The sequence below is a fragment of the Bradyrhizobium sp. Arg816 genome, from assembly GCF_029989365.1.
Classification (GTDB): Bacteria; Pseudomonadota; Alphaproteobacteria; order Rhizobiales; family Xanthobacteraceae; genus Bradyrhizobium.
Genome location: NZ_JAPRAQ010000006.1, coordinates 1 through 55,337, shown reverse-complemented (window position 1 = coordinate 55,337; position 55,337 = coordinate 1). Strand labels below are relative to the sequence as shown.

General features: G+C 64.0%; 50 protein-coding genes, 1 tRNA gene and 1 pseudogene. 28 read left to right on the top strand and 24 right to left on the bottom strand.

Features of this window, described 5'->3' with window-relative positions; translation table 11 throughout:
• Positions 1-37: 37 nt before the first annotated feature.
• The 3 genes from OWC48_RS16370 to OWC48_RS16360 all read right to left on the bottom strand — a co-directional run bounded on the left by OWC48_RS16370 (position 38) and on the right by OWC48_RS16360 (position 3,267).
• Positions 38-364, bottom strand: a complete 327-nt coding sequence (locus OWC48_RS16370) for a BA14K family protein (protein ID WP_063982797.1) — start codon at positions 362-364, stop codon at positions 38-40.
• Between the two features lie 1,202 nt (positions 365-1,566).
• Positions 1,567-1,734: a 50S ribosomal protein L33 gene (rpmG, locus tag OWC48_RS16365; protein WP_007603295.1), complete on the bottom strand. Its 168-nt coding sequence runs from the start codon at positions 1,732-1,734 to the stop codon at positions 1,567-1,569.
• Positions 1,735-1,941: 207 nt separating this feature from the next.
• Positions 1,942-3,267, bottom strand: a complete 1,326-nt coding sequence (locus OWC48_RS16360; RefSeq protein ID WP_282520931.1) for an LLM class flavin-dependent oxidoreductase — start codon at positions 3,265-3,267, stop codon at positions 1,942-1,944.
• Positions 3,268-3,487: 220 nt separating this feature from the next.
• On the opposite strand from OWC48_RS16360, the gene OWC48_RS16355 reads away from it, so the two are divergent.
• Positions 3,488-4,030 carry a hypothetical protein gene (locus tag OWC48_RS16355; protein WP_282520930.1) on the top strand — a complete coding sequence of 181 codons (543 nt, stop codon included), beginning with the start codon at positions 3,488-3,490 and terminating at the stop codon, positions 4,028-4,030.
• 76 nt (positions 4,031-4,106) lie between these two features.
• Positions 4,107-4,955 (top strand): metallophosphoesterase, encoded by an 849-nt coding sequence (locus OWC48_RS16350; protein WP_282520929.1) that lies wholly within the window; start codon positions 4,107-4,109, stop codon positions 4,953-4,955.
• Between the two features lie 537 nt (positions 4,956-5,492).
• Here OWC48_RS16350 and OWC48_RS16345 read toward each other — a convergent pair.
• From OWC48_RS16345 to topA, 4 genes are read right to left on the bottom strand one after another with little or no spacing between them, the layout of a single operon-like run.
• Complete coding sequence (locus OWC48_RS16345) at positions 5,493-6,242, bottom strand: NUDIX domain-containing protein (RefSeq protein WP_282520928.1); 750 nt, start codon at positions 6,240-6,242, stop codon at positions 5,493-5,495.
• A 32-nt stretch (positions 6,243-6,274) separates the two neighbouring features.
• Positions 6,275-6,715 carry a DUF983 domain-containing protein gene (locus OWC48_RS16340; RefSeq protein WP_028155044.1) on the bottom strand — a complete coding sequence of 147 codons (441 nt, stop codon included), beginning with the start codon at positions 6,713-6,715 and terminating at the stop codon, positions 6,275-6,277.
• Positions 6,709-9,093 carry a ribonuclease R gene (rnr, locus tag OWC48_RS16335; RefSeq protein ID WP_282520927.1) on the bottom strand — a complete coding sequence of 795 codons (2,385 nt, stop codon included), beginning with the start codon at positions 9,091-9,093 and terminating at the stop codon, positions 6,709-6,711. Before rnr ends, OWC48_RS16340 begins: the two co-directional genes overlap by 7 nt.
• Before the next feature lie 19 nt (positions 9,094-9,112).
• Positions 9,113-11,854, bottom strand: coding sequence for a type I DNA topoisomerase (gene topA, locus OWC48_RS16330; protein ID WP_282520926.1), 2,742 nt, complete (start codon positions 11,852-11,854; stop codon positions 9,113-9,115).
• Positions 11,855-12,081: 227 nt separating this feature from the next.
• Between topA and OWC48_RS16325 the strand changes: the two genes are divergently transcribed.
• Positions 12,082-12,321 carry a hypothetical protein gene (locus OWC48_RS16325; protein ID WP_282520925.1) on the top strand — a complete coding sequence of 80 codons (240 nt, stop codon included), beginning with the start codon at positions 12,082-12,084 and terminating at the stop codon, positions 12,319-12,321.
• A 188-nt stretch (positions 12,322-12,509) separates the two neighbouring features.
• Here the strand turns inward: OWC48_RS16325 and OWC48_RS16320 are convergent, their stop codons facing one another.
• Positions 12,510-13,073 (bottom strand): flavodoxin family protein, encoded by a 564-nt coding sequence (locus OWC48_RS16320; protein WP_282520924.1) that lies wholly within the window; start codon positions 13,071-13,073, stop codon positions 12,510-12,512.
• Between the two features lie 867 nt (positions 13,074-13,940).
• Between OWC48_RS16320 and OWC48_RS16310 the strand changes: the two genes are divergently transcribed.
• Together OWC48_RS16310 and OWC48_RS16305 are read left to right on the top strand one after the other, a co-directional pair.
• Positions 13,941-14,681 carry a Crp/Fnr family transcriptional regulator gene (locus OWC48_RS16310; RefSeq protein ID WP_282520922.1) on the top strand — a complete coding sequence of 247 codons (741 nt, stop codon included), beginning with the start codon at positions 13,941-13,943 and terminating at the stop codon, positions 14,679-14,681.
• Positions 14,681-15,088 (top strand): DUF6894 family protein, encoded by a 408-nt coding sequence (locus OWC48_RS16305; protein ID WP_282520921.1) that lies wholly within the window; start codon positions 14,681-14,683, stop codon positions 15,086-15,088. The genes OWC48_RS16310 and OWC48_RS16305 overlap by 1 nt, the downstream gene beginning before the upstream one ends.
• Before the next feature lie 317 nt (positions 15,089-15,405).
• On the opposite strand, the gene OWC48_RS16300 is transcribed toward OWC48_RS16305, so the two are convergent.
• Both OWC48_RS16300 and OWC48_RS16295 read right to left on the bottom strand, forming a co-directional pair.
• Entirely contained in the window at positions 15,406-18,546 is a 3,141-nt protein-coding gene (locus OWC48_RS16300) for a chemotaxis protein CheB (RefSeq protein WP_282520920.1), read from the bottom strand.
• Positions 18,547-19,059: 513 nt separating this feature from the next.
• Complete coding sequence (locus OWC48_RS16295) at positions 19,060-19,527, bottom strand: helix-turn-helix domain-containing protein (RefSeq protein WP_282520919.1); 468 nt, start codon at positions 19,525-19,527, stop codon at positions 19,060-19,062.
• Between the two features lie 121 nt (positions 19,528-19,648).
• On the opposite strand from OWC48_RS16295, the gene OWC48_RS16290 reads away from it, so the two are divergent.
• Together OWC48_RS16290 and OWC48_RS16285 are read left to right on the top strand one after the other, a co-directional pair.
• On the top strand, positions 19,649-20,422 hold the full coding sequence (locus OWC48_RS16290; protein ID WP_282520918.1) for an SDR family oxidoreductase: 774 nt from the start codon (positions 19,649-19,651) through the stop codon (positions 20,420-20,422).
• 175 nt (positions 20,423-20,597) lie between these two features.
• The gene (locus OWC48_RS16285) at positions 20,598-20,780 is read left to right on the top strand and encodes a hypothetical protein (RefSeq protein WP_282520917.1); all 183 of its coding nucleotides are present in this window, start codon (positions 20,598-20,600) and stop codon (positions 20,778-20,780) included.
• A gap of 58 nt (positions 20,781-20,838) precedes the next feature.
• Here OWC48_RS16285 and OWC48_RS16280 read toward each other — a convergent pair whose 3' ends face one another.
• Positions 20,839-21,447, bottom strand: a complete 609-nt coding sequence (locus tag OWC48_RS16280) for an FMN-dependent NADH-azoreductase (RefSeq protein ID WP_282520916.1) — start codon at positions 21,445-21,447, stop codon at positions 20,839-20,841.
• A gap of 84 nt (positions 21,448-21,531) precedes the next feature.
• Between OWC48_RS16280 and OWC48_RS16275 the strand changes: the two genes are divergently transcribed.
• Positions 21,532-21,942 carry a helix-turn-helix domain-containing protein gene (locus OWC48_RS16275; protein WP_282520915.1) on the top strand — a complete coding sequence of 137 codons (411 nt, stop codon included), beginning with the start codon at positions 21,532-21,534 and terminating at the stop codon, positions 21,940-21,942.
• Here OWC48_RS16275 and dprA read toward each other — a convergent pair.
• Positions 21,939-23,081: a DNA-processing protein DprA gene (gene dprA, locus OWC48_RS16270; RefSeq protein ID WP_282520914.1), complete on the bottom strand. Its 1,143-nt coding sequence runs from the start codon at positions 23,079-23,081 to the stop codon at positions 21,939-21,941. The two genes, OWC48_RS16275 and dprA, sit on opposite strands and share 4 nt — an antisense overlap.
• A gap of 106 nt (positions 23,082-23,187) precedes the next feature.
• Positions 23,188-23,613 carry a DoxX family protein gene (locus OWC48_RS16265; RefSeq protein ID WP_404979773.1) on the bottom strand — a complete coding sequence of 142 codons (426 nt, stop codon included), beginning with the start codon at positions 23,611-23,613 and terminating at the stop codon, positions 23,188-23,190.
• 306 nt (positions 23,614-23,919) lie between these two features.
• On the opposite strand from OWC48_RS16265, the gene OWC48_RS16260 reads away from it, so the two are divergent.
• Positions 23,920-25,164: an amidase gene (locus OWC48_RS16260; RefSeq protein WP_282520912.1), complete on the top strand. Its 1,245-nt coding sequence runs from the start codon at positions 23,920-23,922 to the stop codon at positions 25,162-25,164.
• Here OWC48_RS16260 and OWC48_RS16255 read toward each other — a convergent pair.
• From OWC48_RS16255 to OWC48_RS16240, 4 genes are all read right to left on the bottom strand, one after another.
• The gene (locus tag OWC48_RS16255; protein ID WP_282520911.1) at positions 25,156-26,358 is read right to left on the bottom strand and encodes a patatin-like phospholipase family protein; all 1,203 of its coding nucleotides are present in this window, start codon (positions 26,356-26,358) and stop codon (positions 25,156-25,158) included. The two genes, OWC48_RS16260 and OWC48_RS16255, sit on opposite strands and share 9 nt — an antisense overlap.
• Positions 26,359-26,506: 148 nt before the next feature.
• Positions 26,507-27,103, bottom strand: coding sequence for a glycerol-3-phosphate 1-O-acyltransferase PlsY (gene plsY / locus OWC48_RS16250; protein ID WP_028150656.1), 597 nt, complete (start codon positions 27,101-27,103; stop codon positions 26,507-26,509).
• Between the two features lie 47 nt (positions 27,104-27,150).
• A complete protein-coding gene (locus OWC48_RS16245) occupies positions 27,151-28,452 on the bottom strand; it encodes a dihydroorotase (RefSeq protein ID WP_282521219.1) in 1,302 nt (433 codons plus the stop codon).
• A 5-nt stretch (positions 28,453-28,457) separates the two neighbouring features.
• The gene (locus OWC48_RS16240) at positions 28,458-29,405 is read right to left on the bottom strand and encodes an aspartate carbamoyltransferase catalytic subunit (RefSeq protein WP_014494716.1); all 948 of its coding nucleotides are present in this window, start codon (positions 29,403-29,405) and stop codon (positions 28,458-28,460) included.
• Positions 29,406-29,644: 239 nt separating this feature from the next.
• Between OWC48_RS16240 and OWC48_RS16235 the strand changes: the two genes are divergently transcribed.
• Positions 29,645-30,394, top strand: a complete 750-nt coding sequence (locus tag OWC48_RS16235; RefSeq protein ID WP_282520910.1) for a M15 family metallopeptidase — start codon at positions 29,645-29,647, stop codon at positions 30,392-30,394.
• Positions 30,395-30,448: 54 nt separating this feature from the next.
• The gene (locus tag OWC48_RS16230; protein ID WP_282520909.1) at positions 30,449-31,213 is read left to right on the top strand and encodes a CPBP family intramembrane glutamic endopeptidase; all 765 of its coding nucleotides are present in this window, start codon (positions 30,449-30,451) and stop codon (positions 31,211-31,213) included.
• Positions 31,214-31,344: 131 nt separating this feature from the next.
• On the opposite strand, the gene OWC48_RS16225 is transcribed toward OWC48_RS16230, so the two are convergent.
• Together OWC48_RS16225 and ruvX are read right to left on the bottom strand one after the other, a co-directional pair.
• Positions 31,345-32,268, bottom strand: a complete 924-nt coding sequence (locus OWC48_RS16225) for an AEC family transporter (RefSeq protein WP_282520908.1) — start codon at positions 32,266-32,268, stop codon at positions 31,345-31,347.
• A 4-nt stretch (positions 32,269-32,272) separates the two neighbouring features.
• Positions 32,273-32,758, bottom strand: a complete 486-nt coding sequence (gene ruvX, locus OWC48_RS16220; protein WP_282520907.1) for a Holliday junction resolvase RuvX — start codon at positions 32,756-32,758, stop codon at positions 32,273-32,275.
• Positions 32,759-32,804: 46 nt separating this feature from the next.
• Here ruvX and OWC48_RS16215 point away from each other — a divergent pair, with 46 nt between their 5' ends.
• Positions 32,805-33,020, top strand: coding sequence for a hypothetical protein (locus OWC48_RS16215; protein WP_028155062.1), 216 nt, complete (start codon positions 32,805-32,807; stop codon positions 33,018-33,020).
• Between the two features lie 64 nt (positions 33,021-33,084).
• On the opposite strand, the gene OWC48_RS16210 is transcribed toward OWC48_RS16215, so the two are convergent.
• Together OWC48_RS16210 and OWC48_RS16205 are read right to left on the bottom strand one after the other, a co-directional pair.
• Positions 33,085-34,020, bottom strand: a complete 936-nt coding sequence (locus tag OWC48_RS16210) for a cyclase family protein (protein ID WP_282520906.1) — start codon at positions 34,018-34,020, stop codon at positions 33,085-33,087.
• Between the two features lie 186 nt (positions 34,021-34,206).
• On the bottom strand, positions 34,207-35,097 hold the full coding sequence (locus OWC48_RS16205; protein WP_282520905.1) for a LysR family transcriptional regulator: 891 nt from the start codon (positions 35,095-35,097) through the stop codon (positions 34,207-34,209).
• Between the two features lie 100 nt (positions 35,098-35,197).
• On the opposite strand from OWC48_RS16205, the gene OWC48_RS16200 reads away from it, so the two are divergent.
• From OWC48_RS16200 to OWC48_RS16145, 12 genes are all read left to right on the top strand, one after another.
• Positions 35,198-36,220: a nitronate monooxygenase family protein gene (locus tag OWC48_RS16200; RefSeq protein ID WP_282520904.1), complete on the top strand. Its 1,023-nt coding sequence runs from the start codon at positions 35,198-35,200 to the stop codon at positions 36,218-36,220.
• Positions 36,221-36,369: 149 nt separating this feature from the next.
• A complete protein-coding gene (locus OWC48_RS16195) occupies positions 36,370-37,446 on the top strand; it encodes a nitronate monooxygenase family protein (protein WP_282520903.1) in 1,077 nt (358 codons plus the stop codon).
• Positions 37,447-37,523: 77 nt separating this feature from the next.
• Complete coding sequence (gatC, locus tag OWC48_RS16190) at positions 37,524-37,811, top strand: Asp-tRNA(Asn)/Glu-tRNA(Gln) amidotransferase subunit GatC (RefSeq protein WP_084807678.1); 288 nt, start codon at positions 37,524-37,526, stop codon at positions 37,809-37,811.
• 24 nt (positions 37,812-37,835) lie between these two features.
• Positions 37,836-38,051: a hypothetical protein gene (locus tag OWC48_RS16185; RefSeq protein WP_014494728.1), complete on the top strand. Its 216-nt coding sequence runs from the start codon at positions 37,836-37,838 to the stop codon at positions 38,049-38,051.
• Positions 38,048-39,523 (top strand): Asp-tRNA(Asn)/Glu-tRNA(Gln) amidotransferase subunit GatA, encoded by a 1,476-nt coding sequence (gatA, locus tag OWC48_RS16180; protein ID WP_282520902.1) that lies wholly within the window; start codon positions 38,048-38,050, stop codon positions 39,521-39,523. Before OWC48_RS16185 ends, gatA begins: the two co-directional genes overlap by 4 nt.
• The gene (locus OWC48_RS16175; RefSeq protein WP_282520901.1) at positions 39,514-39,816 is read left to right on the top strand and encodes a hypothetical protein; all 303 of its coding nucleotides are present in this window, start codon (positions 39,514-39,516) and stop codon (positions 39,814-39,816) included. Before gatA ends, OWC48_RS16175 begins: the two co-directional genes overlap by 10 nt.
• Positions 39,813-41,291: an Asp-tRNA(Asn)/Glu-tRNA(Gln) amidotransferase subunit GatB gene (gene gatB / locus OWC48_RS16170; protein ID WP_282520900.1), complete on the top strand. Its 1,479-nt coding sequence runs from the start codon at positions 39,813-39,815 to the stop codon at positions 41,289-41,291. Before OWC48_RS16175 ends, gatB begins: the two co-directional genes overlap by 4 nt.
• Before the next feature lie 1,507 nt (positions 41,292-42,798).
• On the top strand, positions 42,799-43,065 hold the full coding sequence (locus OWC48_RS16165) for a hypothetical protein (protein WP_212432215.1): 267 nt from the start codon (positions 42,799-42,801) through the stop codon (positions 43,063-43,065).
• Between the two features lie 446 nt (positions 43,066-43,511).
• Positions 43,512-43,605 (top strand) — tRNA-Ser (locus OWC48_RS16160).
• Positions 43,606-44,181: 576 nt separating this feature from the next.
• Positions 44,182-45,753 (top strand): porin, encoded by a 1,572-nt coding sequence (locus OWC48_RS16155; RefSeq protein WP_282520899.1) that lies wholly within the window; start codon positions 44,182-44,184, stop codon positions 45,751-45,753.
• Positions 45,754-46,301: 548 nt separating this feature from the next.
• Positions 46,302-47,294, top strand: a complete 993-nt coding sequence (locus OWC48_RS16150) for a formylglycine-generating enzyme family protein (protein WP_404979772.1) — start codon at positions 46,302-46,304, stop codon at positions 47,292-47,294.
• Between the two features lie 29 nt (positions 47,295-47,323).
• Positions 47,324-48,997, top strand: a complete 1,674-nt coding sequence (locus tag OWC48_RS16145) for an arylsulfatase (protein ID WP_282520897.1) — start codon at positions 47,324-47,326, stop codon at positions 48,995-48,997.
• Positions 48,998-49,214: 217 nt separating this feature from the next.
• Here OWC48_RS16145 and OWC48_RS16140 read toward each other — a convergent pair whose 3' ends face one another.
• On the bottom strand, positions 49,215-51,635 hold the full coding sequence (locus OWC48_RS16140) for a lytic transglycosylase domain-containing protein (protein WP_282520896.1): 2,421 nt from the start codon (positions 51,633-51,635) through the stop codon (positions 49,215-49,217).
• Between the two features lie 280 nt (positions 51,636-51,915).
• Between OWC48_RS16140 and dapA the strand changes: the two genes are divergently transcribed.
• The 4 genes from dapA to OWC48_RS16120 all read left to right on the top strand — a co-directional run bounded on the left by dapA (position 51,916) and on the right by OWC48_RS16120 (position 54,414).
• Entirely contained in the window at positions 51,916-52,806 is an 891-nt protein-coding gene (gene dapA, locus OWC48_RS16135; RefSeq protein ID WP_282520895.1) for a 4-hydroxy-tetrahydrodipicolinate synthase, read from the top strand.
• A 50-nt stretch (positions 52,807-52,856) separates the two neighbouring features.
• Entirely contained in the window at positions 52,857-53,270 is a 414-nt protein-coding gene (gene mscL / locus OWC48_RS16130; RefSeq protein WP_404979781.1) for a large conductance mechanosensitive channel protein MscL, read from the top strand.
• Positions 53,271-53,343: 73 nt separating this feature from the next.
• On the top strand, positions 53,344-53,817 hold the full coding sequence (gene smpB / locus OWC48_RS16125) for an SsrA-binding protein SmpB (RefSeq protein WP_008133025.1): 474 nt from the start codon (positions 53,344-53,346) through the stop codon (positions 53,815-53,817).
• A gap of 15 nt (positions 53,818-53,832) precedes the next feature.
• The gene (locus OWC48_RS16120) at positions 53,833-54,414 is read left to right on the top strand and encodes a peroxiredoxin (protein ID WP_282520893.1); all 582 of its coding nucleotides are present in this window, start codon (positions 53,833-53,835) and stop codon (positions 54,412-54,414) included.
• Here the strand turns inward: OWC48_RS16120 and OWC48_RS16115 are convergent.
• Positions 54,411-55,085: a uracil-DNA glycosylase gene (locus tag OWC48_RS16115; protein WP_085399881.1), complete on the bottom strand. Its 675-nt coding sequence runs from the start codon at positions 55,083-55,085 to the stop codon at positions 54,411-54,413. The genes OWC48_RS16120 and OWC48_RS16115 overlap by 4 nt on opposite strands.
• Positions 55,066-55,337 (bottom strand): annotated as a pseudogene (locus OWC48_RS16110) (NYN domain-containing protein); the annotation flags it as partial. The gene OWC48_RS16115 and the pseudogene OWC48_RS16110, both read right to left, overlap by 20 nt.

Sequence of the window (55,337 nt, the reverse complement as noted above, 5' to 3'; positions counted from 1 at the left end):
GTTTCGATGCCGGCTGCCTTCGCGCTGCGGCTTTGCGTTACCTGCAAATATGGCGGTTGCCATCCCACCCGAGGTAGGTGCTCGTTGCCGGATCGTAGGATCGATAACGCTCCGCGCAGGAACGTGAAGCCGTGCCATCCGCGCGAGCCATGGCGCTGTCCGCGCCTTGCGCAGGAGCTGCGCCATCCGGCAATTCGAGGCCCAGCCGACCTGCCGGCGTCAGCGTGCCGTTCAGGTTGCGATTGGGGTTTTCGGCCTCGTACGTATCCGGATGACTGCTCGCAAAGCCGGATTGCGCGTAGGCGGCGCTTGCGGTCAGGCCCGACAACAAAGCCACGGCAGCGAGAATTTTAAGTCCAGTCATCGTCCATCTCCATCATTGCCCGGTGCAATTGTGCTGCCGGTGCGAGAGGAGTTGGATCGACATCTGCGCTGAACAAGCGCGTTTGATCGCATGCGCGCGACCTGGCGCGATCTCGTCGTTCAAATGCAGAAAGAATCGTTTGCTTGCGGAACGGGAAGAATGGTCCACCGCGCGCCGGGCGCACGCCTGCCTTTGCTCTCGTTCCCCGGACGCAGCGCAGCGTCACCTCGACGGTGCGCTTGCGCGCGACCGGCGGGCGACGCTGGGCTGGCTGCGGCCAGCGCTGGCTGACATCGGGTCCAGGTTCAACTGAAACAGAAGGCCGCCGGGCGGTATGGACTAGCGACGTCCTGATCGCTTGAGTTCGGCGACCTTAAACCTGTTGCCGGCCTGCAGGCTGCTGCAAAACCAGTGGGCCCTGTTTCGGTTTTCGCCCAGGAACACCTTGGTTTCGACGCAACCCTCGTAGGATGTATGGGTGATGGTGTCTCGGCACGTTGGCGAGAAAGGTCCATAGTTCAGACCGCCGCCCGACTCGCTGCATCCAACCCAGGGATCTTTGCCGCTTGGGAAGCTTGATGCACAGCCACCGTTGCAGCTGCTGGCGACTTTCTCCAGGCTGGCAAGCCTCCCCATCGCCGAACCCGGCGCATACGAAGGCGTGCTCGTGGTTGACGTTCGAGTGGTTGACGCAGTCCGACGCGGCGCCGTTGTGTTTGCTCCCCGCTCCGACACGTGCGGCTTTGCCACCTGTTTCGGCGCGTCGACCGTGACAGGAGGAAGCGTGGCGGCGGAGCCAGTCGGGATTTGCGACGCTGCCGGAGCGCACAGCAAGGCAGTTGACAAGACAGCGATGGCTGAGGGCACGACAAAGCTTGACGATAATTTCATGAGCATGTCCTTCCCAAATCCGGGACGGAGATGCCGCCCCGGTAAATGCACGGTAACATACATTCCGGATTGGGCAACCGAGGGTTGAGGGGGGGTATCTGCCTATAAGCTCGCCATCCGCACCAAGCGTGGCCCTCTGCGAAACGGCTCTGGATTGCTTCGTCGCAACAGCTCCTCGCAACGACGGCGTGGAGAAAGAGCAGGGCGTCAGCTTCGGTCTCGCGCCCCGACATGAGAGGGCACAAATAAAAACGGGGCCGTGAGGCCCCGTCAAAAGTCCGTAGCTTAATCCGCGATCTTACTTGATCTTCTTACTTGATCTTGGCTTCGCGGAATTCGACGTGCTTGCGCGCGACCGGATCGTACTTCTTCTTGACCAGCTTGTCGGTCATGGTGCGCGAATTCTTCTTGGCGACGTAGTAGAAGCCGGTGTCAGCCGAGGACACGAGCTTGACCTTGATGGTGACCGCTTTGGCCATGTTCAGAACCTCAGGAATGAAGGGAATCTGGAGCCGGCCAAACGGCCCGCGTTGGCCGGCAACCTAGCCAGAAACCGCCTGATGTCAAGGTTTCGAAGCGTTTTCGAGCGAAGTGGGCACCGGTTCGCGTCAAGAAAACGCGTCAAAAACAACAACCTAGAGCCCCGAACGGGGCTCTAGTGCGGAAAACCACCCAAAACGGTCCCATTACGCCTCGAAGAACCGGTTTTTCGGCCGCGGCAGGCCCAGATTCTCCCTCAAAGTGGCCCCTTCATACTCTTTGCGGAAAATCCCGCGCCGCTGCAGCTCCGGCACCACCTTGTCGACGAAATCGTCGAGGCCGGCGGGCAGGAACGGGAACATGATGTTGAAGCCGTCGGAGCCGCGCCCGACCAGCCATTCCTCCATCTGGTCGGCGATGGTCTTGGCGGTGCCGACGAAGGACAACCCGCCATAGCCGCCGACGCGCTGGGCGAGCTGGCGCACCGTGAGCTTGTCGCGCTTGGCGACGTCGATCATGCGCTGTCGGCCGCTCTTGCTGGCGTTGGTCTCCGGAATCTCCGGCAGTTGCCCGTCCGGATCGAAGCCTGAGGCGTCCGTGCCGAGGATGACCGAGAGCGAGGCGATGGCGCTGTCGTAATGCACGCGGCTGTCGAGGAGGGCGCGCTTCTCCTTGGCCTCATCGACGCTGTCGCCGACCACGACGAAGGCGCCGGGAAGAATCTTGAGATGTTCGGGGTCGCGGCCGATCTTCTCCATGCGGCCCTTGATGTCGGCATAGAGCTTCTGGCCGTCGGCGAGGGGGCCGCCGCCGGTGAACACGGCTTCCGCCGTCTCCGCCGCAAGCTGCCTGCCGTCCTCCGATGCGCCGGCCTGCACGATCACCGGCCAGCCCTGCACGGGGCGGGCGATGTTGAGGGGGCCGCGCACCTTCAGATATTTGCCGTTGTGGTCGAGCACGTGCATCTTCGCGGGATCGACGAACACGCCGCTTTCGACGTCGCGCACGAAGGCGTCGTCGGTGAAGGAATCCCAGAGGCCGGTGACCACGTCGTAGAACTCGCGGGCGCGCTTGTAGCGCTCGGCATGCTCCATGTGGTCGTCGAGGCCGAAATTCAGCGCCGCGTCCGGATTCGAGGTGGTGACGATGTTCCAGCCCGCGCGCCCGCCGCTGAGATGGTCGAGCGAGGCGAAGCGCCGTGCCACGTGGTAGGGCTCGTCAAAGGTCGTCGAGCCCGTCGCGATCAGGCCGATGCGCTCGGTGACGGCGGACAGCGCCGACAGCAGCGTGAACGGCTCGAACGAGGTCACGGTGTGGCTGCGCTTGAGCGCGTTGACCGGCATGTTCAGCACGGCGAGGTGATCGGCCATGAAGAAGGCGTCGAACTTGCCGGCCTCGAGCTTCTGGATCAGCGTCTTGATGTGGCCGAAGTTGAAATTGGCGTCCGGCCAGGCCCCCGGATAGCGCCAGGCGCCGGTATGGATGCTGATCGGGCGCATGAACGCGCCAAGCTTGAGTTGCCGTTGTGCCATCGCCCCGTATCCGTTCTGGGTGTCGTTGGGGAAGACATAGGGACGCCTGGGAACTCCGCCATCGGGGGAGGCGGGAAGATTTTTTCGTTTTTCGCGACATGCTCAGCACAATCGCGTCATTCCGGGCTCGCGCTGCGCACGCCCCGGAATGACAAGGGGGAGCCATCGAACCGATCCGCCGCTCGCCCCGACCAAGCCAAGACCCGTGAGGAGACCTTCAATGGCAGGTGCAATGACCGTGGACGGCGGCACCGTCCGCATCGACCGGCCCATGCCATGGGTCGGCCGCCTGCTGTCGCTGCCGCTGCTGGCCGCGAGCGGTTATCTCTTGTGGAACGTCGCGCTCGGCCTGCGCCAGGATTTTTCCGGTTTTGGCCGGCTCGCCGATGATCTCGTGCCGGTGCTGGTGTTCACGGGGTTGGGACTGCTCGTCGGCATCCCCGGAATCATCCTGCTGACGTTCCGCACCTTCGTCGTACTCAACGAGACGCTGCGCCAGATCGTCATCACCAGGCAGTTCGGCCCGCTCAATATCCGCAGTCAGCGCGATCTCGCCGACTATCACTTCGTCAGCATCACCGACGACTACGATGCGGATCTGACGACCTACGACGTCAATCTCTGCGGCAACAGGGGCACCGAGCCGATCACGCTTCAGAGCTTCACGAAGCGCGAGGAGGCGGACAAGCTCGCAAGCGAGATCGGCCGCGTCCTGAAACTGCCGGCGCGCGACTATGTTGGCACCGAGCCCGATGATTCCTGATTGAGGTCCAGCCACGGCCTGTTGCTACCCGTTGCGGAAATTGCCATCCTCGCGGCCGAAACCGCAATGGAAGGCCATGACCTCAGCGAATAACTCCATTCCCGCGATTCTGCCGCGCGGCAAGGGCCACCAATTCCTGTTGTATGGCGACTCCTGTTCGGGCGTGCCGGATGGCTTGCACGAGAAGACCTTCGCCTCGGTCAATGCGGTCGTTCAACGCCTGAGACCGCAGCCTGAATTCGTTCTCTTCCCGGGCGATGAAATCATCGGATTGACGCCGGATCCGGGCGCGCTGCACGCGCAGTGGCGCTGTTGGCTGGATACGGAAATGGCATGGCTCGACCGTGCGGCCATTCCGATGTGGCACACAACCGGCAATCACACGACCTATGATGTGATGAGCGAGGCGGTGTTTCGCGCAGTGCTCGCGCTGCCGAAGAACGGGCCGCCGGGGCAAGCGGGTCTCTCCTACTTCGTGCGGCGCGGCGACCTCCTGATGGTGTTCGTCAACACGCTCTGGAGCGGCCTTGGAGGTGAGGGCCATCTCGAGCTCGGGTGGCTGGAAGCGACGCTCAGAGAAAATAGTGACGCCCGGCACAAGCTCGTCCTTGGTCATCACCCGGTGTTTCCCGTCAACGGCTTTACGGGGACGTATCAGCGCGAGATCGGCCACGAATATGCCCGCCCGTTCTGGGACATCCTGGTGAACGAAAACGTGCTTGCCTATCTGTGCAGCCACATCCTCGCCTTCGACGTCCAGGCGCATCGCGGTGTCCTGCAGATATGCACTGCGGGCGCGGGAACGGCGCACAGGATGCCGGAAGGCGTCGAGTATCTGCATTGCGTTCAAGCCGCGCTGGACGAGGAAGGCCTGCGTTATCAGGTGCTCGATACCGACGGCGTTGTCAGGGAGAGGATGGAATGACCGCTACGGGATACTGATCCCGCCAAATGGAGGGAGCTGCCGCCCGGGGAAGCCGAAGCGCCGTTCAGCGGATGTGTGGAGAGCGGACACAGGATCGAGCTGAGACTGGTCGGACGAAGTGCCGCGACCGATGTCGCATCAGCTCAGACGATTTTCACGGCCTTCGCGCCTGGTTCGATCGCGCCGTTCTGGCTTGGTCTCAGGGGACCGAAGCAAACTCTGACAGCCATCGTAGGGCGCCAACCGGGACGCAGTCCATCCTATTGGTTCGGACCTGATTTTCCGGCAGGCGGCGATTTCGATATTCACGTCGCTTTCTATCCGGATATGGGCCCCGGCGGTCTCCTATACCGCGATCACGGCTCCCCGCGTTGGTCGTCCTTCACCTCTGCGACGGCGCGAGGGTTGGAGCAGCTTGTGTGGCCGCAGTACTGGGCGATCGGTCACGGACAAGGTGGCAGCGAAGACCGCGCCTTCAGAGGTGCCGCGCTGAGTTTGCTGATCGCGTGAACGAGCCTGGAGAGCTCGGTGGCTGGATCAGCTCAAGATATCCTTCTGCATCTTGCCGCCGTAGAAATGGAAGAACGGCACCGGCGCATCGTGGCGGAGCGGGCCGGTGGCAAGGCGCGCATCGAGCTCGTTGAGCACGTTGCGTGTCATCGGATGCAGATCGGCGAGCGGCCTCGAGCCGAGCTCGACCCAGACCAGCTCGACCAGCTCGGCATCCGCATGGATCACGCCCTCGACGCGGTGGGTGATCGCGGACGCATCCGCGGTGAAGAAGCGGGTATCGAAGCGCTTGACGCGGCCGGGCGGGGTGATGGCGCGCGCGATCAGGAACAGGCTTGAGGGGTCGGGCAGCAGGCCCGCATCCGCGAACGGCTTCCAGGCGCCCTCGAGTTTTGCTTTCCCCTCGGTCTTGCGTCCGAGGCAGAGGCCGGTCTCTTCGCAGGCCTCGCGGATTGCGGCAATCGCCAGCGACTTGGCGCGCGAGGCCGGAGTCTTCGGGCTGCCCTTGGCGAGATTGGCTTCCAGCTCGGCGGTGATGGATGCAGCACACGGCACGCGATAGTCGTCCTTGTCGACACGACCGCCGGGGAAGACGAACTTTCCGGGCATGAACACCACCTTGTCGTGGCGCTTGCCGACCAGGACTTTTGGGATGTTGCCGCTACGGTCGACCAGGATCAGCGTCGCCGCATCGCGGGGACGGAAATAGGGATGGTGGTCGGCTTCCTTGCCCTCGTGGATCTTGGCCTTCTCGGCTGCCTGCGACGTGTCCGTCATGTCCTCACCCAAACCGCTTTTTGATTATTTGCTTAGACCGGCGGAATACCATCCGGAGGGTTGTCGTCAAAGCCGTGCATGCGCAGAGCCCATTGCAGACCGACCACAGCTCCCTTGACCGGCTGGAGCAACGCGAGCGAGGCGACGAAGGTGAAGGGCAGATAGGCCGCGAAGCTGAGCCAGACCGGCGTGGTGTAGTTGGTCTCGATCCAGAGGATCGTGGGCACCACGATGTGGCCGACGATGACGATGACGAGATAGGCCGGCAGATCGTCGGCGCGGTGCGGCGTGAAGTCGAGGCCGCAAACCGCACAATTGTCCGCGGTTTTGAGGAAAGCACGGAACAGCTTGCCCTCGCCGCAGCGCGGGCATCGGCCGCGGAAGCCTCGCTTCATGGCCGTCCAGACGTCGCGCTTCTCGACGAGGCCGGTCTCGCGCGTCCAGATCTTCGGGGCCGTGCTCGTCGTCACCATGCCTTGCCCTTCTGGCCCTTGCCTTTCCCTTTGTTCTTGCCTTGGTTCTTACCTTGGTTCTTACCTTGGGCCTTCTTGCCCTTGCCGGGCTTCTTCTGTTTCGCCGGCTTGTGTTTCTTCGCCGGGCTGCGTCCGGGATGCGCCTTGAACGAGGGGCGGCGTTGCGGACCGGATGGCCTGCGGCCGCGCGGCGCGGTCTCGCCGGTCGACGACAGCAGCTCGAAGCGCAGCGCGCCTGCGATGGGAGCTGCTTCTATCAGACGGACGTCAACGACGTCACCCAGCTGATGCATGGTGCCGCTGCGCGTGCCGACGAGCGCGTGCCGGCTCTCGTCATAGTTGAAATATTCCGTGCCAAGGGATCGGATCGGGATCAGGCCGTCGGCGCCGGTCTCTGCGAGCTTGACGAACAGGCCGGCGCGGGTGACGCCGGAGACGCGGCTCTGGAAACTCGCGCCGATGCGGTCGGCGAGGTGATGGGCGATCAGCCGGTCGACGGTCTCGCGCTCCGCCTTCATCGCGCGCCGTTCGGTTACCGAGATGTGGGCTGCGACCTCGCCAAGGCTTTCCGGCGTCTCGCTGTCGGGCAGGGCGCCTTCGCCGAGGCCGAGCGCGCGGACCAGCGCGCGGTGCACGACGAGGTCGGCATAGCGGCGGATCGGCGAGGTGAAATGCGCGTAGCGGCGCACGTTCAGGCCGAAATGACCGTAATTCTCGGCGGAATATTCGGCCTGGGCCTGGGCGCGCAGCACGACCTCGCTCACCAGCGGGAAGTGGTCATGGCCTTCGAGCTGCGCCAGCACGCGGTTGAACAAAGCGGGCCGCAGCGCGCCGCCTTTCGCGAACGGAACGTCCAGCGTCTCCAGAAACTCCGCGAGTGCGTGGACCTTCTCCAGCGTCGGCTCGTCGTGCACGCGGTAGATCAGCGGGAGAGACTTCTTCTCCAGCATCTCGGCTGCCGCGACGTTGGCGAGGATCATGAACTCCTCGATCAGCTTGTGCGCATCGAGACGTTCGGGCACGACGACGCGATCGACCGTGCCGTCGCTCTTCAACAGGATCTTGCGCTCGGGCAGATCGAGATTGAGCGGATCACGCTCGTCGCGGGCGCGTTTGGCGCAGGCATAAGCGGCGTAAAGCGGCCTCAGGATCGGATCGAGCAGCGGGCCGGTGGTATCGTCGGGCCGGCCGTCGATCGCGGCCTGCGCCTGCGCATAGTTCAGTTTCGCCGCCGAGCGCATCAGGATGCGGTGGAAGCTGTGCGAGCGCTTGCGCCCGTCGGGGCCCAGCACCATCCGCACTGCGAGCGCGCCGCGCGGCTCGCCCGGCACCAGCGAGCAGAGATTGTTCGAGATGCGCTCGGGCAGCATCGGCACGACGCGGTCCGGGAAATAAACCGAGTTGCCGCGATCGAGCGCATCGCGGTCGAGCGCGGTGCCCGGCCGCACGTAGAAGCTCACGTCCGCGATGGCGACGTCGACGATGAAGCCGCCTCTGTTGTTCGGATCAGGGTCGGGTTGCGCATGCACCGCGTCGTCGTGATCCTTCGCATCCGGCGGATCGATGGTGACGAGCGGCACGTCGCGCCAGTCTTCACGTCCCTTCAGATTGGCGGGCTCCGCCGCTTCGGCTTCACGCTCTGCCGCGGGCCGGAACTGCAGGGGGATGTCGTGCGCGTAGATCGCGATCAGGCTGATCGCCTTCTCCGACTTGACCGAGCCGAGCTTCTCCTTGACCCGGCCCGAGGCCAGCCCAAACGCGCGCGAGCGGATGATGTCGACGCTGACGAGGTCGCCGTCCTGCGCGCCGTGTGCGTCGGCCGCGGCGATGTTCAGCTCGCGGTCGGCAGACTTCTTGTCGACCGGGACCAGCCGTCCGCCGCCTTCGGGCAGACTGCGGAACACGCCGAGGATGCGGCTCTTCGTCTTGTCGAAGACCTTGATGATGTGGCCGCGATAGGCCGGGCCTTCGTTCTCGTCCGAGCGCTCGACGCGCAGCAGCGCGCGATCGCCGATTCCGGCCGCGGTGCCCGGCTTTGGCCGGCGCGGCATGACGATGAGGATTTTTGGCGGTTCGCCGCTTTCGACCTCGTCCCATTCGGTGGGGGAGGCGATCAGCTCGCCGTCACTGTCACGGCCGGTGATGTCGGCAACCAGCGTCGGCGGCAGGCTGTCCGGCTCGGAAACCTTGTGGCGCTTTTTCTTGATGGTGCCGTCGTCGGCGAGCTCGCGCAGCATGCGCTTGAGCTCGATGCGATCGGCGTTCTTCAGGCCGAACTCGCGCGCAATTTCGCGGGTCCCGACCTTTCCGGGATTTGCCTTGATGAAGGCGACGATGGCGCTCCGGTCGGGAAAGCCATGGTCATTCTTGCGTTTCACTTAACCTCTAATTCTTGATCTAGGTCTTGCCGGCACTCTTCTTGGCCGGAGCCTTGGGGGCGGCGGTCTTGGTCGGCGACGTTTTTGCGATCGTCGACACGGCGGCGCGCGCCTTGCTGGTGGATTCGGATTTGGGTTTGGCCGCCTTCTTCGCGGCCGGTTTCTTCGGCTTCGGCGCGGCGTCATCGCCGGCCTTCTCCGCAGCCTTCTTGGCCTTGGCCGGCTTCGCGGCTTTCTTCGCCTTGGTCTTGCCGCCGCCCTTGGCCGCGCGCTCGTCGATCAGCGCGATCGCCTGCGGCAGCGTGACGGTGTCCTTTTCGAACTCGGCCGGGATCGTCGCGTTGACGCCGCCTGCCGTGACATAGGCGCCGTAGCGGCCGCTCTTCACCGTGACGGTGCCGAGGGTCGGATGATCGCCGATCGCCTTGCCGGGGTCGGCGCCGAAGCGGCGGCTCGGGCCCTTGGCGACCTTCTCCGCGATCAGCGTCACCGCGCGGTTGAGGCCGATATCGAAGACCTCGTCGCCGCTCTCCAGGCTGGCGTAGGTCTTCTCGTGCTTCACGAACGGCCCGAAACGGCCGAGACCTGCCGTGATCGGCTGGCCGGTCTCCGGATGCTTGCCGATCTCGCGCGGCAGCGACAACAGCTTCAGCGCAAGCTCGAGCTCGACATCGCCCGGCGAGGTGCCCTTCGGGATGCCCGCGCGCTTCGGCTTCTCGCCTTCCTCATAATCCTTCTGCTCGCCGAGCTGGATATACGGCCCGAAGCGGCCGGCCTTGACCCAGACATCGCGACCCGTATCAGGGGCCTGGCCGAGCGAACGGTCGGCGGTGGTCTCGCTGTCGGCGGCGAGCTGGCGGGTGTAGCGGCATTCCGGATAGTTCGAGCAGCCGACGAAGGCGCCGAACTTGCCGGCCTTGAGATTGAGCCGGCCGTTGCCGCAGCTCGGGCACTGCCTGATATCGCCGCCATCGGCACGGGGCGGATAGATGTGCTGGCCCAACATGTCGTCGAGCACGTCGAGCACCTGGGCTACGCGCAGATCCTTGATCTCGTCGACGGCGCCGATGAAGCCGGTCCAGAAATCCTTCAGCACCTGCTGCCAGGAGATCTCGTTGTTGGAGATGCGGTCGAGCTGCTCCTCCAGATTGGCGGTGAAGTCATATTCGACGTAGCGGCTGAAGAAGCTTTCGAGGAAGGCGACCACAACGCGGCCCTTGTCCTCGCCGTGCAGGCGCTTCTTCTCCAGCTTGACGTAGCCGCGGTCCTTCAGGACCTGGAGGATCGAGGCATAGGTCGAGGGACGGCCGATGCCGAGCTCTTCCATGCGCTTGACCAGCGAGGCTTCCGAGAAGCGCGGCGGCGGCTCGGTGAAGTGCTGGGTGACGGCGAGCGACTGCCGCTTGAGCGCGTCGTTCGGGCTCATCGCGGGCAGGCGGCGGGAGTCCTCGTCCTCCTCGTCGTCGCGGCCTTCCTGATAGAGCGCCAGAAAACCGTCGAACTTGACGACCTGGCCCGTCGCCCGCAGCTCCAGCGTGCGGGAGCCTGCCTTCGCAGTGATGTCGACGGTGGTGCGCTCGAGCTCGGCCGATTCCATCTGGCTCGCGATGGTGCGCTTCCAGATCAGCTCATAGAGTCGCGCCTGGTCGGCATCGAGCTTGCGGCTCATGCTGTCGGGGCGGCGCGACATGTCGGTCGGGCGGATCGCTTCGTGCGCTTCCTGGGCGTTCTTGGCCTTGGCCTGGTACTGGCGCGGGGCCTCCGGCACATAGGCGTTGCCGTAATCCTCGCCGATCACCTTGCGCGCCTGGGTGATCGCGGACGGATCGATCTGCACGCCGTCGGTACGCATATAAGTAATGAGTCCGGTGGTCTCGCCGCCGATGTCGATGCCCTCATAGAGGCGTTGGGCGATGCGCATCGTGTGCGCCGGCGCAAAGCCGTATTTGCGGCTGGCTTCCTGCTGCAGCGTCGAGGTGGTGAAAGGGGCCTGCGGATTGCGCCGGGCCGGCTTCGCATCGACCGAGGTCACGGCATAGGCGGCTGCTTCCAGCGCCTTCTTGAAGTCTTCCGCTTCCGCGCCGCTGCCGACGTCGAGCCGCTGGATCTTCTTGCCGTCGGCGCCGACGAGGCGCGCCTCGAAGGCGTCGCCGCGCGGCGTCAGCAAGGTCGCGATCAGCGACCAGTACTCGCGCGGCACGAACTTTTCGATCTCGAGCTCGCGGTCGCAGACCAGCCGCAGTGCCACCGACTGCACGCGGCCGGCCGAGCGGGCGCCCGGCAGCTTGCGCCACAGCACGGGGGAGAGGGTGAAGCCGACCAGATAGTCCAGCGCCCGGCGCGCCATATAGGCGTCGACCAGCGCGCCGTCGATCTGGCGCGGATTCTTCATCGCATCCGTGACGGCCTGCTTGGTGATGGCGTTGAACACCACGCGCTCGATCTTCTGATCCTTCAGCGCGCGCTTTTCCTTCAGCACCTCCAGCACGTGCCAGGAGATGGCCTCGCCCTCGCGATCAGGGTCGGTCGCCAGAATCAAGCGGTCGGCGTTCTTCAGGGACTTGGCGATATCGTTGAGCCGGCCGGCCGCCTTGGGGTCGACCTCCCAGATCATCTTGAAATTTTCGTCCGGATCGACGGAACCGTTCTTCGCCGGGAGGTCGCGGACATGGCCGAACGAGGCCAGAACCTCGTAGGACGAGCCCAGATATTTGTTGATCGTCTTGGCTTTCGCCGGCGACTCCACAATGACGATATTCATGTAGTTCCAGTAACTTACGGGGAAATTACGAGCCGCTTCCGATGAGATTCGGATCGGCCGTTTCGACCCGAACATGGGTGGTGAGGCCCTCGCTGTCAAATCGAGGGGTGTTGAAATCACCCTGAATGGGAAAAGTTTCATATCGAGAAAGTTGCAAAATACCACCTTGGAGTTGCGGTCAATGTCAGCGTAGAGTCCTCCCGGGGCATGGATTCGGGTGGGGTCTGGTGACTAAGCCAGGAAAGAAACGGGCGCGCGCCGCATCAGGCGCGCCGGGGGGCTCGCGCGGCGAGGAACCAGGGGAGGGCGGCGTCGATGAGGCCGTCGCCTTCATTGCCGAGCAGGTCGCGGCGTTGCGCAAGCTCGCCGAGCGCCACAAGCTCGACGTGCTGCATTATCTCTTGGGCATGACCAAGCTAGAGGCCGACGAGCACCTGCGGCTGCGGAGCAAGCGCAAGCTGTCGTAGCGGCGCGCAATTCCATCAATTCCGTCATCCTGAGGCGCGAGTGGCGCGATGCAAAGGCATCGCGCCGGGAGCCTCGAAGGATGGGCGGCCCTGCTGATGCAGCCGGGCCGCCCATCCTTCGAGGCTCGCCGAAGAGGCGAGCACCTCAGGGTGACGGCGAGAGAATTGAGCGCGCTGCTCGGGCGCGGTCAGCCGCTGCGGCTTGCCATTCTAGCCAATCGCTGGCCGAGATATTCGGCCGTGCCGAGGTCGCTGTGTGGCAAGGCGCCTTCGACCAGATGCGTCGCCAGTCCAAGCTGGCTGCCTAATCGATTGCGGCCGTTCGGATCCTCGCCTCCGGGAATATCGAGCCCGCACCAGAGCATGCCGTGCTGAGCAGCCAGGATCGTAAAGTAGGTCAGCGTGTGCAGTTGATCGCCGCCTGCGCAGGCACCCGTCGTGAATCCGGCCGCGATCTTGTTGGCCCATCTTTGCTGGGTCCATCGGTCGCTTGAAGCGTCTGCAAAAGCTTTGAATTGCGCCGCCGGCCCGCCCATGTAGGTTGGGCTGCCAAATGCGACCGCGTCGGCGCGGTCAATTGTCTCCAGCAATCGCTCATTCTGGAAACGGCCCGACACGATGTCGTCGCCGGTGATCCGACAAAGCGCGATCTCCGCCATCCCGGCCGCGCCGCGCGCCACCGCATGCGCCAGCTCCTCGGTGGTGCCGGTGATGGAAAAATAGACGATGGCCAGCAGGTGCATGGTGGGCATCTAGCCATCTTTGACGCCGTCGATCTTTTGTACAAGTCCCTCTGCGTCGTCATTGAAGCAATCCAGGGTCTTTCCGCGGGTAGCAGTCTGGATTGCTTCGCTTCCGCCTTCGCTCTTCGACGGATAAGCCGCTCGCCATGACGGCGTGAAGGCAGTTCAATCCTGTAGGTAGCCTGCCGCATTCCGCTGGAAGGATTGGTCTCGAAACACCGGCAAGCTGAAGGGGACCATAACCGCGCGCCGTCTGAACACTCGTCCATTAACATAGGTTATTTCGCCGACGTTTTGGCGACCCCGCTTTCGGAACCGCGCAATTGTCAGGACGGTTGAAGATTCCATTCGTGCGGAATTCCAAGCCGGGATGAGAACATGAAACGAAGACGAGTGAAACAGGTGGACGCACTTGATGTGCGACTTGCCAGTGAAGCCCGAGAGTTGCGCGAACAGGCCAAACAACTCCCCCCAGGTCCCAAGAGAGAATCTCTGCTCCGTAGGGCACGTTTCGACGAAATCGCGGTTCACATGACGGAGTGGCTGACGTCGCCGGGGTTGCAGCCGCCGAGACGGTAATGGGTCTGTCGACTGTTGAAAAACTGCCGGCTGAAACCCGATAGGGGGCAATCGCATTTCGGCGGCTTGGGCCGGGGCTTTTCAGTGACCCACTAAACCGGCAGCAGGGCTTGTTGCGGCGCCGCAGCGCACAAAAACCGTTCGGGTACCGGAATCAAACCGAATACCTGGACTCCTTACCAAGGAGGCTGGTTTTGGAGGTTGCCCGGCCAGGAAAGCTTATCCCAAGCGGACAGACTAAGGTCGCGTCGCCGGCTCATCGACAGTCCGCAGCGGACAAGAGCACAAGACAGATCGATGCCCCATAACTTCGCGCCGTTTGTGACCAAATTATCGTTTCGGATGGCGTTGCCGATATCAGATCAGCAGGCGCTTTTTCGAACGGCTTCTGCGCCGCGGCGCGCGCTGAAAGGCGAATGCTTGATCGAAGAGGGCGCAGAATTGTCGTCGCTACTCATTCTTTGTAGCGGTATGGCGCGAGCGGTACGCACCTTCTCGGACGGCAATCAGCAAATTGTCGCGGTGTTCGTGGAAGGAGATTCGCTGAATGCCGGCGAGATCGTGTTTCGTCAATCCCGCAGATCGGTCTATGCGCTCACCGATGCGATCTGTCTTTCAATTCCCCTGCGCCAGTTGAACGAGCTGATGAATAATCGTCCGGCGATCGCGCGCGCGCTGTGGTTCGAGACCGCCGCGCAGGCCGCGATTCAGCAGGAATGGATGGTCTGGCTTGGACAGCGCACAGCCCAAACCAGACTAGCGCATTTTCTGTGCGAAGTTTCGCACCGCTTGCAGCTCAGTGGACGCGGCGCCCGCGCAACCTTCGAGTTTCCGCTGACCCAGCGCGATCTTGCAGACACTCTCGGGTTGTCGTCGGTGCACATCAACCGGACGATGCAGACCTTGCGGAGCCAGGGTCTGATTGAGCTTACCCGCACCCACCTTACGATTTTGGACAGAGAGGGTCTTTACGCAATCGCGGAATTCGACCCGCAATATCTCGACGGAGTGAAACTTTTCGACGAAGGAGCAATCTGATGCCCCGTTTCTTTATCAACCACACCTCACTAGGCGAGATTTGCGTTGACGACATCGGGGTGGAGTTCTCCTCGCTCGAGGCCGCCTATCTCGATACCTGTGAGGCTGCCTTGACTATCGCTTTTGAAAAGCTGCGTGAGCGGCAGGATCCGACAAGCGATGCGTTCGAGATCATCGACGATAAGAAAAATGTACTGATGCAGGTACCGTTTTCCGAAGTCCTGCGACCGTCGGCAGTGAGACACATTTCTAGCATCAAGCGAGAAAACGCCTTGGCGCTCGAAAATTGCCGGCGCCAAGCCGCGCGGAGCGAAAGGCTGAAGGACGAAATTCGGGCGGAGTTCACACGGACCAGAAGAATATTCGATGCCATTCGTGCCAATCTTTCCGCTTTCCATGCTGCGTAATCGGCATTTGCTGCTTTGCCCGCTAACGACCTCGAAGGGCAGTTGTGCGGACTTTCGCGCTCTTTTTTGCGAACGAAGCCGCCCTTCGGTAGCCTCTCCGCCGCGGACCAACCGACAAGCAGACCGACCCAAGCCGCGCGCTGCCGCATGAGCGAAGGCAGGCGATTGAGAAGGCAGGCGATTGATACGGGACCTATGCCCGTCCCTCAGCAGCCCCCCGAGATCAGGGTAGATACTGGCGCGAATTAGCGATTACCGACGTCACATATGTTAAGGTCATGAAAATTTTGAGGGCTCTCCATCAGCTGAGGACGAGCCTATCTTCTAACGCGCGCCTCGCTCGCGGGCATTCGCGCCTCCCATCGCAACCCATCCGGCGCGAGGTCAACCTGGACTGTGGCGTCGAGAGAACGTGTGACCATCTGGTCGATGACAAAATGGCCAAAACCCTTATGAGTCGACGGTTTGACCGGAGGTCCACCTAACTCTTGCCATTCCAATCTAAAGAACTCCGGAGCGCCATTTCCGCCGCCGAAACTCCAATTAAGCGTGACCTTTCCATTCGGCGTTGACAGCGCGCCATATTTCGATGCGTTGGTCGCGAGTTCATGCAGGGCCAGCCCAATCGTCTGGATGGTCTCGGCGGCCATCGTAGCCGGCGGCCCTGCCATCTCGATCCGCCCGGCATCAATGCCAATGAAAGGAGCGAGCTGAGCTTCGATCAGTTTGTCCAGCGAGACGCCTTTCCATTGTTGATCGATGAGCAGCGCGTTGGATTGGGCCAACGACTGTACCCGCGCCCCAAACTGCTGCTCGAAGTCAGCCAATGAGTCGCTGGTTCGCACTGCTTGGCGGGCCATTGCCTGAATGACCGCGAAAAGATTGTTGGTGCGGTGCTGCAGTTCCTTCATCAGTAACTGCAGATGATCGTGGTGCTGCTTTTGCTCGCTGATGTTGTTAAAGGTTATCACGACACCGGAGATGACGTTGGCGACGGTGCGATAGGGCCGTATCCGCATCATGTAGGTCGCGCTCTCGTCCTTGAGGTCGAGCTGGCTCTCGACGACCCCCAGCGTGCGCTGAACCTTGCTAACGTCCTCGCGAAGTTGGTCGTAGGAAAGCAGGGACACGATATCGGTCATTGGTCGGCCGCGATCGCCGTCACGCAGGGAAAACACCTCCCTCGCCGCCGGCGTGAAATTCCTGATGCAGAGCTCGTCGTCGAGAAAGATGGTCGCGATTTGCGTGCTGTCGAGAAGATTCTGTAGGTCGTTGTTCGCTTGCATCAGCAGGTCGTTCTTGCCGTGCAGCTCGTTATTGATGGTTTGGAGTTCCTCATTGACAGACTGCATTTCCTCCTTGGCCGTTTCCAGTTCCTCATTAGAAGACTGCAGTTCCTCGTTCACCGACTGGAATTCCTCGGTGACCGACTTCATGTTTTCGATCTGGCTTTCCAATTCGTCGCTAGTCGCCTGATAGCTGATTTGCAGCGCATGAAATTCCTGTTGGAGCGCCTCAACATCCGGCTGGGAGGCCGGCCACGCATCGCTCTGTGGCGTTGGTTCGTCTCGGGGCCGGCTCGGGCGAAACCCTACTACGACAAGGCCGGGCGGCCTTCCGGATTCGACGATCGGTTCGATGAGGAGGTCGACCGGTTGGCCCCCTTCGACCTTCAAAATCTCTTCTTCAATCGCATGGCCGGATGAAAAGGCACGCTCTACGGCGTGGCGCACATGCGTCCGCATGCTCTTCGCCAAATTCGCAAACAAATCCAGGCTCGCATTACCTTCCGAAGGCTCGAGATAGCGGCCGGTCTCGCCACCCGAATACCGCACGATGCTGTGGTGGCGGTCGATGACGAAATAGGCTGGAGAATGCTTCGCCATGACGCGGCGCGCGCTCTTGTCGATCTGATCCTCGGTGCGGGTAGTAGCAGCGTGGATGGCTAAACCGCTGCCTGCTTGGGGCAGAAATTCCGGCAACGCTGCTCGCACGCTGTCGTGTCGTTGCAAAATACGATGCTTCTTGTCGGCGGCGCTAAACAGTCGCGATTCTCGGCTAATGCTTTCCGACGGCCCGATGAAGAGATAGCCGCCGGGCCGTAGCGCATAATGGAACGTCTGCATGACGCGGTGCTGAAAGTCGTTGTCCATGTAGATCAGCACGTTGCGGCAGGAGATCAGGTCAATTCTCGAGAATGGAGGATCCCGTACCAGATTATGCTCCGAGAAAACGCACATCTCGCGAATAGCATGGACCGGAATGTAATCTTCCCCATCCCTCACAAACCAGCGCTGGAGCCGCTCCGGTGATAAGCCATCCATCCGCCGGAATCGCGCCGTACGTGCGAACGTGATAGCCTGTGGATCGATATCGGTTGCAAAGATGGTGACTGCGGCCCCGGTCCGACGCGAGCCGAGAACTTCCTGCAGCAGGATGGCGATCGAATAGACCTCTTCGCCGGTGGCACAACCGGCAACCCAGACCCGGATCGGATCGTCGGCATCCCTCGCTGCGAGCAGCGACGGCAGCATATTCGCCTTGAGCGCCTCAAACGGCTCTTCGTCGCGGAAAAATTGCGTGACACCGATCAGCAACTCGCGAAACAGCGCGTCGCCCTCCGACGGCTCGCGTCGCAGATGCTCAGCATATGCGGGAACGGCTTCGATCTGCAGTACTTGCATTCGCCGCTGGATTCGCCGGATCAGGGTATTTTGCTTGTAACCGCTGAAGTCATGCTTGAGGCGCTTGCGCAGCAGCGCAGTAATCGCGGTCAGGCTTTCCCGGATATCCTCGCGGGCCCCATCAGCACCCTTCTGCTCCTCGACCTTGGCCAGATGGGCCTGGTGCTCAAGAAGCTTCGTCGGAAGGCTCTCGACCGAGGCCACGCGATCGACAAGTCCTGTTGCCGCGGCGCTACTCGGCATCCCCGTCATGGCGGTTTCGTCGAATTCCGCCTGGGCGAGGGTGAAACCGCCATATTCCTTGATCGCCTTGACTCCCAGCGACCCGTCGCTGCCGACACCCGACAAGATGATGCCGACCGCGCAATCCTCCTGACTTTCCGCCAGCGAAGCAAAAAACGTATCGATCGGGCGGCGGTATTCCCTAGGGGGTACTGGCGTCGAAACTCGCAGCACATCGCCTTCAAGGGTCAGGGTCGCATTCGGCGGAATTACATGAATCTGGTTCGGCACCAGGATCGCCTGATCCTGCGCCTCCACCACTTCCATAGCGGTGTGCGGCCGCAGCAATTCTACCAGCAGGCTGTCGTGGTCGGGATCGAGGTGCTGAACGAGGACAAAAGCCATGCCGGTGTCAGCAGGCATATGATCGAAAAAGCTCCTGAACGCGGCAAGTCCGCCGGCCGATGCCCCGATACCCACGACGAGGGACGGCGGTCGTCTTCGTGTGGCGCCTGCCTTATCGCCGACACTGTTCGATCGCTTCTTTTCCATGTCTTCCTCGGCCGGAGCTGGGGAACTCGCACGGTGCAGGCCGCGGGAGATTCTGGACTTTGCCCGCCATGACCGCCCAGATTCGCACACTAAGCCTTTGCGAAACGCCATAAAACAGAAAAGGGAGAGAGCGCGCGCGGAGTTTCCGCCAGAGCAGTCCGGGCAGGCACCGGGCACGAAGGCAGGGGCAGCCCAATGTCGGTTAACGCGAGATTTGCTAAAGAGGTTGAGGTGATCGGGATGTCGGCTGCAGCAGATCGACCGTCTTCTCGTCGCTAATGCGCTACGCCCCGGATCCTAGTGCTCGATCTTAGCGTCGACGCGATGATCTTCGAGTTTCAGCGCCAAAAGGCGTTGGCGAGGCGCTCAGAGATTTCGGTCTGACCCAACTGAGATTGCCAAGATGGGTGCTCCACCCCGCGGAATGGGGTGGGTCTTTTCCAGGACCATGCTCCGTTCGGCATGATCGCAAATCGGGGAACGGGTGCGCGCATCAGCGGCAGTTGAATCCTCTCAGGCCGTCCGCCGTCGCGGCGCCGGCCGGGGCTTCACCATCGTATCCGCGGGACTGAGCAACCGCCCATCCTCGGCGCGCATTTCGAGCTTCCGGATCGGGCGGCCTTTCTCGCGATCGACCAGAATGGTTGCGATCTCGTCAGGCGTGTCGTCGAACTCCTCGCTCCATTGCCGCAGCGCCACCAGGATCGGAAAGGTGCCGCGGCCTTTCGGCGTCAGCACATACTCTTGATAGGCGCTGCCGTCGGAGGCGGGGGCGGTTGAGAGAATGCCGTGGTCGACCAGCGCGCGCAGCCGGGCCGACAAGATGTTCTTGGCCATGCCGAGCTTGCTCTGAAACTCGCCGAAGCGGCGCAGGCCGAACAGCGCCTCGCGAATGATCAACAGCGACCACCAGTCGCCAATCGCTTCCAGCGACCGCGCGATCGGGCAGGAATCGCCCTCGAAGCTCGTTCGTTTCACCATCGCCCTGGTCCTGTCGCGTTCGCACGGTTTCGGTGCCGATCACGCGCTTGTGTGGTTGCATCATAAAACCATCTGCTCTAGATGGCAACATAGTTTTATGATGCAACCACTGGAGACGAGCGTGAGACTGAAGAACAAGACGGCATTGATTACGGGCGGCAATAGCGGCATTGGCCTGGCGACGGCAAAGCTGTTTGTGGCCGAGGGCGCGAAGGTGATCATCACCGGGCGCAACAAGGAGACGCTGGAGGTCGCGGCGAAGGAGCTTGGCCCGAACGGGTTCGCGGTCGCGGCCGACGCCACCGACATTGCCGCGACCGAAGCTGCGATCAAGAAGGGCGCCGAAAAATTCGGCAAGCTCGACATCGTGTTTGCCAATGCCGGCATTCCCGGCGGCACGCCGCTCGGTTCGGCGACGCTGGAGGTTTTCGAGAAGGTCATCAGCACCAACCTCACCGGCGTGTTCTTCACGGTCCAGTCGGCGCTGCCTTATCTCAACGACAATGCCTCGATCATCCTCAACGGCTCGGTGATCTCCGTGCTCGGCATTCCCGGCTATTCGGCCTATGGCGCCGCCAAGGCCGGCGTGCGCGCGATGGCGCGGATCATGGCGTCGGAACTGTCGCCGCGCGGAATTCGCGTCAACGTCGTCGCGCCCGGTGCGATCCGCACGCCGATCTGGGGCGCCGCGGTCGCAACGCCCGAAGCGGAGAAGGAGTTCGAGAAGCGCATCGCGCTGTCGACCCCGTTGGGGCGCATTGGTGAACCAGATCACATCTCGAAGACGGTGCTGTTCCTCGCCTCGGATGATTCAGCGCACATTCAGGGCCAGGAGATCTTCGTCGACGGCGGCGCGGTGGCGTCTCCGAGCGGCGCACCGATCTATCGCGGCTGATCAACGTTTGCGAAAATTGAATCGGTCGGCGCGACGCCATCGGTTGCGCCGGCCGGTTCCTGCACCTCGGTGGCTGTATTGCTCTGAACCTTGCGTGAGGCGTTGAACCTTCGCTTGCGCTGCCGAGACCCTTTTGCGGGAAGGGGTCACAAGACTCATTTTCAGGGAGCCCGCGATGTCAAAGGCAGCTCGTATTTCTTCGTCGATTTCAGAACCGCGTATTTACACCGAACATTCCGTCATTCCCGCCAAGCACTCCGACACGTCCGAGTTCATCGGGGTGGCACTTTTCTCAGGCATCGGGCTTTTCATTTCGCTCGTCGCCGTCATTCTTGGCGTTCAGGGCGCCTGGTTTTAGCGCTGTTGAACTCTCAGCCGCCGCCGGAGTCCGGCAGCGGCTGGTGTCGGCGTAGGTTTTACGCCGCCTGCAGGCTGGTGGCAGCCTGAAGCGCTCCGGCCAGCGCTTTCTCACGATGCTCAGGGCCAACCTGGATGCCGTCGGCGATGATGAATTCGGGGCTCGTGATGCCCATGAACGCGAACACGCCGCGCAAATAGGTTTCGAGGTGCTCAAGCGAGGCGGCCGGTGTGCCCGGGCCGTAATAGCCGCCACGCGAGATCGCCACGATCACGCGCTTGTTGCCGGCAAGGCCCTGGGGGCCGTTCGCGTCGTATTTGAACGTTTTCCCCACCACGAGGACGCGGTCGATCCAGGCCTTGAGCTGGCTCGGGATCGTAAAATTGTACATGGGCGCGCCGATCACGACGATATCGGCATCGAGGAACTCGTTCAGCACCGCCGCGCTCGCGGCAAGGTCGGGTCCGAGTTCCGCCGGAGCCGGGGCGCCTTGCGCGGCCGCGAGGTGTGAGCCGGAGAGGTGGGCGAGCGGGATTTGCGTCAAATCGCGATAGACGAGGTCGAGCGACGGCGTCGCCTGCCGGAGACGGTCGACGATGGCGGCGGAAACCTGCCTGGAGACGGAGTGGGGGCCGAGCACGCTGGAGTCGATATGGAGGAGTTTCATGGGGGTTCACCTATGGTATAGATTTGTAACCCGCACTACATGAGTGACTGTCAAATCCCCCGCAAGAACGCACTTTTTTGAGCCATGGGCACATCATTGAAACCTGCACACACCGATTTGCCTGCACCGCGGCTGCCGGATCCCGACCATGCCGACTGCCGCGGCGTGGCCTCGGTCCTGTCGCGCGTCGGCGACAAATGGAGCGTGTTCGTCATCATGAACCTGAGCGACGGGCCCAAGCGCTTCAATGAGCTGAAGCGCATGATCAGCGGCATCTCGCAGCGGATGCTGACCTTGACGCTGCGCGGATTGGAGCGCGACGGCCTCGTCACGCGCACGATCTTTCCGACCATTCCGCCGCGTGTCGATTACGAGCTGACGGACCTCGGCCGAGGGCTGCAGCAGCCGGTGAAGGCACTCGGGCAGTGGGCGATGGACCATCTGACGAAGATCGAAGCTGCACGGACGCTATTCGATCGGCGCAGCGACAGCTAAAGCAGCGACACCAATCCACCGCCGTGCCGTTCGAGGCGGCCGGCAAGCTCCAGCTCCAGCAGCACCGTGCGGACGATCGCGGGCGAGGCGCCGGACATCCGCACGAGGTCGTCGATCGAGATGGGCGCTGGCCCGAGCAGGCCGGTGATCTGGTCGCGGTCGTGTGATTGCGGATCGCTCTCGAACGGTTCGCTGTCGGGCTCGTTCGCCGGATGCATCAGCGGCCGCTCCATGATCGGTGCGACAGCGTTGATGATGTCGGACGCTTCGGTGACGAGCGTTGCGCCCTGCTTGATCAGATCGTTGGTGCCGGCGGCGCGCGGGTCGAGCGGCGAGCCGGGCACCGCGAACACCTCGCGGCCCTGTTCGGCCGCCATGCGCGCGGTGATCAGCGAGCCCGAGCGGTGCGCGGCCTCCACCACGACCACGCCGAGCGCGGCGCCCGAGATCAGCCGGTTGCGGCGGGGGAAGTCGCGGGCGCGCGGCTCGTGGCCGAGCGGCATCTCGGAGATCGCAGCGCCCGAATGATCGAGGATCGCGGCGAGCAGGTCGCCATGCTCGGGCGGATAGATGCAGTCATGCCCGCCAGCGAGCACCGCGATCGTGCCGCTTTCGACACTTGCGCGGTGCGCGGCCTGGTCGACGCCGCGGGCGAGCCCCGAGATGACGATGAAGCCGGCTTCGCCGAGCTCGCGCGCGAGCTGGCCGGCGAATTTGAGTCCGGCGCCGGAGGCGTTGCGCGAACCGACGATCGCGATCATCGGACGCATCAGGGTCGTGGTGTCGCCGCGCACGGCGAGCAGCGGCGGCGCGTCGTCGAGCGTGGCGAGCCGCGCCGGATAACCGTCCTCACCGGGCGCGAGCCAGGCGATGCCGAACTTGCGGCTTGCGTCGAGCTCGGCCTTCGCCTCATCCGCGCTACAGATACGCCCCGATCGCGACGCGCCGCCCCGGCGAGCCAGATCGGGCAGGCGCTCCAGCGCGGCGCGCGCCGTGCCGAAATGATCGACCAGCGAACGGAAGGTGCGCGGCCCGACATTGTCGGAGCGGATCAGCCGCAGGCGGTCGATCCGTTCGGCCTCGGTCAGCTCAACGCTCGGATTGATGGCGTCCACGGCGTCTCCTTGTGGGAGCAGCATGGAACTACCTGAGGGCGTGGGCAACAGTTGCGTGCGCTTGATCGGGCTTCAAAGGCGCGGCCGGAAGACCCGACGTGGTCGACGGGTCTTCCGCAAGGTCGTCCATTCAACGCGCGTGCGCCGCCTGAGCGACAGCGACGCCGCTCCGCGAGACGCGAGCGTCAAGGCTGAGCGCACCGGCTCCGAAGGCAAAGATCTGAAGCAGACCGCCTGCCATCATCACATTCTTGAGGAAATGGATCATCTGATTCTGGTCGGCAAAGTTGTTGTGGAACGAGACGGCCGCGGCCAGCGAGAATATGGCGAGCGCCAGCGCGACCGAGCGGGCTTGATAGCCCGCGATCAGCAGGAGACCGCCACCGAGCTCGACGAGAACTGCGATCGCATATGCCAACGGGGGCACCGGCAATCCCGCAGAGGCGATGTAAGCGGTCGTCGCACCATAGGCGGTGAGCTTGCCGAAGCCACTCATTGCAAACGGGAGGCCGATCAGCAGCCGGCCAACGAGGGAAGCATAACGGGTCGTATCCATGGTCATCGCTCCTGAGCTTGGTTGAGGTCCGACGGCGGTGACGCACCAAGCGTTCGTGGTCCGTAAGAGTGCGCGCCGCAGGGCCCTGCGTTGTGACCTCAAACTGGCCCGATCTGCGATAAAAATAGAAATAATTGAAAGATACTGTTTCCATTCTTGATCTCATCGGCGCGGCGCCCACGAAGGCGAATGCTCTGGTCGAGCCGCTGGTCCCGATCGACTTCACGCATGGATCGACCGCGTCCAGGTGCGCTTGCGCGACCTCGCCCCGATGCTAAAAGCGATGGCAATAAGAAGGATATTGCCATGATCTCACTTGCCGACCTCCAGCGCCGCATCGAAGCGGGCGAGCTTTCGCCCGATGACGCCATCGCCCAGTCGCACGCGGCGATCGAGGCCAAGGAGAAGGACGTCCACGCCTTCGTCCGTCACGACAAATCCGCGAAGGCGCAAGGCACCGGTCCGCTGCGCGGCATCGCCGTCGGCATCAAGGACATCATCGACACCGCCAACATGCCGACCGAGATGGGCTCGGAGATCTATCGTGGCTGGCAGCCGCGCTCGGACGCGCCGGTCGTGATGATGCTGAAGCGGGCAGGCGCCACCATCATCGGCAAGACCACGACCACGGCGTTCGCCTCGCGCGATCCGACCCCGACGCTCAATCCGCACAATCTCGGCCATACGCCGGGCGGCTCGTCCTCGGGCTCGGCCGCGGCCGTCGGTGCCGGCATGATCCCGCTGGCGCTCGGCACCCAGACCGGCGGCTCGGTGATCCGGCCCGCCGCCTATTGCGGGGCTGCCGCGATCAAGCCGTCGTTCCGGATGCTGCCGACGGTCGGCGTGAAATGCTATTCCTGGGCGCTCGACACGGTCGGCCTGTTCGGCGCGCGCGCGGAAGATCTCGCGCGCGGACTGCTCGCGATGACCGGCCGCACCGAATTCTCCGGCATCGTCGCGGCGAAGGCGCCGCGCATCGCCGTGGTCCGGCAGGAATTTGCCGGCGCCGTGGAGCCGGCCGCCGAAGAGGGGCTGCAAGCCGCGATCAAGGCGGCCGAGCGCGCCGGCGCCAGCGTGCAGATCATCAACCTGCCCGAAGCGGTGCAGGAGGCCTGGCGCATCCATCCGATCATCCAGGACTTCGAGGCGCATCGCGCGCTCGCCTGGGAGTTTTCGGAGCGTCACGACGAGATCGCGCCGATGCTGCGTGCCAGCCTCGATGCGACTGTCGGCCTGACGCCCAAGGATTATGACGAGGCGCGCCGGATCAGCCGTCGCGGCCGCCGCGAGATCGGCGAGCTGTTCGAAGGTTTCGACGTGCTCCTGACCTATTCGGCGCCGGGCACGCCGCCGGCCAAGGAACTCGCCTCCACCGGCGACCCCCGCTACAACCGGCTCTGGACGCTGATGGGCAATCCTTGCGTCAACGTGCCGGTGCTGAAGGTCGGCGGCCTGCCGATCGGCGTGCAGGTGATCGCGCGCTTCGGCAACGATCCGGGCGCACTTGCGGCGGCATGGTTCCTGGAGGATGCGCTGGCGAAATCAGGCTAGCGCAGGCTCAGTGGCGGGCAGCGCGCGTTCGGCCTCGGTGCCAACAGCGCCTTGTCCGAGCCAACGCTCGGCGGCCTCGCGACCACTCCGGTGCAGCGTGCGAATGAAGCCGCGGCCGAGATCGGTGGATGAGCGCTGCGCCAGGCCCTCGACGGAGTCTTCGGCCGCGATCCTGGAGAGCCGCAGCGAAGGTGCGGCCGTGGCTCGCGCCCATTCCAGGGCCGCGATCTCGGCGTTGAGGGCGGCGTTGGCTGCAATCTGGTCGAGCCTGCGGTCGATCGCGGCGAGCGTGATCGGCACGTAGCTGTCGCGCGTGGGCGTGACCTGGACGAGCAGCAGATCGGACGCTGTCGACTCCTGCACCAGGCGCACCAGCGGCGGATTGCCGCCAAAGCCGCCATCCCAATAGGCCTCGCCGTCGATCTCGACGGCGCAGTGAACCAAGGGCGGGCAGGTCGAGGCCAGCGCGACGTCGGCGGTAATGCAATCGTTGCGGAAGATCTGCTGCTGCCCATCGCGGATTCGCGTCGCGGCGATCAGCAGTTTTGGGCAGGCCGCGTCGCGCAAGGCGGCAAAATCGATGTCGCGCGACAGCGCCTGCCGCAGCGGATCGAGATCGAACGGATCGAACTGGCCGGAGCGCAGCGTCGGACCGAATGCGACCGAGCTTCCCGCCGGCGAGAATCCGCCGACCAGCATCAAGGAGCGGAACGAGGCCTCGTGCATCAGGCGGGCCCAGAACCGGTTCAACCGCGAACGGGCGCCTTCGCGTCCGCCTTCGGCAAGGCCGGAGGCGAGCAGCAGCGCGTTGATGGCGCCGGCGCTGGCGCCGCTGATGGTGTCGAATTCGATCGACGGCTCTTCCAGCAGCCGCTCCAGCACACCCCAGGTGAAGGCCGCAAAGGTGCCGCCGCCCTGAAGGGCCAGCGACAGTTTTTGCGGAGGCCATTGGCCGGAGTGCGGCTGCGCGGGCGCGACCGGCGCGGCAATGGTCACGATCTCGACGCGGGCTGCGGCTTGCGCGACGGGCGCAGGCTGGGTCACCGGCGGGGGAATGGGAGCAGGCTCGGGCGTCGGCAGCGGCGAGGGCGCGTCGGACCAGACATTGGTCATCGAGAGCAGCCGGCTTGCCGCGGTGCTGGAAGCACCGTGCGAACCAGGCCCGTCATGCGCGCCGACAATCTTCCCGCTCATTCTGAGCAACCGCGTAACGCCACTTCTGTGTCAGGATGACAGGCATGGAACCTGTTCGCCACTCTCGCTGAGAGTGAGCTGAGAGTTGCGAACAGGATTTGGCATATAATGCGGAAGGGTTGCGGCGGTATCCGGACTTTTTCCGGCTTTAGGCCTTTTCGCCGATCCGGCTTTCCTTGCCCGATTGCAGGCGCTTGATGTTCTCGCGATGCGCGTAGAACAAGAGCAGCGTCAGCGCGGCGAACAGCGATGCGAGCGCGAGGTGCCCGAACCACCACAGGAAAATCGGGGTGATGAACGCTGCCACCAGCGCGGACAGCGAGGAGTAGCGGGTGGTGAAGGCGGTGGCGAGCCAAAGCAGGCAGAACACGACTGCGCCGGGCCAGAACAGGCCGAGCAGGATGCCGATATAGACGGCGACGCCCTTGCCGCCTCTAAACTTCAGCCAGACCGGGAAGAGATGGCCGAGGAAGGCGCCGAGCCCGGCGACCATGGCGGCATTGGGCCCCGCGATGTAGCCGGCGATCACCACCGCGACCGTCCCCTTGAGCGCGTCGAGCAGCAGCGTGCCCGCGGCAAGGCTCTTGCGTCCCGTGCGCAGCACGTTGGTGGCGCCGATGCTGCCGGAGCCGATCGAGCGAATATCCTGCGTGCCGGCGAGCCTGGTCAGGACCAGCCCGAACGGAATCGAGCCGAGCAGGTAGCCGATGACGAAGGCCACAGGCAGGAAGGCTTCAAGCCCCATGGCCGCAGCTCCATGCTGAACCGAGACGCCACGCATGAATTTGCCCGTCAGACATGCTCGTACACCGTCCGTCCGCCGACAATGGTGCGCACCACGCGGCCTGTAAAGCGGGCCTCGTCGAACGGGGTGTTCTTGCAGGGCGATTTGAGGTCGGCGGGATCGACGATCCAGGGCACATCGGGATCGATCACGATGACATCGGCCGGGCTGCCCGTGCGCAGGGTTCCACCCGGCAGACCCAAAATCTCGGCCGGCCGCGTCGACATGGCCCGGATCAGCGTCTTCAGGTCGAGTTCCTCGTTGTGCACGAGGCGAAGGCCCGCCGGCAGCATGGTCTCGAGCCCGATGGCGCCGGGGGCTGCTTCGGCGAACGGCAGGCGCTTGACCTCGACGTCCTGCGGATTGTGGTCGGACATGATGACGTCGACGAGGCCGGAGGCCACCGCCGCGACCAGCGCGCGGCGGTCGTCCTCGGTGCGCAGCGGCGGCGACAGCTTCAGGAACGACCGGTAGGGCCCGATGTCGTTCTCGTTGAGCGCAAGATGGTTGATCGAGACGGAGGCGCTGACGGCGAGCCCGGCGTCGCGGGCGCGCTTCAGCACGTCGAGCGAGTCGATGCAGGACAGCGAGGCCGCGTGATAGCGGCCGCCGGTCAGCGCGACGAGGCGCATGTCGCGTTCCAGCATCACGGCTTCCGCCGCGTTCGGGATGCCCATCAGGCCGAGCCGCGAGGCGAACTCGCCCTCGTTCATCACGCCTTCGCCGACGAGATCGGGATCCTCGGTGTAATGCACGATCAGCGCGTCGAAATCGCGCGCATAGGTCAGGGCCCGGCGCATCACCTGGGCGTTGGTGACGCTTCTGTCGCCGTCGCTGAAGGCGATGGCGCCTGCGGCCTTCAACAGGCCGAACTCGGTCATCTCCTCGCCGCGCATGCCCTTGGTGAGCGCGGCCATCGGCTGGATGTTGACGATCGCGGTGTCGCGGGCGCGGCGCATCACGAAGTCGACGGTCGCCGAGTTATCGATCACCGGAGACGTGTCGGGCTGGCAGATGATGGTGGTGATGCCGCCGGTCGCAGCCGCCTGGCTCGCGGAGGCAAAGGTCTCGCGGTGGCTGAAGCCGGGCTCGCCGACGAAGGCGCGCATGTCGACCAGGCCGGGGGCCACGATCTTGCCGGCGCAGTTGACGACGTCGGTGCCCTCGGGGACGCCGGCCGCTCCGATGCCGCGACGGGTCTCGCGGATGATGCCGTCGGCAATCAGGACATCGCCGGGGCCGTCGAAATCCCTGGAGGGATCGACGACGCGGGCGTTGGCAAGCAGGATGGGGCGGCGGTCAGTCAGCATGAGCATCACGCGTTCGGCAAGTTGCGGGCGAGCGCTTCGAGCACGGCCATCCGTACCGCCACGCCCATCTCGACCTGTTCGCGGATCAGCGATTGCGCGCCGTCGGCGACCGCGGTGTCGATCTCGACGCCGCGGTTCATCGGGCCGGGATGCATGACGAGAGCGTCTGGCTTGGCGTAAGCGAGCTTTTTCTGGTCCAGCCCGAAATAGTTGAAATATTCGGAGGTCGACGGCACGAAGGAGCCGTTCATGCGCTCGCGCTGGAGCCGCAGCATCATGACGATATCGGCGCCGTTGAGCCCTTCGCGCATGTCGCGCGCAACCTCGACCCCCATGCGCTCGATGCCGGGGGGCAGCAGCGTGGAAGGGCCGACGACGCGGACGCGGGCGCCCATGGTGTTGAGCAGGATGATGTTGGAACGGGCCACACGCGAATGCAGCACGTCGCCGCAGATCGCGACCACGAGGCCCTCGATCCGGCCCTTGTTGCGGCGGATGGTCAGCGCGTCGAGCAGCGCCTGCGTCGGATGCTCGTGCGCGCCATCGCCGGCATTGATCACGGAACCGTCGACCTTGCGCGCCAGCAGTTCCACCGCGCCGGAGGCGTGATGGCGCACCACCAGGATATCCGGATGCATGGCGTTGAGCGTCATCGCGGTGTCGACCAGCGTCTCGCCCTTCTTGATGGACGAGGAGGAGACCGACATGTTCATGACGTCGGCGCCCAGCCGTTTGCCGGCGAGCTCGAACGAGGACTGGGTTCGGGTGGAGGCCTCGAAGAAGAGGTTCACCTGCGTCCGTCCACGCAGGACGGTGCGCTTCTTGTCAACCTGGCGGTTGAGCTCGACATATTCTTCGGACAGGTCGAGGAGGCCGGTGATGTCGGCCGCGGAAAGGCCCTCGATGCCCAGCAAATGCCGGTGGCCGAGGACGAAGGTCGATTTCGATGTCATTAAAACGAGAGCTATAGGCGGGGATGGCGGGGGGAGCAAGGGCCAATGCCGGGGCGGGGAGTTATCCCCTGATCTGTCGGTGCGGGCTCACCCTCTCCGTCATGCCCGGGCTTGTCCCGGGCATCCACGTGCTTCATTCGCATTTGACGTAAAAGGCCGGATGGCCGGGCATAGGCGAGCGGAAGCGACGCCGTCCTTCAGACGGCTAAGCCCGGCCATGACGATGTGGGGGGCTCCAGTTGAATACAATTTTGACCGCGCTCTTGGCAGCAACCGTGATCAGCACCGCCCACGCCCAATCGCTTCCCGGCGGCTTCGTCTATCTGCGCGACATCGATCCCGGCATCATCCAGGACATCCGCTACGCCACTTCGAACAATTTCGTCGGCCGTCCGCTGGCCGGCTACGGCGCCGGCGAATGCGTGGTGCAGCGCGAGGTCGGGCTGCGGCTGAAGGCGGTTCAGCAGGAGCTGGCGGCGCAAGGCCTGTCGCTGAAGATGTTCGACTGCTACCGGCCGGCGCGGGCCTCGCTCGACATGGTGAAGTGGTCGCAGAACGGCCGCGAGACGGCGGCCGGGCGGCGCTACAATCCGAAGATCCCGAAGAGCGAGCTGTTCCGCCTCGGCTACATCGCGAGCCGCTCGCAGCATTCCACGGGCGCGGCGCTCGATCTCACGCTGGTCGATCTCAAGGCTGACAATTCCGCCAGATACGATCCATCAAAAGCCTATGCCGATTGCACGGCGCCGGTCGAGGCGCGATTGCCGGAGGGCAGCGTCGACATGGGCACGGGCTACGACTGCACGGACGCGAAGGGGCATACCGCTGTAACGTCGATCAATCCGGACCAGCGCGCCTGGCGCAAGCGGCTGGTGGCCGCGATGGCGAAGCAAGGCTTTGTGAACTATGCGAAGGAGTGGTGGCATTTTTCCCTGCCGGGGGCGGGCGGGGCGGCCTATGATTTCCCGATTCCGCCGCGAACGAAGTAGATCGTCGTGCGAACGGCCCCGGAATGATGGTGCCGTCCCAACGAAAGCGCTTGAATGGACTCCCTCAATCCCGATCTCCCGCCGATGACCGTGACGCCAGCCGCGCCGCGCGTCTGGAAATTCTGGGGCACGGCGGTGTGGGGCCTGCTCATCTTCGTCGCGATGTTCCTCGGCCAGGTCGGTGCCATCCTCTACCTGGTCTGGGACCGTGGCGATCCCCTCGACCTGATGTCGATCCAGCGTGTCGGTCGCGAGCCCGCGGCGCTCGCGCTGTCGGTGACCATGGGCCTGCCGGCGACGCTGGCCGCGGTGTGGCTCGCCATCCGCATCAAGAAGGCCTCGTTCGTCGACTACCTCGCGCTGCATTGGCCGTCCTGGAAGCAAATGCTGTTCGGCGCCATCGGGCTTGTCCTGATCGTGGTCGCCTGGGAGACGATGTCGCGGAGCCTTGGCCGCGAGGCGACGCCGGGCTTCATGACCGATCTGTTGAAATCGGGCCGCGACAAGGGCGCGGCTGTGATGCTGCTGTTCGCGTTCAGTGTCGCTGCGCCGATGTCGGAAGAGGTGTTGGCGCGCGGCTTCCTGTTTCGCGGCTGGTCGGCGAGCTTCCTGCGCGTGCCCGGCGCGATCATCCTGTCGTCACTGGTGTGGACGGTCGTGCACCTGCAGTACGACATGTACTTCCTCGCCGAGGTCTTCTCCATCGGCCTGTGGTTCGGCTACATGCGCTATCGCGCCAGCTCGCTCTGGCTCACGATCCTGCTGCATGCGCTGAACAATCTGACGGCGGTGGTGCTGACGATGTGGCTGGGGAGCTGAGGCCCCATACTCCGTCATTGCGAGCGTAGCGAAGCAATCCAGAATCGTTCCGCAGAGACAGTCTGGATTGCTTCGTCGCAAGGGCTCCTCGCAATGACGAGGTGAGGGAGGTGCGCGCCAATGACGCGTTTCTAAGCCACCAGCGCGATCGCGATCGGCATCGTGATTGCCGCCAAGATCGTCTGCAGCGTGATGATCTGCGCCAGCAGCGGCGCATCGCCGCCCATCTGGCGGGCCAGCACATAGGCGCTGGGCGAGGTCGGCACCGCCGCGCAGATTGCGACGATCGCCAGGCTGTCGCCCGAGAGCCCGAACCAGGCGGCGAGCGCCAGCGCGAGCACGGGCATCAGGACCAGCTTGAACGCGACGCCGATCGTCGCGCTGACGCTCGGGCGGAGCAGGCCGTTGAGCTGCAGGCCGGCACCGGTGACGAGCAGGCCGATGGCGAGCGAGGACCGGCTCAGCGCGTCCGCCACATCATGCCAGATCTTGGGCAGCGGCAAATGAATGACGTTGATGAAGAGGCCGATCACGCAGGCCCAGATCAGGGGATTGCGGATCACCGTCATGACGATGGCGCGCGCCGATTGCTTCTCGGGCGATGCATAATGCGCGAGCACGGCGACGCTGAACACGTTGACCAGCGGAATGATCGCGACCATCGCCACCGAGGCCAGCGCCAGTCCGACATCGCCGAACATGTTGGCGGACACCGAGAGCGCGACATAGGTCTGCCAGCGCGTCGCGCCCTGGAAGATCGAGGTGAAGGCGGGGCCGTCGATGTCGAACCGCGCGAGCGCCGGGCGGAGCGCGAGGCAGAGCAGCGACATCGCGAGCACCGACAGCAGCAGCGCGCCGCCGACGCCGGCGACCGGCACCCTGGAGAGGTCGGCCTTCACCAGCGTCTGGATCAGCAGCATCGGGAACAGCACGAAATAGGTCAGCCGCTCCAGCCCGTGCCATTGCGTGTCGAGCCGCATCAGGGTGCGCCTGAGCACCACGCCGAGCACGATGAGGATGAAGACCGGCAGCAGCCCCGCGATCACGACGGCCATGGCGTCAGCCAGTTCCGCCGCGAAGATTGGCGAGACGGTCGAGCGCGCCTTGCAGGATGAAGATCGCGGCGTGCTCGTCGATCACCTCGGCGCGCTTGGCGCGGCTGACGTCCATGCCGATCAGCTCGCGCTCGACCGCGGCGGTCGACAGACGCTCGTCCCAGAGGCCGATGGGGAGTGTGGTCAGCCCAGCAAGGTTGCGGGCGAAGGCGCGGGTCGATTGCGCGCGCGGGCCCTCGCTGCCGTCCATGTTGATGGGCAGGCCGAGCACGAAGCCGACCGCCTTGCGCTCGGCCGCGATCGCGAGCAACCGCGCCGCGTCCTGCTTGAACGCCTTGCGCTGGATGGTTTCGACGCCGGTCGCCAACCGCCGGTCCGGATTGGACACGGCAACACCAATGGTCTTGGTGCCGAGGTCAAGGCCGACCAACCCGCCGCGTTCGGGCCAGTGGGTTGCAGCATCGATCAGGGGCAGGATAAGAGCCGGCATGGGACTAGCGCTTATCACGCGTCGCGCTGCGGAGTGAACCCGGAACATGGATGCGCTGACATTATTCGGTCTGTTCGCCGTGACGGCGATGCTGGTCTGCTATGCCCTGGAGGATCGCAGCCATTGGTTCGTGCTGCTGTTCGCAGTGTCCTGCGCGCTCGGCTCGGCTTACGGCTTCCTGCAAGGCGCCTGGCCGTTTGGCCTCGTCGAGGCGATCTGGGCCTTCGTTGCATTGCGGCGCTGGCATCTCAGGCCGCGGTGACGGAGAGGCCGGGCGAGGGGCCTGCCGGGTGGCAGGCGGATCCCCGCCCGGGTCGACGTATCGGTCAGCGGATGGCGATCGGGTTGATCATCGCCTGCACGCCGCCGGTCCAGCGCGGCTGGCCGAGCACGAACAGGAATTCATAGCCCTTGTCTTTGGCGAGCGCGGCGGTGTCCATGTTCTCGAGAATGTAGGTCCCGTTCATCGCGAGCAGGATCTGGTGCACCTCGAACACGTTCTTGGACTCGAACGGCAGCACCTCGAGCGCCCAGGTGTCCGCCCCGATGGCGACCACGCCCTTGCCGGTCAGGTACTTCGCGCCTTCGACGCCGAGACCGGGCTCGCCGGCCGAGTAGCGCTTGTCGTCCTTGCCGATCAGGCTGAGCCAGCCGGTGTGGAAGATGACGACGTCGCCCTGGCGGATCTCGACGTTCTGCTGCTTGGCGGCTTCCTCGATCTCCTTGACGTTGAAGGCGGTGCCTTCCTTCACGATGTCGGTTTTGAAATAGGCGGCCATGTCGAGCAGCACGCCGCGGGTGACCATCGGCGGCACCTTTTCGATGCCGAGTTTCTTCAGCCCGTTCGGATCGGCGAAATCGGCGAGCTTGTTGCCGTTGTAATAGACGTGCTCGACGCCGAGATGGCCGAGACCGTCGAGCTGGCTGCCGATGCCGACCCACGTGTCGAGGATGTCGTCGTTATAGGTCGCCTTGTTCGGACCGAGGCCCGGGCTGCCCGCCTGTCCCGGCTGAACGATGGTGAGCTTGAACGTGCGCGGCGGATATGCGGGCGTCTGGGGCGTGACGGGAATGCCGAGGGCGTAGGTCTTGCCGGTCTTCACCAGCGATGCCGCTTTCACCACCAGCTCAGGCGTCATGTAGTTGGCGGCACCGATCTCGTCGTTCGGTCCCCATTTCGATTTGGTCCAGTCTTGTGCGCTTGCAGTTCCTGATATCGCCGACAACGCGGCGACACAGCACAACACGAGCGTATTGCGCATCGTTAGTCCTCCCGATGTTTTGGCTTCGTTATGTTTTCGCGCTGGCCAGCGACTCATCCTAACGTAGAACGGATGCGTGCTTCAAAGCTTTTCGAAGTGCTGCGCTGCGGCGGCTGAACGCAGCGCAGATTGATTCAAGCGCGATGGATTGTGACGAATTTCGTCGCGTGGAACACTGCGCCGGCGTCAGGCCGCGATGACGTCGTTGTCTTTCTTCAGGCAGGACATGAAACCGCTGAGCGCGCTGTATTGATGTCCGCCGCTGCGCTGGATGAAGAGCGTCTCGACGCGCGCATGTGACGGGCCCAGCGCGTGGATCGACACGCTGCCGGCCATCGCGCTGCGTTCGACCACGGCGCGCGGCAGCAGCGTCACGCCCATGCCGGCGGCGACACAGCCGATCATGCCGTCGAGCGTGCCGAGCTCGAAGCGTGCCGCCGACGGCCAGCCGAACTCGACAAAGATCTGTTCGAGACGCTGGCGGTAAGTGCAGCCGGTGCGGAACACCAGCGCGGTCGGACCGGACTCCGGCGTGCCGGCGCGCAGCTCGGCAAGCGAGGCCCAGCGCCGCGCGCTGACCAGCACCAGCTCTTCACGAAACGCGCTCGTCGCAGTGAGGTCGGCATGTGCGATGGGACCCGCGACGAAGGCACCGTCGAGCGTGCCTTCGAGCACGCCCGCGACGAGGTCGGCGGTGGTCGCGGTGCGCAGGCTCAGCCGCACGGCAGGGAAGTTGCGGTGGAAATCGGCGAGGAGGGACGGCAACCGCACGGCTGCGGTCGTCTCCATCGAGCCGATCGCGAGCGGTCCCTTCGGCTCGCCGTCGTCACGCGCGGCGAGCACGGCCTCGCGTGATAGCGCGGCCATCCGCTGTGCGTAGGGGAGGAGGCGTTTGCCGGCGCCGGTCAGCGTCATGCCACGGCTGTGGCGTTCGAACAGCGGTGTGCCGATCTCCGCTTCCAGCGCCTTCACGCGTTGGGTGACGTTGGATTGCACCGTGTTGAGCTCTTCGGCGGCGCGGGTGATGCCGCCGGTACGAGCGACCGCGGCAAAGGTCTGGATATCGCTGAGTTCCATGGTGGCGTCGTTTCGCTTTTGTGATGGCAGCGTTCGCAACAATTCATTTTTCGAGAATGCTAGTCGCGCCTAGTCTCCCTGTCCAGATCAGGGAGGGGCTATGCCCATTGAGACGTCGCTGACCAGGCTGCTGGAGATTGAGCATCCCATCCTGCTGGCGCCGATGGACATCGTTGCCGGCAGCCGGCTTGTGACGGTTGTGAGCCGTGCCGGCGGTTTCGGCATTCTGGGCGGCGGCTATGGCGAGAAGGTGTGGCTGGAGCAGGAGACTGCGAAGCTCGCGCGCTTGTCGGCGCCATTCGGGATCGGCTTCATCACCTGGAGCCTCGCCAAGCGGCCCGAGCTGCTCGATGTCGCTCTTGCCGCAAGACCGTCTGCGATCATGTTGTCGTTTGGCGATCCCGCGCCATTCGCGCCGAAGATCAAGTCCGCAGGCGCACGCCTGATCTGCCAGGTGCAGGACGAAGCCATGGCGCGGCAGGCGCTCGATGCCGGCGCCGACATCCTGATCGCGCAGGGCACGGAGGCGGGCGGTCACGGCGCCTCCCGCACCACCGCCGATCTCGTGCCTGCAATCGTCGACCTTGCCGCGGGCCACGTGCCTGTCGTCGCGGCCGGCGGCATCGCCGACGGGCGCGGTCTCGCCGCCATGATGATGCTGGGCGCGAGCGGCGTGCTGCTCGGCACGCGCTTCTATGCGAGCCAGGAGGCTGATGGCGCGGAGGAGGCCAAGCGGCGTATCTGCGCAGCGAACAGCGGCACGACCGTGCGCGGCATCATCTTCGATCTCTCGCGCAACAATGTCTGGCCGGCGCCGTTCACGGGAAGGTGTCTGGTCAACGACCATGCTAGGCGCTGGATCGGCCGCGAGGTCGAGCTGATGCAGAATGTTGCCGCAGTCGCGGCGGACTATGTCGCGGCAAAGGCCGCCGGCAATTTCGACGTCGCGGCGGTGATCGCGGGCGAGGCGGTCGGATTGATTCATGATATTGCACCGGCGGCCGAGATCGTGGAGCGGATTGCGATTGAAGCGGAGCAGCTTTTGGCTGGCGGTCGGAATTCCGTGACAGCGCCGCAGATTCTTTCACCCTCCCTTGGAGGGGGAGGGTCGCTACGCATGTAGCGAAGCGAAATGCGTGGCGGGGTGGGGTGATCTCTCCACTCGGGCAGCGTCTCAATGGAGAGACTGTCACCCCACCCCGCTCACGCTTCGCGCGATCGACCCTCCCCCTCCAAGGGAGGGTGAGAACGAACTAACGAGAGAGACGCACCATGTGGCCTGACCGTCGACTGATCGATCTCTTCAAGACCGAATTCCCCATCGTGCTGGCGCCGATGGCCGGTGTGATGGATGCCGAGCTGGTGATCGCCGTGGCAGAGGGCGGCGGGCTCGGCTCGCTGCCGAGCGCGTTGCTGTCGCCGGAGAAGGCGCGCGAGCAGGTCAACATCATTCGCCAGCGCGTGAAGGCGCCGGTGAACATGAACTTCTTCTGCCACACGCCGGTTGACCTCACCGCTGAAGCCGAAGCGCGCTGGAAGCAGCGGCTCGCGGGCTATTACACCGAGCACGGTCTCGATCCCGCCGCGCCCATCAACGCCGCGAACCGTGCGCCGTTCGACGCCGCCTTCTGCGAGGTCGTCGAGGAGCTGAAGCCGGAAATCGTCAGCTTTCATTTCGGTCTGCCCGAGCAGGCGCTGCTCAAGCGCGTCAAGGCGGCCGGCTGCCTCGTCATCTCGTCGGCCACGACGGTGAAGGAAGCAGTCTGGCTGGAAGAGCGCGGCGTCGATGCCGTCATTGCGCAAGGCGCCGAGGCCGGCGGCCATCGCGGCATGTTCCTGACCGACAAGATCTCCGAGCAGCCCGGCACCTTTGCGCTGGTGCCGCAGGTCGCCGACGCCGTGAAGGTGCCTGTGATCGCGGCCGGTGGTATCGCCGACGGGCGCGGCATCGCCGCAGCCTTCGCGCTCGGCGCATCCGGCGTGCAGATCGGCAGCGCCTATCTGCGCTGCCCGGAATCCAAGGTCAGCGCGGGCGGGCGCAAGGCGCTGGCTGAAGCGCGGGACGATTCCACCGTCATCACCAATGTCATGACCGGGCGTCCGGCGCGCGGCGTCCAGAACCGCCTGATGCGCGAAGCCGGCCCGATCTCGCCCGAGGCGCCGCCGTTTCCCCATGCCGCGACCGCGCTGGGGCCGCTCAAGGCGGCTGCCGAAAAACAGGGCAGGGTGGATTTCACCAATCTCTGGGCCGGCCAGGCCGTGGCCCTGGGCCGTGAGGTCCCCGCGGCCGAATTGACCCGGGATTTTGCCAAATCGGCCCTGGCCCGCATCAAGGGACTGGCTGGCTAAGGTCCCGCCGCCGGTTGCGGCGCAAAACCGGCCTCTGCTATACGGCAGTTAGATTTTGCCGTGAGAGGCCTTATATAATGTCCGTCGACGCCACTACCGTCCGCCGCATCGCGCATCTGGCGCGCATTGCGGTTTCCGAGGACGAGGTTCCGCATCTGCAGGGTGAGCTCAACGCCATGCTCGCCTTTGTCGAGCAGCTCTCGGAGGTCAATGTCGAGGGCGTGGAGCCGATGACCTCGGTCACCCCGATGCAGATGAAGAAGCGGCAGGATTTGGTCAATGACGGCGAGATCGCCGACGATATCGTTGCCAACGCGCCCGCGACCGAAGGTCACTTCTTCCTGGTGCCGAAGGTCGTCGAGTAACATCTCAATTCAGGACGCTGTCCGATGTGCATGCTTTGCGACGATGAGAAGGCCTATCAGGCCTACATGAACTATCTCGACAAGATGGAGCGGCAGGGCAAGGCTGCCGATCCCAACGTCGCCGTCAATGCCGTGCTCGACGAGATCGAGGCCGCCGCGAACGCCGCCGCCAAGAAAAAAGACGACCCGGCCAACGACAAAACCCTGTCTCCGTTCTTCTGCAGCCCGATCAATAAATGACCGATTTGACATCGCTGACGCTCGCCGAGGCCCGCAAGGGTCTCGCGGCAAAAACTTTCACGTCGCTCGAGCTGACCGACGCGCATCTGAATGCGATCGAAGCCGCACGTGTGCTCAATGCCTTCGTCATGGAGACACCCGATCGCGCGCGTGACATGGCGAAGGCCGTGGACGAGAAGATCGCCAAGGGTGAGGGCGGTCCACTCGCCGGCATCCCGCTCGGCATCAAGGACCTGTTCGCGACCAAGGGCGTGCGCACCACGGCGTGCTCGAACATCCTCGGCAATTTCGTGCCGACCTATGAGTCCACCGTCACCTCGCAGCTCTGGCGCGACGGCGCCGTGATGCTCGGCAAGCTCAACAATGACGAGTTCGCGATGGGCTCGGCGAACGAGACCTCCTGCTTCGGTCCCGTCGGCAATCCCTGGCGGCGCGAGGGAAGCAACACGACGCTGGTGCCGGGCGGCTCGTCCGGCGGCTCGGCCTCGGCCGTGGCGGCGCTGCTGTGCATGGGTGCGACCGCGACCGACACCGGCGGCTCGATCCGTCAGCCGGCCGCGTTCACCGCGACCGTCGGCATCAAGCCGACCTATGGCCGCTGCTCGCGCTGGGGCATCGTCGCCTTCGCCTCCTCGCTCGACCAGGCCGGTCCGATCGCGCGCAGCGTGCGCGATAGCGCGATGCTGCTGCGCTCGATGGCCGGGCACGATCCGAAGGACACGACGTCGGTCGACATTGCCGTGCCGGACTATGAGGCCGCGATCGGCAAGTCCGTGAAGGGCATCAGGATCGGCATCCCCAAGGAATATCGCCTCGACGGCATGCCGGCCGAGATCGAGAAGCTCTGGAGCGAGGGCGCGGCCTGGCTGAAGGCGGCCGGCGCCGAGCTCGTCGAGGTGTCGCTGCCGCACACGAAATATGCGCTGCCGGCCTATTACATCGTGGCGCCGGCGGAGGCGTCCTCCAACCTCGCGCGCTATGACGGCGTCCGCTACGGACTGCGCGAGCAGGGCAAGAACATCATCGAGCTCTACGAGAACAGCCGCGCCGAGGGTTTTGGCGCGGAGGTGAAGCGCCGCGTCATGATCGGCACCTATGTGCTCTCGGCCGGCTATTACGACGCCTATTATCTGCGTGCGCAGAAGGTGCGGACGCTGATCAAGAAGGATTTTGAGGACTGTTTTGCCAAGGGCGTCGACGCGATCCTGACGCCGGCGACGCCGTCGGCAGCCTTCGGCATCGGCGAGAAGGGTGGCGCCGATCCCGTCGAGATGTATCTCAACGACATCTTCACGGTGACCGTGAACATGGCGGGCCTGCCGGGCATCGCCGTGCCCGCCGGCAAGGACGCGCAAGGCCTGCCGCTCGGCCTGCAGCTGATCGGCCGTCCGTTCGACGAGGAGACGCTGTTCTCGCTCGGCGAGGTGATCGAGCAGGCCGCCGGCCGCTTCACGCCCGCGAGGTGGTGGTGAATGTCGCCGCGTTCATCGCGAGTCTCGACGGCGCGGCGCCCGCGCCGGATCTGAGCGCGCCGCTCGCCGGCCTCTGGTGGGCCGCGAAGGGCGACTGGGATCAGGCGCACAAGATCGTTCAGGACGAGAACAGCCGCGACGCCGCCTGGGTGCATGCCTATCTGCACCGGGTCGAAGGCGATCTCGGCAATGCCGGCTACTGGTATCGCCAGGCCGGCCAACCCGCGGCAAAGGATTCATTGGAGGCGGAGTGGGAGCGGATCGCTGCCACGCTGCTCGGGAGCAGGACATGAGCACGGCCACGCACAAGCTTCTCAAGGGCGCCACCGGCGACTGGGAGATGGTCATCGGCATGGAGATCCATGCCCAGGTGACCTCGAACTCGAAACTGTTCTCGGGCGCGTCCACCACGTTCGGCGGCGAGCCGAACAGCCATGTGTCGCTGGTCGATGCCGCGATGCCGGGCATGCTGCCCGTCATCAACGAGGAATGCGTCAGGCAGGCTGTCCGGACCGGGCTCGGCCTGAACGCGCAGATCAATCTGCGTTCGGTGTTCGACCGCAAGAACTATTTCTATCCGGACTCGCCGCAGGGCTACCAGATCAGCCAGTACAAGTCGCCGATCGTCGGCGAAGGTGAGGTCGTGGTCGAACTGGATGGCGGCAAGACCGCGACCATCGGCATCGAGCGCCTTCATCTGGAGCAGGACGCCGGCAAGTTGCTGCACGACCAGTCGCCAGCCATGTCCTATGTCGATCTCAACCGTTGCGGCGTGGCGCTGATGGAGATCGTCTCCAAGCCCGACATCCGCGACGCCGAGCAGGCCAAGGCCTATGTGACCAAGCTGCGCTCGATCCTGCGCTATCTCGGCACCTGCGACGGCGACATGGAGAAGGGATCTTTGCGCGCCGACGTCAACGTCTCCGTGCGCAAGCCGGGCGCGCCGCTCGGCACCCGCTGCGAGATCAAGAACATGAACTCGATCACCTTCATCGGCCAGGCGATCGAGTACGAGGCGCGGCGCCAGATCGAGATCCTCGAGGACGGCGGTGAGATCGACCAGGAAACGCGGCTCTACGACCCCAACAAGGGCGAGACGCGATCGATGCGGTCCAAGGAAGAGGCGCATGACTACCGCTACTTCCCTGATCCCGACCTGCTGCCGCTCGAGTTCTCACAAAGCTTCGTCGACGAGCTGAAGACAGAGCTGCCGGAGCTGCCGGACCAGAAGAAGGCGCGCTTCGTCGCTGATTTCGGCCTGTCGGCTTACGATGCGAGCGTGCTGGTCGCCGAGCGCGAGAGCGCGGTGTTCTACGAGACGGTGCTGGACACGCTCGGCAACCGCGCCCGCGACGGCAAGATGGCGGCGAACTGGGTGATCAACGAGCTGTTCGGCCGTCTCAACAAGGAAGGCCGGGGTATTACGGACTCTCCCGTCAACGCCGAGCAGTTGGCTGCGATCATCGACCTGATCGGCGAGGGCACGATCTCCGGCAAGATCGCCAAGGATCTGTTCGAGATCGTCTGGCAGGAGGGCGGCGATCCGCGTGCGCTGGTCGAAAGCCGCGGCATGAAGCAGGTCACCGATCTCTCGGCGATCGAGAAGGTGGTCGACGACATCATCGCGGCCAATCCCGACAAGGCCGCGCAGGTCAAGGACAAGCCGCAGTCGCTCGGCTGGTTCGTCGGCCAGGTGATGAAGGCGTCCGGCGGCAAGGCCAACCCGCAGAGCGTCAACGACCTCTTGAAGTCGAAGCTCGGCATCTGACGTCACACATTCGAACGAGGTGACGGATAGCTTCGTCACCTCGCTCCGGTGCGCGCTGCGACGCTCGCGCGCACCCTCGGCGGCAAACTCCATCCCGATCGATGGCGATGCGGCGGCCGAATCGCCGCCACGCGATTCGCGCAAAACGGCGGCTTCCACACGCTCTGACGAGCGCTCGCGCCGTTAAGCATGAAAATAATTTCGTTGCCAAAATCCGCGACTCAGAGTCCGCGCATCGCCTCCGCGGCGCGATCGAGCGCTTTGCTGCGTGCTACATCGCATTGATCACGCGTGATGTGCGCGCGCAGAATAATACTTGCTGCATAGGTTTTTTTGCAATCGCTGCTCTTGCCGACGTCAATGCTGCGAGAAACATTTGCAATCGCAGACGCGTGTTTCTGCGTGTCCGCAAATCAAGCGCGGCTGACGCACGCACACCGCGTCGTCAACACTTCCTTAAGTGAGAAGATGTTTTTTTCGTCGTGTTGGTGTATTCGGGGTGAGTGCATTCGATCCCCGACTGCACGCAGCGATTAAAGCCATCTCACACATCGGAGGGCAACATGGCCAAGAAAGCAAAGAAGGCGAAGAAGGCGAAGAAGGCGAAGAGCGCAGTGAAGAAGACTGCGAAGAAGACCCGCAAGGTCGCCAAGAAGAAGTAACTTCGACTTCTGAAGTTGCCGGCTCCTAGAGCCGGCACGTCATCAGCGCCTTCTAACAGGTTCTGGTCGGCGATAGAGGGTGTCGGCGAGACATCAGGCCAACGGTCGGATCGTTCTCTTTCGCGGGTTCGCTCGCCAAAGTACGGTCCGGCAGAAGAAACAAGTTTTCTTCGTTCGGTGCGGTTCTCCTTCTCAAGGGCTCCGCAATTTCACAAGCGGCCTTCGGGCCAACGTGGAATCTGGTCCTGACGTGTTCGCCGACGCCCTCGTTCTCTTGAGGCCGGGGTATTGCCGGCATTCCCTTTTCCCACATTGCTGATCTGACCGAGACGTGGCCGCGCTGCCTTGGGGCAGGCGAGGGCTGCGGCGAACCGTCGATTGCCGCGACGGCACGCCGCGCAGGCGCAATGCGAAGCCGTCGCTCCGATTCCTGAGTCGCGAGCTTCGCGCCGCACGGGCTGCCGGCCAGGGGGTGGCGCCGCCGCGCGAGGCGCCCGTGTGGCCTTGCCAGCGCGCCCCTCCCACAACGCGCCCCTCCCATGAATTCTAACCGCAGGGCGCGCGTCACCGCGCGCGATGGTTATCGTTCTCCCAAAATCCCAGGGTAAACCGAATCTGACGAATCGCAGAAGTGCCTGCAAAGCGGGGACTTCTTGCATTTGTCGCGCGCGCCCCGTGCGGGGGCGTTTACGTCTGCTTCATCGCGATACTTAAACTGCCATTCAAATTTGCCCGCCATCATCGCCTTCAACAAGCCGGCAAACGGCATGGGGATGAGTTGAACAGTTTTTTGGACGGGAGCCGCGCTCGGGGGAACGAGGCGGCAGAAAAAAAGGGGATGCGTTATGTTTCAGGGTACTTTCGATCTGGAGACGGCGACGCCGATCGACGCGAGCGCGCTGTCGGACGTGCTGTTCGAGCGCGGGATCTATTGGGCGAGCGGCCGCTCCGGCCTCGTCGACCTCGTCGCCGCGCATAAATGGTTCAACCTCGCCGCGCTGAAGGGCCGCAAGGACGCCGTGGCGCTGCGCCAGGAAGTCGCCGGGCAGATGTCGGACGCCGAGATCTCGGCCGCGCAGCGCGACGCGAGGGCGTGGGTCTCGGCTCACTGAGCCGAGAATCGCATCCGCACCCCTGTCTTCATCGGGCAGCCCGATTGCGCGCAATCAAGTTCCTTCATCGTGTCGCCACCTAGACCCGCGCGGCATGACCGAGCCACCGCCCGACGACTACGCTCTGGAACCTGGACGGCCGCACAAGACGGTCCTCTTGCCGGGGATATGAAGGTCCTGGGCCTTCCGTCCCGGCGCGGCTCCGGCGTCTGGTTCTATGTCCGGGCCGGCGAGGCGGTGCTGAACGCGCCCTCGCAGCGGTGGATCCGGCAATCCCGCCGCTGGATGCGGACATATATAGAGAGAGCGAATCGGCTGCGCGTGCCGCGCTGATCCTTGCGCCAGGCTTTCGCAGCCCTCCGGCGGTCGCTTTCAGGTGAAAGAACGCACAGACCTTAATTCTGCCGCTTGCGGCTAGCCGCCGTGTCGGGCATACCCGGCATATTGGAGACGTGGCCGAGTGGCTGAAGGCGGCGGTTTGCTAAACCGTTATAGGCTTGTAAAGGCCTATCGAGGGTTCGAATCCCTCCGTCTCCGCCAGCCGAGCTGTCTGCGCCGGTCTCAATCATCCCCACCATCGATAAAGAGCCTTCGCAGCGCGCCTCGAGCGTTGCCGCGACCATGTCTGCGCCTGGTGGAGAGTCGCGGGAAGACCTGTGTGCCTTCTCCTTGAGTCTCCTTCTGATTCCACGATTCGTGCGCGTCAAAGCCTGTTCAGGCCGGAGTTCCGTCCACAGTGCCTCAGGTGGGGAATTTTGACGGCAAACGGAACCGCCTTAGAAACATAAGTAAAAACAATATGTTGCGAGGGCGCTTCGATCACATCTGCGTGTTATTTGTGCAACACCCTTCGGAAAACAAACGTCATGGGCTCGCTACAGAGCGTTCTCTTGTTGTGTGTGCAAAGACGTTCGGTAATTGTGACTGAGCGACGGAGGGGGGCATCCCGAGGTCGTCCCGTTTTAGGTGGTTCGCTTAAGTCCCTCGCGTTCAGCGGGTGTGTCCGAAGGCGCGAAGCGACTAAGCGGTAAGTTAAGGGACAAGGGAACCAACCTTAGGGTGTCGTCACCCAGCGGATCCGGAACCTTCCCTATAGAGCAAACTTGGAGGTTTAACATGAAGTTGGTTAAGAGCCTTTTGCTCGGTTCAGCGGCAGGTCTGATTGCCGTTGGCGGAGCGCAGGCAGCCGATCTCCCCGTGAAGGCCAAAGCGGTCGAATACGTGAAGATCTGCTCCCTGTACGGTGCCGGATTCTACTACATCCCGGGCACTGACACTTGCATCAAGCTGGGTGGTTACCTGCGTGCTGAAGTCGCGGTCAACGCGACCGATTTCAACGGTAACTTCAGCAGCGTTAACGGTTCCGCGAACCGTCTGACGAACTACTACGTCACTCGTGCCCGTGAAGACTTCAACGTCGACACGCGCACCGCGACCGAATACGGCGTGGTTCGTACCTTCGCCGACGTGGTGTTCTCGTGGACGACGGATAACTACACGGGCAACGGCACCGGCAACGGCTCCACCGTTTACTCGCAGCTCGGCAGCACGGGCGTTGGCGCACCCAACAATGCCACCTCAGGCGCAATCGCCGGCGGTACGCTCGGCGTGTACTACGCCTTCATCCAGTTCGCGGGCTTCACGATGGGTAAAGCTGTTGCCCAGTTCGACGCCCCCTGGACCAACTATCCGGGTAACAACTTCGACGGTCTGACCGGCGGCGGCGGCACGGTCACTGGTGTGAACCAGTTCACCTATACTGCCGACTTCGGTCAGGGCATCACTGCCGCGATTTCGGCGGTGGATCCGACGGCCTACTATCAGAGCAACCTGTACAACACCAGCGCCGGCGTTTCGGTCGCGAATTTTGGTACCGGCGGCTACGGCATCAATGCCTTCGGCGGCACGCGGGCTCCTGACATCCAGGGTATGGTCCGTATTGATCAGGCTTGGGGTCTGTTCCAGTTGTCTGCCGCGGCGCATAACAACCACGTAGCGTACTACGCGACTCCGGGGCTTGTCGGAACCGAAGCAGCCGGTCATCCGGGCGACAAGTGGGGTTGGGCTGTCCAGGCGGCCTTGTCCATCAAGAACATTCCGACTGGTGCGGGCGACGTGATCAACGTCCAGGCGGTCTACACCGATGGTGCGACCCGCTACAACTTCCAGAGCTTGGCTTCGCAGAACTATGCAATGTTCGGCGGTACCAACCTGGCTGGTGCCTATCAGAGCATTGGCCTTGCCGGTGCGGCTGACGGTGTGTTCGCCAACGGAACCGGTATCAACACGGTTACGAGCTGGGGTATGCGCGGCGCCTACACCCACAACTGGGATGCTTACTGGAACACCGCGATCTACGGTTCGTACGCTCAGCTGACGTACAGCAACGGTGGTGCGGCTCTCATTTGCGGCCAACTCGCTACGTTGGGTGCCGCCACTGCGGGTATCACCTCTTGCAACCCGAACTTCAACCTCGGCACGATCGGTCTGATCACCCGCTGGACGCCGGTGAAGAACCTGACCTTCTCGGCGGACGTGGCTTACACCATGCTCGACCAGAAGTTCGCGGGCACGATCAGCACGCTCGCTGCTGGCCCTGCGGCAGTTGTCGCAAAGCCGGGTGCTGTGTACGAGCTGAAGGATCAGAACACGGTCAGCCTGCTGCTCCGCGCTCAGCGCAACTGGTAAGTTCGGTCTAACGACCTGACAGAGAGCCCCGGCGGGAAACCGCCGGGGCTTTTCTTTTGGTGCATGGGCTCGCGAGCCAGCCAGGGTCGGCCGGGCCGGCGCGTCGCTTCCGCGATCGGTCGCTCGCTACGCCTCGGGTCACGGCCGTTGCACAAGAGTCGGCGACTGCTCTGCACGCCATCTCCGGCCGGCGCGCATCTGGTCCCCCGTCGCTTCACTGACACAGCCAGCGAACGATCTCGCCGATTGATCTCGCGGCGGAGGCGAGGGCTTCCCTTCGTTCCGCCACACTCGAAATCGAACGGTTCCGAACTGGCGGATGAGTCCCAGAACTCACGAGGTCGGCGGGCCAATTTCAAGCTACTCAGGCTTGGGCTTCTGGACCCTTGATCTGGATCAATCCGGAGAAGAGCCGCTCCGTTTCTGTACGTCTCACCGTCCGTCAAAGGCCCCACTTTCGAAAGACGCATATCAAGCCAATCGACTCTTCGGGCGGTGTCACGAATCTAGCAACGCAGGCCGCTGATGCACGCGCCCGGGGGGGCGTCATGAATCTGGCTGATACGAAATCGTTGTCTGGCTCCGGACAATGGTCTGAGCATCCAGCAGGTGAGGGGATGCTTTATGTGCCGGGCGGCACGTTTCGCATGGGCTCGGATCGGCATTACCCGGAGGAAGCGCCGGTCCATCGCGTTGCCGTTGACGGATTCGGGATGGATCGCACGCCGGTCACCAACCGCCAATTCCGCCAATTCGTGAACGCGACCGGTTACGTCACTGTCGCCGAAATTACGCCTGATGCGAAGGACTATCCGGGCGCTCTGCCGCACATGCTCAAGGCCGGCTCGCTGGTCTTCACGCCGCCCAAGCGAGCCCTAGATTTGCGCAACTGGGCGCAATGGTGGACGTTCATATTCGGCGCCAACTGGCGCCGACCCTATGGTCCGCGCAGCAACATCAGCGGGCTCGACGACCACCCCGTCGTCCACGTCGCCTACCGCGACGTCGAAGCCTATGCCAAATGGGCCGGCAAGCAATTGCCCACCGAGGCCGAATGGGAATTCGCCGCTCGCGGCGGACTGGACGGCGCGGAATTCGCCTGGGGTGACGAGCAATTCCCCGGCGGCAGGCATATGGCAAACACCTGGCAGGGCAATTTCCCGCACCAGAATCTTGCGGCTGATGGCTTCGAACGCACTTCGCCCGTCGCCGCATTCCCGGCCAACGGTTACGGCCTGCACGACATGATCGGCAATGTCTGGGAATGGACGGCGGATTGGTATTCGCAGAAGCACGAAGCCGACGCCGCAAAAGTCTGCTGCATCCCCAAAAATCCTCGCGGTGGGCCCGAGGGCGCGAGCTACGATTCTTGTCAGCCGACCCTCAGGATTCCGCGCAAGGTGCTTAAAGGCGGCTCGCATCTTTGCGCTCCCAACTACTGCCGCCGCTATCGTCCGGCCGCGCGTCATGCCGAGCCGATCGACACCTCAGCAAGCCATGTCGGCTTCAGGTGCATCATCAGGAAGAGGATCAGATCATGAGTAACGATAGGATTCCGGAAAGGCCTGAGATGAGCACGGGACCAATCGGCGGAGGACTGAAACGCCGCGATCTCTTGTTGAGTGGTAGTTCTCTCGTTGCCGCTTCGGCGCTCTCGGCCGTCGGATTGACGAGCCCGGCACAAGCGCAGCAGCCGGCACCTGCGCCAGCAGCGGCCGGCCAGCGGCCAAACATCGTCTTCATCATGGGGGACGATATCGGCTGGTTCAATATCGGCGCCTACCACCAGGGCATCATGGCAAGCCGGACCCCGAACCTCGACAAGCTCGCCGCGGAAGGCATGCGCTTCACCGACTACTATGCCGAGGCCAGCTGCACGGCAGGCCGCGCCAACTTCATCACCGGAGAACTGCCGATCCGCACCGGGCTTACCACGGTCGGTCAGGCGGGCTCCCCGATCGGCATGCCGGCGCAGGCGCCGACGATCGCGACCGCGCTCAAATCCATGGGGTACACCACGGGGCAGTTCGGCAAGAACCACCTCGGCGACCTCAACGAGTTCCTGCCGACCATGCACGGCTTCGACGAGTTCTTCGGCTATCTGTATCACCTCGACGCCATGGAAGACCCGGCCCACCGCAACTACCCGCAAGCGCTATTGGCCACCGTCGGTCCGCGCAACATGGTTCATTCATGGGCGACCAACGTCGACGATCCGACAGTGCAGACGCGCTGGGGCAAGATCGGCAAACAAAAGATCGAGGACTCCGGACCGCTTTATCCAAAGCGGATGGAGACGGTGGATGACGAGATTCTGCAAACCGCCTTCGCCTTCATCGACAAGGCGAAGCAGGACAACAAGCCGTTCTTCGTCTGGCTCAATCCCACGCGTATGCACGTCGTCACCCATCTTTCGGAAAAATACGAGAACATGCGCAACTCGGAAAACGGCTGGTCGGTTTCTGAGGGCGGGTTCGCCCAGCTCGACGATATCGTCGGCGCCATGATGAAGAAGCTCAAGGATGAAGGCTTCGACAACAACACGATCCTCGCGTTCACAACCGACAACGGCGCGGAGAACTTTACCTGGCCCGATGGCGGCCAGACGCCGTTCGCGGGCGGCAAGGGAACAGCCCTGGAAGGCGGCTTCCGTGTGCCCTGCATGATCCGCTGGCCGGGCAAGGTGCCGGCTGGAAAGGTCGAAAACGGCATTATCTCCGGGCTCGACTGGTTCCCGACCTTCGTCGCCGCCGCCGGCAATCCGAATATCGCGGAAGAGCTGCGGAAGGGAAAGCAACTCGGCGACAAGACCTACAAGGTCTACCTCGACGGGTACAACCAGATGGACCTGATTACCGGAAAAGGCCCGTCTGCCCGCCACTCGATCTTCTATTTCACGGAGGGCACACTGAGCGCGGTGCGCATCGACGACTTCAAGTATCGCTTCACCGATCAGCCTGGTGGCTGGTTGGGCGCAACGGTGAAGGTTGATTTTCCGATAATCACCAATCTTCGGCTTGATCCGTTCGAACGCACGAACCTGCCCGCCGGCGACAAGGGATCATTATGGTTCTTCAACTGGTATGCGTACGAGTTCTGGCGCGGCGTGTATGTGCAGCAGGAGGTCGGCAAGCTCGCTCAGACGGCGATCGAGTTCCCACCGATGCAGAAGGGCGCGAGCTTCAACCTGGAAGCGGTCAAGGAGCAGATCGAGAAGGCCATGCAGTCGCACGCTGGCAAGTAGGATTGCGGTGACGGGCGCCCCAAGCCCGGGAGTGGTGCGAGCTGCCGGTCTGGCCAGCGACATCGGCAGCTCTCGGCGCGCTCCGGGAGTGGGATGGCTCGCCTTGAGGGGCGGGTCAGAGCTTGAGAATATTCCTCGAAGGCTCGAGCCGGACGATGGCGCATGTCCGGCGCTCGCCGCCGATGCTCTCGGCAGCGAATCGAGAGTAGGGCTCTCTCTATTCCACGCTGCCGGCGCCGCGGCGCAGGTCAGCCTCGATCTGCAACCGTGTGCCGCCGCCAAAGCGGGCGCGGTAGACCTGAAGATTCTCCATGATCCGCTGCACGTAGTTGCGCGTCTCGGAGAACGGAATCAGCTCGACCCAGTCGACCGCGTCGACCTTGGGATCGCGCGGGTCGCCGTAGCGGTCGACCCATTTCTTCACGCTGCCGCGGCCGGCATTGTAGGCGGCAAAGGTCATGATGTAGGAGCCGCGGTAGTCCTCGAGCAGTCCGCCGAGCTCGGCCGAGCCGAGCGTGGCGTTGTAGACCGAATCGTTCTTCAGCCGCCCCAGGTCGTAGGTCGCGCCGTGCCGCTTGCAGACGTAACGCGCGGCATCCGGCGTCACCTGCATCAGGCCGTAAGCCTGCGCCGGCGAGACCACGGAGGGGTTGAACGCGCTTTCCTGCCGCGCGATCGCATAGACGATGCTGCGCTCGACCTCGGGGCCGATCGGCGTGAACTGCGGAATGCCGTTGACGGGATAGGCGTAGAAGTCGAAGGGGAGGCCGCGGTTGAGCGCAGCCTTGCCGAGCAGCAGCATGCCGCGCGCGTCGCTGTGGCGCTGGGTGAGCTCGCCGAGGCCCGCGAGCGCCTCCGGATCGCCGTTCTCGCCCATGTCGGCGAGAACAGGTATCGCCATCTCCCGCTCGTCGAGCTCGTAGAGCAGGTGCGCGGCGCGCACGATCTCCAGCCGTTCGGCGCCGCGGCCGCGCGGCTGGCTGTTGAGCTCGATCTGCGGCAGGCCGAGTTTTGCGCGCGCAAGCTGGCCGTAATAGCTGGTGGATTGCTCGGCCGCCCGCGCGTAGGCGTTGCGCGCCTCCTGCTGGCGGCCCGCCGCTTCCGCCGCGCGGCCCTGCCAATAGCCGGCGCGCGCCAGCGTGGTCGGATTGACGCTGCCGACGCCGATGCGGGCGAAATGCTGGGTGGCGGCCGCGGGATCGTTGAGGAAGCGCAGCGCGATCCAGCCCGCGGTGAATTCCTGCTCGGTCTTGTAGATGTCGCGCGAGGGCAGGGCCGCGTCGCGCGCGATCAGATAGGCGCTGCGGAATTCCTCGGTGTCGATCATCTTGCGCGCCAGCAGGCGCCGCTCGATCCACCATTCGTCGAGATTGTAGAGCCGGTTCGGATCCTTCGGCGCCGACAGCATCAGCTGGGCGGCTTCGGCAAACTTCTCCTCGCGACGCAAGAGCTGGATCTTGCTGAAGATGAAGCCGGGATCGTTGTGCAGCTCGCGCGGCACGGCGTCGAGCAGCGCGCGCGCGTTCGGCGCTTTCTTGACGGCGGCGATGCGGGCCTTGGCCAGCGCGACATAGCCGGCGCCGAGGCGCTTCGCGGCGCGGAGCGCGGCTTCGTTCTCGCTGCCATAGAGCAGGGTGTCCATCCGCGCCTTCTGGTCGCCCGGCGTCAGCAGGGCGCCGAACTGGTCGAGCGCGTTGTTCTCGGTCTCCTCCGACATCGGATCACTGCGCCAGGCCTCGCGCACCAGCCGCTCGGCATTGGCGCGGTCGCCGCGCGCCAGCATCGCCTTGGCGAGCGTGAAGCGGCCCTTGGCGGACACAGGCGATTCATTCTCGAACCACGACCAGGCGACCGAATCGTCGCGCCTGTCGTCCCACATCGCGGCCTCGAGGCGCCGGCGCAGGAAGGTCTGTGACGGCCAGCTCGGATTGGCGGAGAGGAAGGCGCGATAGCGTTCCACGGTCGCGCCATTGTCCTCGCTGCGCAGGACGATCCATTCGGCGAGCTTTCGTGCGACCGGATCCGAGATCGAGGCAGCGTAATTGGTGGCGTCGGCCGCCTTGCGCTTGCGCACGAGCTCGATGACGTTCTCGAGCGTGTCCTTGTCGGCTTGCGACGTCGAGGAAGTCGCAGCGACCGCGGCCGGCGTGACTGGCTTGCGCGGCGCGGCGTGCTGGCGGGTCGCCGGCGCAAGCACGGGAGCCGCGACGGGTTTGGCGACGGGCGCCGGGGAAGCAGGTCTCACGGTGGCCGTCACGGCCGGGGCGGGTGCGGGTTTGGGGGGCGAGCCGTTGGCGGCCGGCTGTGATTTTGGCGCGGCGGCTGCGGGCTTGGGCTTGTCCTTGGCGGGTTCCTTGGCGGGTTCCTTGCCGGCGTTCTTGCCAGCATCCTTGGCGGCGTCCTTGCCAGGTTTCTTCGCGGCATCCTTGGGCGCGGCGGGAGCTGCTCCCTTGCTCGCGCCCTTCGGTGCTTCCTTGCCGGTTCCCTTCGCTGGTTGCTTCGGTGTTTCCTTGGCTGTTTCCTTGGCTGATCCCTTCGCGGCGTCCTTGGCCGCCGGCTTCGGGGTGTCCTTGGCCCCGTCCGCGGTCGTCTCATTGGACTTGGCCAGGGCGGCGCAGCCGACCGACAGCCCCGCCATGAGGCAGACGGCCAGGGCGGTGGATCGCCATGCGGAACGAGGGAAGGAGGTCACGGCGTTTGGTCGCCCCGAATCAGTCAGTTGGCTCAAGACCTAGCTGTATTCGCTTGAATATGCGGACAAAATACCAACAGCTGCTTACCTTTGCCCAGTTTGCACCACCACCGCGGCAAAATCGCGGCCTAAACGGTGCGTCACACGGAAGCGGGTCTTTTACCGGCGGGATAGACCCGATATGAATGCAGCTTGCTCAAGAGATAGCCGCGTACGGAGGAAGTCCATGGCAGCCAAGACGAAATTCCGGGGATCGTTCACCGCCTTGGTCACGCCGTTCAAGAACGGCTCGCTGGACGAGGCGGCGTTCCGCTCGCTGGTCAACTGGCAGATCTCGGAGGGCACCAACGGCCTGGTCCCGGTCGGCACCACCGGCGAGAGCCCGACGCTCAGCCATGACGAGCACAAGAAGGTCGTCGAATGGTGCATCGCTGAAGCCAAGGGGCGCGTGCCCGTGGTCGCGGGTGCCGGCTCCAATTCGACGAAGGAGGCGATCGAGCTCGCGCAGCACGCCGAGAAGGCGGGCGCGGACGCCGTGCTGGTCGTGACGCCCTATTACAACAAGCCGACCCAGGAAGGGATGTACCAGCACTTCAAGGCGATCAACGATGCGATCGGCATCCCGATCATCATCTACAACATTCCGCCGCGCTCGGTGATCGACATGTCGGTCGACACCATGAAGCGGCTGTGGGAGCTGAAGAACATCGCCGGCGTCAAGGACGCCACCGCCAGCATGGTCCGCGTCTCGCAGCAGCGCGCGGCGATGGGCGAGGATTTCAACCAGCTCTCCGGCGAGGACGCGACCATCCTCGGCTACATGGCGCATGGCGGCCACGGCTGCATCTCGGTGACCTCGAACGTCGCGCCGCGCCTGTGCTCGGAATTCCAGGCTGCCTGGGCGAAGGGCGACACCAAGGCGGCGCTCGCAATCCACGACAAGCTGATGCCGCTGCACAACAACCTCTTCATCGAGAGCAATCCGGCGCCGATCAAGTACGCGATGTCGCTGCTCGGTAAGCTGGACGAGACGCTGCGTCTGCCGATGGTTCCGGTCACCGAGCCGACGCGCGTTGCCGTGCGCAACGCGATGGTTCATGCTGGGCTGATCAATTGATTTAGCCAACCGGGGGGCCGTTCATGAGCGTCGACGAGAAGGGCAGGAAGATGCTCACGGAGTTTCGCGAATTTGCCATGAAGGGCAACGTCGTCGATCTCGCGGTCGGCGTCATCATCGGCGCGGCCTTCGGCGCCATCGTCACGTCGCTGGTCGGTGACATCATCATGCCGATCATCGGCGCCGCGACCGGCGGCCTCGACTTCTCGAACTACTTCGCCCCCTTGTCGAAGGCGGTGACCGCCACCAACTTAGCGGATGCGAAAAAGCAAGGTGCAGTGCTCGCTTACGGCAGCTTCCTGACGCTGACGATCAACTTCATCATCGTCGCCTTCGTGTTATTCTTGGTGATCCGCGCCATGAACACGCTGAAGCGCAAGGAGGAGGCGGCGCCTGCGGCTCCGGCAAAACCGTCGGCCGAGGTCGAGCTGCTGACCGAGATCCGCGATCTCCTCAAGAAGTGACGCGCGCGCTTCATCCGAGCTGTTAGCTTACGCGCGTATCTCGATCAGGTTTGTTGTCCGGGTTTTTTAGGTCATGGCCGATAAGAACGAACGTCCTATCAAGGTCATGGCGGAAAATCGCAAGGCCCGCTTCAACTATGCGATCGAAGACACGATCGAGGCGGGCATTGCGCTCACCGGCACCGAGGTCAAATCGATCCGCAACGGCAAGAGCACGATCGCGGAGTCCTACGCCGATTCCAAGGACGGCGAGATCTGGCTGATCAACGCCACCATTCCCGAATATCTCCAGGGCAACCGCTTCAATCACGAACCCAAGCGGCCGCGAAAACTGCTTCTGCACCGCAAGCAGATCAACAAGCTGATGGGCGCGGTCGACCGCGAAGGCATGACGCTGATCCCGCTCAAGCTCTATTTCAACGAGCGTGGGCGGGCCAAGCTGCAGCTGGCGGTTGCAAAGGGCAAGAAGCTGCACGACAAGCGCGAGTCCGAGAAGAAGCGCGATTGGAGTCGGGAGAAGGGTCGGCTGTTGCGGGCGAGGGGATAGCGGCAAGAGGACGGGATGACTCAGAAGAACCTGCTCGAGGTCGATTGGAGCCAGATTCCCGCACCCGCCGACGACGGCGGCGCAGCGCATCTCAAGGGCACGACGCTGCCGGCGATCAGCCTGCTTGCCACCGACGATACGTCCGTGAATCTGTCAGCGCTCTCCGGCCGGACCGTGGTGTTCGCCTATCCGCGCACCGGCGAGCCCGGCAAGATCGGGCTGGTCGACGATTGGGACATGATCCCTGGCGCGCGCGGTTGCACGCCGCAGACTTGCGCGTTTCGTGATCTGTTTGCCGAGCTGAAAGCCGCCGGCACCGCCCAGGTGTACGGCCTCTCGACCCAGAGCAACGCATACCAGACCGAGATGGCGTCGCGGCTGCACCTGCCGTTCCCGGTGCTGTCGGACGAGAAGCTGGCGCTGACGCGCGCCCTCAATCTACCGACCATGGAGGTCGCTGGCCTCACCTTGATCAAGCGGCTTGCGCTGATCATCGACGATGCCGAGGTCACGCATGTGTTCTATCCGGTGTTTCCGCCCGACCGGAACGCCGGCGATGTGCTGGACTGGCTGAAGGCCAATCCAGCCGAGCCCTAGTCCAGGTCGGCCTTCACCTTCGCGAACACGCTGCGGAACATGTCCGTCGTCAGCACGCCGGTGTTCGTGTTGTAGCGCGAGCAATGATAGCTGTCGTAGAGCCTGAATGCGCCGGCCTGATGCACGGCGCCGTGGCCGAAGGGAGCTTGCGAGGCCTTCAGGTTCAGCGGCTTGAGCACCGTGTCGTGCGCAATCCGTCCGAGCGCGACGATGGCGCGCAGCTTCGGCATCGTCGCGAGGGTAGCCCCGAGGAACTGGCGGCAGGTGTTGATCTCGACCGGCAGCGGCTTGTTCTGCGGCGGAACGCAATGCACGGCATTGGCGATCCGGCAGTCGACCAGCTTCAGGCCGTCGTCGGGCCGCGCCTGATAGGTGCCCTTGGCGAAGCCGTATTCGAGCAGCGTGGCGTAGAGCAGGTCGCCGGCATAGTCGCCGGTGAAGGGGCGGCCGGTGCGGTTGGCGCCCTGCATGCCTGGCGCCAGGCCGACGATGAGCAGGCGCGCCTTGATGTCGCCGAAGGGGGGGACCGGGGCGTTGTGCCACAACGGCTCGCGCGCGCGGTTCGCCTCGCGAAAGGCGACCAGGCGCGGACAAAGCGGACAGTCGCGGTCGGGAACGAGGGTGAGAGGCTGGCGGCTTGACCGGGCCGCCTCACTCCTCGAAGTCGTCATCGCCCCTCGGCGCCATCGTGGTCGCGCGCTGGAGGAACTGCGGGGCGTGATGGCGTCCCTCGCCACGCTCGCCGCGGTCACGCGGGGCGGGGCGTTCGGACGGGTCGCGGCCGAGCTTGGATTGCAGCTCGACGAGGTCGGTGAAGACGTCGGCCTGGCGGCGCAACTCGTCGGCGATCATCGGCGGCTGGCTTGCGATGGTGGAGATCACGGTGACCCGGACGCCGCGGCGCTGGACGGCTTCGACCAGGG

What these genes read in the sequence shown, in the direction of transcription:
- OWC48_RS16320 (WP_282520924.1), bottom strand. Translation starts at nt 13,073, where the DNA reads ATGCCCACCATGCACCTGCTGGCCATCGTCTATTTTTCCATCACCGGC.
- OWC48_RS16280 (WP_282520916.1), bottom strand. Translation starts at nt 21,447, where the DNA reads ATGAAACTCCTCCATATCGACTCCAGCGTGCTCGGCCCCCACTCCGTC.
- gatA (WP_282520902.1), top strand. Translation starts at nt 38,048, where the DNA reads ATGACCGATTTGACATCGCTGACGCTCGCCGAGGCCCGCAAGGGTCTC.
- plsY (WP_028150656.1), bottom strand. Translation starts at nt 27,103, where the DNA reads ATGGGGCTTGAAGCCTTCCTGCCTGTGGCCTTCGTCATCGGCTACCTG.
- OWC48_RS16245 (WP_282521219.1), bottom strand. Translation starts at nt 28,452, where the DNA reads ATGCTGACTGACCGCCGCCCCATCCTGCTTGCCAACGCCCGCGTCGTC.
- OWC48_RS16145 (WP_282520897.1), top strand. Translation starts at nt 47,324, where the DNA reads ATGAGCACGGGACCAATCGGCGGAGGACTGAAACGCCGCGATCTCTTG.
- OWC48_RS16350 (WP_282520929.1), top strand. Translation starts at nt 4,107, where the DNA reads ATGACCTCAGCGAATAACTCCATTCCCGCGATTCTGCCGCGCGGCAAG.
- OWC48_RS16185 (WP_014494728.1), top strand. Translation starts at nt 37,836, where the DNA reads ATGTGCATGCTTTGCGACGATGAGAAGGCCTATCAGGCCTACATGAAC.
- OWC48_RS16340 (WP_028155044.1), bottom strand. Translation starts at nt 6,715, where the DNA reads ATGGTGACGACGAGCACGGCCCCGAAGATCTGGACGCGCGAGACCGGC.
- OWC48_RS16120 (WP_282520893.1), top strand. Translation starts at nt 53,833, where the DNA reads ATGACTCAGAAGAACCTGCTCGAGGTCGATTGGAGCCAGATTCCCGCA.
- OWC48_RS16115 (WP_085399881.1), bottom strand. Translation starts at nt 55,085, where the DNA reads ATGACGACTTCGAGGAGTGAGGCGGCCCGGTCAAGCCGCCAGCCTCTC.
- OWC48_RS16285 (WP_282520917.1), top strand. Translation starts at nt 20,598, where the DNA reads ATGTCAAAGGCAGCTCGTATTTCTTCGTCGATTTCAGAACCGCGTATT.
- ruvX (WP_282520907.1), bottom strand. Translation starts at nt 32,758, where the DNA reads ATGCCGGCTCTTATCCTGCCCCTGATCGATGCTGCAACCCACTGGCCC.
- OWC48_RS16370 (WP_063982797.1), bottom strand. Translation starts at nt 364, where the DNA reads ATGACTGGACTTAAAATTCTCGCTGCCGTGGCTTTGTTGTCGGGCCTG.
- OWC48_RS16295 (WP_282520919.1), bottom strand. Translation starts at nt 19,527, where the DNA reads ATGGTGAAACGAACGAGCTTCGAGGGCGATTCCTGCCCGATCGCGCGG.
- topA (WP_282520926.1), bottom strand. Translation starts at nt 11,854, where the DNA reads ATGAATATCGTCATTGTGGAGTCGCCGGCGAAAGCCAAGACGATCAAC.
- OWC48_RS16260 (WP_282520912.1), top strand. Translation starts at nt 23,920, where the DNA reads ATGATCTCACTTGCCGACCTCCAGCGCCGCATCGAAGCGGGCGAGCTT.
- OWC48_RS16150 (WP_404979772.1), top strand. Translation starts at nt 46,302, where the DNA reads ATGAATCTGGCTGATACGAAATCGTTGTCTGGCTCCGGACAATGGTCT.
- OWC48_RS16195 (WP_282520903.1), top strand. Translation starts at nt 36,370, where the DNA reads ATGTGGCCTGACCGTCGACTGATCGATCTCTTCAAGACCGAATTCCCC.
- OWC48_RS16345 (WP_282520928.1), bottom strand. Translation starts at nt 6,242, where the DNA reads ATGACGGACACGTCGCAGGCAGCCGAGAAGGCCAAGATCCACGAGGGC.
- OWC48_RS16255 (WP_282520911.1), bottom strand. Translation starts at nt 26,358, where the DNA reads ATGAGCGGGAAGATTGTCGGCGCGCATGACGGGCCTGGTTCGCACGGT.
- OWC48_RS16210 (WP_282520906.1), bottom strand. Translation starts at nt 34,020, where the DNA reads ATGCGCAATACGCTCGTGTTGTGCTGTGTCGCCGCGTTGTCGGCGATA.
- OWC48_RS16355 (WP_282520930.1), top strand. Translation starts at nt 3,488, where the DNA reads ATGGCAGGTGCAATGACCGTGGACGGCGGCACCGTCCGCATCGACCGG.
- OWC48_RS16230 (WP_282520909.1), top strand. Translation starts at nt 30,449, where the DNA reads ATGGACTCCCTCAATCCCGATCTCCCGCCGATGACCGTGACGCCAGCC.
- OWC48_RS16310 (WP_282520922.1), top strand. Translation starts at nt 13,941, where the DNA reads ATGCCCCATAACTTCGCGCCGTTTGTGACCAAATTATCGTTTCGGATG.
- OWC48_RS16265 (WP_404979773.1), bottom strand. Translation starts at nt 23,613, where the DNA reads ATGGATACGACCCGTTATGCTTCCCTCGTTGGCCGGCTGCTGATCGGC.
- OWC48_RS16360 (WP_282520931.1), bottom strand. Translation starts at nt 3,267, where the DNA reads ATGGCACAACGGCAACTCAAGCTTGGCGCGTTCATGCGCCCGATCAGC.
- dapA (WP_282520895.1), top strand. Translation starts at nt 51,916, where the DNA reads ATGGCAGCCAAGACGAAATTCCGGGGATCGTTCACCGCCTTGGTCACG.
- OWC48_RS16240 (WP_014494716.1), bottom strand. Translation starts at nt 29,405, where the DNA reads ATGACATCGAAATCGACCTTCGTCCTCGGCCACCGGCATTTGCTGGGC.
- rpmG (WP_007603295.1), bottom strand. Translation starts at nt 1,734, where the DNA reads ATGGCCAAAGCGGTCACCATCAAGGTCAAGCTCGTGTCCTCGGCTGAC.
- dprA (WP_282520914.1), bottom strand. Translation starts at nt 23,081, where the DNA reads ATGCTGCTCCCACAAGGAGACGCCGTGGACGCCATCAATCCGAGCGTT.
- mscL (WP_404979781.1), top strand. Translation starts at nt 52,857, where the DNA reads ATGCTCACGGAGTTTCGCGAATTTGCCATGAAGGGCAACGTCGTCGAT.
- OWC48_RS16205 (WP_282520905.1), bottom strand. Translation starts at nt 35,097, where the DNA reads ATGGAACTCAGCGATATCCAGACCTTTGCCGCGGTCGCTCGTACCGGC.
- OWC48_RS16225 (WP_282520908.1), bottom strand. Translation starts at nt 32,268, where the DNA reads ATGGCCGTCGTGATCGCGGGGCTGCTGCCGGTCTTCATCCTCATCGTG.
- OWC48_RS16215 (WP_028155062.1), top strand. Translation starts at nt 32,805, where the DNA reads ATGGATGCGCTGACATTATTCGGTCTGTTCGCCGTGACGGCGATGCTG.
- OWC48_RS16165 (WP_212432215.1), top strand. Translation starts at nt 42,799, where the DNA reads ATGTTTCAGGGTACTTTCGATCTGGAGACGGCGACGCCGATCGACGCG.
- OWC48_RS16275 (WP_282520915.1), top strand. Translation starts at nt 21,532, where the DNA reads ATGGGCACATCATTGAAACCTGCACACACCGATTTGCCTGCACCGCGG.
- OWC48_RS16305 (WP_282520921.1), top strand. Translation starts at nt 14,681, where the DNA reads ATGCCCCGTTTCTTTATCAACCACACCTCACTAGGCGAGATTTGCGTT.
- OWC48_RS16300 (WP_282520920.1), bottom strand. Translation starts at nt 18,546, where the DNA reads ATGGAAAAGAAGCGATCGAACAGTGTCGGCGATAAGGCAGGCGCCACA.
- OWC48_RS16200 (WP_282520904.1), top strand. Translation starts at nt 35,198, where the DNA reads ATGCCCATTGAGACGTCGCTGACCAGGCTGCTGGAGATTGAGCATCCC.
- OWC48_RS16140 (WP_282520896.1), bottom strand. Translation starts at nt 51,635, where the DNA reads ATGGCGGGGCTGTCGGTCGGCTGCGCCGCCCTGGCCAAGTCCAATGAG.
- smpB (WP_008133025.1), top strand. Translation starts at nt 53,344, where the DNA reads ATGGCCGATAAGAACGAACGTCCTATCAAGGTCATGGCGGAAAATCGC.
- gatB (WP_282520900.1), top strand. Translation starts at nt 39,813, where the DNA reads ATGAGCACGGCCACGCACAAGCTTCTCAAGGGCGCCACCGGCGACTGG.
- gatC (WP_084807678.1), top strand. Translation starts at nt 37,524, where the DNA reads ATGTCCGTCGACGCCACTACCGTCCGCCGCATCGCGCATCTGGCGCGC.
- OWC48_RS16155 (WP_282520899.1), top strand. Translation starts at nt 44,182, where the DNA reads ATGAAGTTGGTTAAGAGCCTTTTGCTCGGTTCAGCGGCAGGTCTGATT.